The organism is Paraburkholderia sp. UYCP14C (assembly GCF_004197395.1).
GTDB lineage: Bacteria > Pseudomonadota > Gammaproteobacteria > Burkholderiales > Burkholderiaceae > Paraburkholderia.
This window is the reverse complement of record NZ_SELS01000026.1, coordinates 57,672-113,927: the sequence shown is the minus strand read 5'-3', so window position 1 is coordinate 113,927 and position 56,256 is coordinate 57,672. Positions and strand designations below refer to the sequence as shown.

Annotated in this window: 52 protein-coding genes and 3 pseudogenes (2 of these 55 running past the window's edge); 37 read left to right on the top strand and 18 right to left on the bottom strand. The window is 63.5% G+C overall.

Annotated elements, in window-relative coordinates:
* Window positions 1-735 carry the 3' portion of a sulfate ABC transporter substrate-binding protein gene (locus EVC45_RS23655; protein WP_248295232.1) on the top strand. 531 nt of this gene lie to the left of the window's left edge, so only the last 735 of its 1,266 coding nucleotides appear in the window; its start codon lies beyond the left edge, outside the window; its stop codon occupies window positions 733-735.
* Window positions 736-739: 4 nt separating this feature from the next.
* On the top strand, window positions 740-2,521 hold the full coding sequence (locus EVC45_RS23650; protein ID WP_129960643.1) for a SulP family inorganic anion transporter: 1,782 nt from the start codon (window positions 740-742) through the stop codon (window positions 2,519-2,521).
* A gap of 145 nt (window positions 2,522-2,666) precedes the next feature.
* Here the strand turns inward: EVC45_RS23650 and EVC45_RS23645 are convergent, their stop codons facing one another.
* On the bottom strand, window positions 2,667-3,023 hold the full coding sequence (locus EVC45_RS23645; protein WP_129960642.1) for a hypothetical protein: 357 nt from the start codon (window positions 3,021-3,023) through the stop codon (window positions 2,667-2,669).
* A 450-nt stretch (window positions 3,024-3,473) separates the two neighbouring features.
* Here EVC45_RS23645 and EVC45_RS23640 point away from each other — a divergent pair, with 450 nt between their 5' ends.
* The 6 genes from EVC45_RS23640 to EVC45_RS23615 all read left to right on the top strand — a co-directional run bounded on the left by EVC45_RS23640 (window position 3,474) and on the right by EVC45_RS23615 (window position 9,227).
* Window positions 3,474-4,460, top strand: a complete 987-nt coding sequence (locus tag EVC45_RS23640; protein WP_248295233.1) for a TauD/TfdA family dioxygenase — start codon at window positions 3,474-3,476, stop codon at window positions 4,458-4,460.
* 51 nt (window positions 4,461-4,511) lie between these two features.
* On the top strand, window positions 4,512-5,549 hold the full coding sequence (locus tag EVC45_RS23635) for an ABC transporter substrate-binding protein (protein WP_129960641.1): 1,038 nt from the start codon (window positions 4,512-4,514) through the stop codon (window positions 5,547-5,549).
* A 35-nt stretch (window positions 5,550-5,584) separates the two neighbouring features.
* Window positions 5,585-6,385, top strand: coding sequence for an ABC transporter ATP-binding protein (locus EVC45_RS23630; RefSeq protein WP_129960640.1), 801 nt, complete (start codon window positions 5,585-5,587; stop codon window positions 6,383-6,385).
* A 75-nt stretch (window positions 6,386-6,460) separates the two neighbouring features.
* Window positions 6,461-7,213 carry an ABC transporter permease gene (locus EVC45_RS23625; protein WP_373683056.1) on the top strand — a complete coding sequence of 251 codons (753 nt, stop codon included), beginning with the start codon at window positions 6,461-6,463 and terminating at the stop codon, window positions 7,211-7,213.
* A gap of 50 nt (window positions 7,214-7,263) precedes the next feature.
* Entirely contained in the window at window positions 7,264-8,913 is a 1,650-nt protein-coding gene (locus EVC45_RS23620) for an FAD-binding protein (protein WP_129960638.1), read from the top strand.
* Window positions 8,910-9,227 carry a ferredoxin family protein gene (locus EVC45_RS23615; protein ID WP_129960637.1) on the top strand — a complete coding sequence of 106 codons (318 nt, stop codon included), beginning with the start codon at window positions 8,910-8,912 and terminating at the stop codon, window positions 9,225-9,227. Before EVC45_RS23620 ends, EVC45_RS23615 begins: the two co-directional genes overlap by 4 nt.
* A gap of 478 nt (window positions 9,228-9,705) precedes the next feature.
* Here EVC45_RS23615 and EVC45_RS23610 read toward each other — a convergent pair.
* Window positions 9,706-10,167 (bottom strand): annotated as a pseudogene (locus EVC45_RS23610) (MarR family winged helix-turn-helix transcriptional regulator).
* A gap of 175 nt (window positions 10,168-10,342) precedes the next feature.
* Here EVC45_RS23610 and EVC45_RS23605 point away from each other — a divergent pair.
* Window positions 10,343-11,635, top strand: coding sequence for an acyl-CoA dehydrogenase family protein (locus EVC45_RS23605; RefSeq protein WP_129960636.1), 1,293 nt, complete (start codon window positions 10,343-10,345; stop codon window positions 11,633-11,635).
* A 63-nt stretch (window positions 11,636-11,698) separates the two neighbouring features.
* On the opposite strand, the gene EVC45_RS23600 is transcribed toward EVC45_RS23605, so the two are convergent.
* Both EVC45_RS23600 and EVC45_RS23595 read right to left on the bottom strand, forming a co-directional pair.
* Window positions 11,699-12,826 (bottom strand): sigma-54-dependent Fis family transcriptional regulator, encoded by a 1,128-nt coding sequence (locus EVC45_RS23600; protein ID WP_129960658.1) that lies wholly within the window; start codon window positions 12,824-12,826, stop codon window positions 11,699-11,701.
* A complete protein-coding gene (locus EVC45_RS23595) occupies window positions 12,823-14,064 on the bottom strand; it encodes an acyl-CoA dehydrogenase family protein (protein WP_211193467.1) in 1,242 nt (413 codons plus the stop codon). Before EVC45_RS23595 ends, EVC45_RS23600 begins: the two co-directional genes overlap by 4 nt.
* A gap of 411 nt (window positions 14,065-14,475) precedes the next feature.
* Here EVC45_RS23595 and EVC45_RS23590 point away from each other — a divergent pair, with 411 nt between their 5' ends.
* From EVC45_RS23590 to EVC45_RS23505, 18 genes and pseudogenes are all read left to right on the top strand, one after another.
* Entirely contained in the window at window positions 14,476-15,669 is a 1,194-nt protein-coding gene (locus EVC45_RS23590) for an acyl-CoA dehydrogenase family protein (protein WP_129960635.1), read from the top strand.
* A 263-nt stretch (window positions 15,670-15,932) separates the two neighbouring features.
* On the top strand, window positions 15,933-16,517 hold the full coding sequence (msuE, locus tag EVC45_RS23585) for an FMN reductase (protein ID WP_129960657.1): 585 nt from the start codon (window positions 15,933-15,935) through the stop codon (window positions 16,515-16,517).
* 43 nt (window positions 16,518-16,560) lie between these two features.
* Window positions 16,561-17,667: a dimethylsulfone monooxygenase SfnG gene (gene sfnG, locus EVC45_RS23580; RefSeq protein WP_129960634.1), complete on the top strand. Its 1,107-nt coding sequence runs from the start codon at window positions 16,561-16,563 to the stop codon at window positions 17,665-17,667.
* The gene (locus EVC45_RS23575) at window positions 17,664-18,476 is read left to right on the top strand and encodes an ABC transporter ATP-binding protein (RefSeq protein WP_129960633.1); all 813 of its coding nucleotides are present in this window, start codon (window positions 17,664-17,666) and stop codon (window positions 18,474-18,476) included. Before sfnG ends, EVC45_RS23575 begins: the two co-directional genes overlap by 4 nt.
* Before the next feature lie 11 nt (window positions 18,477-18,487).
* Window positions 18,488-19,369: a branched-chain amino acid ABC transporter permease gene (locus tag EVC45_RS23570; protein ID WP_129960632.1), complete on the top strand. Its 882-nt coding sequence runs from the start codon at window positions 18,488-18,490 to the stop codon at window positions 19,367-19,369.
* A 10-nt stretch (window positions 19,370-19,379) separates the two neighbouring features.
* Window positions 19,380-20,423 carry a branched-chain amino acid ABC transporter permease gene (locus EVC45_RS23565; RefSeq protein WP_129960631.1) on the top strand — a complete coding sequence of 348 codons (1,044 nt, stop codon included), beginning with the start codon at window positions 19,380-19,382 and terminating at the stop codon, window positions 20,421-20,423.
* Window positions 20,424-20,482: 59 nt separating this feature from the next.
* The gene (locus tag EVC45_RS23560) at window positions 20,483-21,847 is read left to right on the top strand and encodes an ABC transporter substrate-binding protein (RefSeq protein WP_211193466.1); all 1,365 of its coding nucleotides are present in this window, start codon (window positions 20,483-20,485) and stop codon (window positions 21,845-21,847) included.
* Window positions 21,848-21,850: 3 nt separating this feature from the next.
* Entirely contained in the window at window positions 21,851-22,639 is a 789-nt protein-coding gene (locus tag EVC45_RS23555; RefSeq protein WP_129960630.1) for an ABC transporter ATP-binding protein, read from the top strand.
* Window positions 22,639-23,811: an FMNH2-dependent alkanesulfonate monooxygenase gene (gene ssuD / locus EVC45_RS23550; RefSeq protein ID WP_129960629.1), complete on the top strand. Its 1,173-nt coding sequence runs from the start codon at window positions 22,639-22,641 to the stop codon at window positions 23,809-23,811. The genes EVC45_RS23555 and ssuD overlap by 1 nt, the downstream gene beginning before the upstream one ends.
* Before the next feature lie 413 nt (window positions 23,812-24,224).
* The gene (locus EVC45_RS23545; RefSeq protein WP_129960628.1) at window positions 24,225-24,692 is read left to right on the top strand and encodes a rhodanese-like domain-containing protein; all 468 of its coding nucleotides are present in this window, start codon (window positions 24,225-24,227) and stop codon (window positions 24,690-24,692) included.
* Window positions 24,693-24,793: 101 nt separating this feature from the next.
* Window positions 24,794-25,744, top strand: a complete 951-nt coding sequence (epsC, locus tag EVC45_RS23540) for a serine O-acetyltransferase EpsC (protein WP_129960627.1) — start codon at window positions 24,794-24,796, stop codon at window positions 25,742-25,744.
* Window positions 25,741-26,010, top strand: coding sequence for a helix-turn-helix domain-containing protein (locus EVC45_RS23535; protein ID WP_129960626.1), 270 nt, complete (start codon window positions 25,741-25,743; stop codon window positions 26,008-26,010). The genes epsC and EVC45_RS23535 overlap by 4 nt, the downstream gene beginning before the upstream one ends.
* Window positions 26,011-26,196: 186 nt before the next feature.
* The gene (locus tag EVC45_RS23530; protein ID WP_129960625.1) at window positions 26,197-27,129 is read left to right on the top strand and encodes a family 2A encapsulin nanocompartment shell protein; all 933 of its coding nucleotides are present in this window, start codon (window positions 26,197-26,199) and stop codon (window positions 27,127-27,129) included.
* Window positions 27,104-29,173, top strand: coding sequence for a family 2A encapsulin nanocompartment cargo protein cysteine desulfurase (locus EVC45_RS23525; protein WP_129960624.1), 2,070 nt, complete (start codon window positions 27,104-27,106; stop codon window positions 29,171-29,173). The genes EVC45_RS23530 and EVC45_RS23525 overlap by 26 nt, the downstream gene beginning before the upstream one ends.
* 509 nt (window positions 29,174-29,682) lie before the next feature.
* Window positions 29,683-29,940, top strand: a pseudogene (locus EVC45_RS23520) (acyl-CoA dehydrogenase); the annotation flags it as partial.
* A 106-nt stretch (window positions 29,941-30,046) separates the two neighbouring features.
* On the top strand, window positions 30,047-30,391 hold the full coding sequence (locus EVC45_RS23515) for a DUF3088 domain-containing protein (protein WP_129960623.1): 345 nt from the start codon (window positions 30,047-30,049) through the stop codon (window positions 30,389-30,391).
* Window positions 30,392-30,460: 69 nt separating this feature from the next.
* A pseudogene (locus EVC45_RS23510) lies at window positions 30,461-30,678 on the top strand (LLM class flavin-dependent oxidoreductase); the annotation flags it as partial.
* 42 nt (window positions 30,679-30,720) lie between these two features.
* Window positions 30,721-32,076 (top strand): LLM class flavin-dependent oxidoreductase, encoded by a 1,356-nt coding sequence (locus tag EVC45_RS23505; protein WP_129960622.1) that lies wholly within the window; start codon window positions 30,721-30,723, stop codon window positions 32,074-32,076.
* Between the two features lie 132 nt (window positions 32,077-32,208).
* Here EVC45_RS23505 and groL read toward each other — a convergent pair whose 3' ends face one another.
* Window positions 32,209-33,849, bottom strand: a complete 1,641-nt coding sequence (gene groL, locus EVC45_RS23500) for a chaperonin GroEL (RefSeq protein ID WP_129960621.1) — start codon at window positions 33,847-33,849, stop codon at window positions 32,209-32,211.
* Between the two features lie 13 nt (window positions 33,850-33,862).
* Window positions 33,863-34,153: a co-chaperone GroES gene (locus EVC45_RS23495; protein WP_129960620.1), complete on the bottom strand. Its 291-nt coding sequence runs from the start codon at window positions 34,151-34,153 to the stop codon at window positions 33,863-33,865.
* Between the two features lie 290 nt (window positions 34,154-34,443).
* On the opposite strand from EVC45_RS23495, the gene EVC45_RS23490 reads away from it, so the two are divergent.
* The gene (locus EVC45_RS23490) at window positions 34,444-35,766 is read left to right on the top strand and encodes an LLM class flavin-dependent oxidoreductase (protein ID WP_129960619.1); all 1,323 of its coding nucleotides are present in this window, start codon (window positions 34,444-34,446) and stop codon (window positions 35,764-35,766) included.
* A 53-nt stretch (window positions 35,767-35,819) separates the two neighbouring features.
* On the opposite strand, the gene EVC45_RS23485 is transcribed toward EVC45_RS23490, so the two are convergent.
* The 5 genes from EVC45_RS23485 to EVC45_RS23465 all read right to left on the bottom strand — a co-directional run bounded on the left by EVC45_RS23485 (window position 35,820) and on the right by EVC45_RS23465 (window position 40,789).
* A complete protein-coding gene (locus EVC45_RS23485) occupies window positions 35,820-36,995 on the bottom strand; it encodes an ABC transporter substrate-binding protein (RefSeq protein ID WP_129960618.1) in 1,176 nt (391 codons plus the stop codon).
* A 128-nt stretch (window positions 36,996-37,123) separates the two neighbouring features.
* Window positions 37,124-37,699 (bottom strand): peroxidase-related enzyme, encoded by a 576-nt coding sequence (locus tag EVC45_RS23480; protein ID WP_129960617.1) that lies wholly within the window; start codon window positions 37,697-37,699, stop codon window positions 37,124-37,126.
* Window positions 37,696-38,262, bottom strand: coding sequence for a CMD domain protein (locus EVC45_RS23475; RefSeq protein WP_129960616.1), 567 nt, complete (start codon window positions 38,260-38,262; stop codon window positions 37,696-37,698). Before EVC45_RS23475 ends, EVC45_RS23480 begins: the two co-directional genes overlap by 4 nt.
* A 14-nt stretch (window positions 38,263-38,276) precedes the next feature.
* Window positions 38,277-39,782, bottom strand: a complete 1,506-nt coding sequence (locus EVC45_RS23470) for an NAD(P)-binding domain-containing protein (protein WP_129960615.1) — start codon at window positions 39,780-39,782, stop codon at window positions 38,277-38,279.
* Window positions 39,779-40,789 (bottom strand): LysR substrate-binding domain-containing protein, encoded by a 1,011-nt coding sequence (locus EVC45_RS23465; RefSeq protein ID WP_129960614.1) that lies wholly within the window; start codon window positions 40,787-40,789, stop codon window positions 39,779-39,781. Before EVC45_RS23465 ends, EVC45_RS23470 begins: the two co-directional genes overlap by 4 nt.
* Window positions 40,790-41,128: 339 nt before the next feature.
* Here EVC45_RS23465 and EVC45_RS23460 point away from each other — a divergent pair, with 339 nt between their 5' ends.
* The 4 genes from EVC45_RS23460 to EVC45_RS23445 are packed head-to-tail and all read left to right on the top strand — an operon-like array spanning window position 41,129 to window position 45,805.
* The gene (locus EVC45_RS23460; protein WP_129960613.1) at window positions 41,129-42,307 is read left to right on the top strand and encodes an ABC transporter substrate-binding protein; all 1,179 of its coding nucleotides are present in this window, start codon (window positions 41,129-41,131) and stop codon (window positions 42,305-42,307) included.
* The gene (locus EVC45_RS23455) at window positions 42,304-44,127 is read left to right on the top strand and encodes an ABC transporter permease (protein ID WP_129960612.1); all 1,824 of its coding nucleotides are present in this window, start codon (window positions 42,304-42,306) and stop codon (window positions 44,125-44,127) included. Before EVC45_RS23460 ends, EVC45_RS23455 begins: the two co-directional genes overlap by 4 nt.
* A gap of 11 nt (window positions 44,128-44,138) precedes the next feature.
* Window positions 44,139-45,008, top strand: coding sequence for an ABC transporter ATP-binding protein (locus EVC45_RS23450; protein WP_129960611.1), 870 nt, complete (start codon window positions 44,139-44,141; stop codon window positions 45,006-45,008).
* Window positions 45,005-45,805 (top strand): ABC transporter ATP-binding protein, encoded by an 801-nt coding sequence (locus EVC45_RS23445; protein ID WP_129960610.1) that lies wholly within the window; start codon window positions 45,005-45,007, stop codon window positions 45,803-45,805. The genes EVC45_RS23450 and EVC45_RS23445 overlap by 4 nt, the downstream gene beginning before the upstream one ends.
* A gap of 40 nt (window positions 45,806-45,845) precedes the next feature.
* Here the strand turns inward: EVC45_RS23445 and EVC45_RS23440 are convergent, their stop codons facing one another.
* Both EVC45_RS23440 and EVC45_RS45720 read right to left on the bottom strand, forming a co-directional pair.
* Window positions 45,846-46,676 (bottom strand): VOC family protein, encoded by an 831-nt coding sequence (locus tag EVC45_RS23440; protein WP_129960609.1) that lies wholly within the window; start codon window positions 46,674-46,676, stop codon window positions 45,846-45,848.
* 225 nt (window positions 46,677-46,901) lie between these two features.
* Window positions 46,902-47,117 carry a hypothetical protein gene (locus EVC45_RS45720; RefSeq protein WP_168991518.1) on the bottom strand — a complete coding sequence of 72 codons (216 nt, stop codon included), beginning with the start codon at window positions 47,115-47,117 and terminating at the stop codon, window positions 46,902-46,904.
* 496 nt (window positions 47,118-47,613) lie between these two features.
* Here EVC45_RS45720 and EVC45_RS23425 point away from each other — a divergent pair, with 496 nt between their 5' ends.
* Window positions 47,614-48,561, top strand: coding sequence for a TauD/TfdA family dioxygenase (locus EVC45_RS23425; RefSeq protein ID WP_129960608.1), 948 nt, complete (start codon window positions 47,614-47,616; stop codon window positions 48,559-48,561).
* Between the two features lie 66 nt (window positions 48,562-48,627).
* On the opposite strand, the gene EVC45_RS23420 is transcribed toward EVC45_RS23425, so the two are convergent.
* Window positions 48,628-49,224 carry a nitroreductase family protein gene (locus EVC45_RS23420; RefSeq protein ID WP_129960607.1) on the bottom strand — a complete coding sequence of 199 codons (597 nt, stop codon included), beginning with the start codon at window positions 49,222-49,224 and terminating at the stop codon, window positions 48,628-48,630.
* A 252-nt stretch (window positions 49,225-49,476) separates the two neighbouring features.
* Here EVC45_RS23420 and EVC45_RS23415 point away from each other — a divergent pair, with 252 nt between their 5' ends.
* The 4 genes from EVC45_RS23415 (at window position 49,477) to EVC45_RS23400 (ending at window position 52,599) form a co-directional block, all read left to right on the top strand.
* Window positions 49,477-49,719, top strand: coding sequence for a hypothetical protein (locus EVC45_RS23415; RefSeq protein WP_248295230.1), 243 nt, complete (start codon window positions 49,477-49,479; stop codon window positions 49,717-49,719).
* A 26-nt stretch (window positions 49,720-49,745) separates the two neighbouring features.
* Window positions 49,746-50,576 (top strand): CmcJ/NvfI family oxidoreductase, encoded by an 831-nt coding sequence (locus EVC45_RS23410; RefSeq protein WP_129960606.1) that lies wholly within the window; start codon window positions 49,746-49,748, stop codon window positions 50,574-50,576.
* A gap of 120 nt (window positions 50,577-50,696) precedes the next feature.
* Entirely contained in the window at window positions 50,697-51,986 is a 1,290-nt protein-coding gene (gene soxC / locus EVC45_RS23405) for a sulfite dehydrogenase (protein ID WP_129960605.1), read from the top strand.
* Window positions 51,979-52,599, top strand: coding sequence for a c-type cytochrome (locus tag EVC45_RS23400; RefSeq protein WP_129960604.1), 621 nt, complete (start codon window positions 51,979-51,981; stop codon window positions 52,597-52,599). The genes soxC and EVC45_RS23400 overlap by 8 nt, the downstream gene beginning before the upstream one ends.
* A gap of 54 nt (window positions 52,600-52,653) precedes the next feature.
* Here EVC45_RS23400 and EVC45_RS23395 read toward each other — a convergent pair whose 3' ends face one another.
* The 4 genes from EVC45_RS23395 to EVC45_RS23380 form a co-directional block, all read right to left on the bottom strand.
* Window positions 52,654-54,006, bottom strand: a complete 1,353-nt coding sequence (locus tag EVC45_RS23395) for an LLM class flavin-dependent oxidoreductase (RefSeq protein ID WP_129960654.1) — start codon at window positions 54,004-54,006, stop codon at window positions 52,654-52,656.
* An 84-nt stretch (window positions 54,007-54,090) separates the two neighbouring features.
* On the bottom strand, window positions 54,091-54,876 hold the full coding sequence (locus tag EVC45_RS23390; RefSeq protein ID WP_129960603.1) for an ABC transporter ATP-binding protein: 786 nt from the start codon (window positions 54,874-54,876) through the stop codon (window positions 54,091-54,093).
* A gap of 42 nt (window positions 54,877-54,918) precedes the next feature.
* Window positions 54,919-55,818, bottom strand: a complete 900-nt coding sequence (locus tag EVC45_RS23385) for an ABC transporter permease (protein WP_248295229.1) — start codon at window positions 55,816-55,818, stop codon at window positions 54,919-54,921.
* A gap of 24 nt (window positions 55,819-55,842) precedes the next feature.
* Window positions 55,843-56,256, bottom strand: the end of a protein-coding gene (locus EVC45_RS23380) for an ABC transporter permease (protein ID WP_211193465.1). The gene runs 456 nt beyond the window's last position; only the last 414 of its 870 coding nucleotides appear in the window; the start codon falls outside the window, past its right edge; its stop codon occupies window positions 55,843-55,845.

The following is a 56,256-nucleotide window of genomic DNA, read 5'->3' as shown; positions in this document are numbered from 1 at the left end:
GACTGGGCTACACGCCTGCCGCATCATTCACAACCGTACTACTCGACGATCGTTTTCGTGGTCCGCAAGGGCAATCCAAGGCAAGTCCATGACTGGCCCGACCTGATCGCACCAGGCGTCGAAATCGTGACGCCGGACCCGCGTACTTCCGGCAACGGCAAGCTGAGCGCGCTCGCGGCTTGGGGCGCCGTGACCACGCGCGGCGGCAGCGAGAGCGCCGCGCGCGAATATCTCGCCGCGCTATATCGACACGCCGTGCGGCTCGACAGCGGCGCCCGCTCCGCGGCAATTGGTTTCACCACGGAAAAGATCGGAGACGTTCAACTCGCGTGGGAAAACGAGGCACTGCGCGAGGTCGCGGACGCGCCCGGCGAGCTAGAGATCGTGTACCCGCCGGTCAGCATTCTCGCGGAGCCCTACGTGGCGTGGGTCGACGCTAACGTCGCGCGCCATCACAGCGAACGTTACGCGCGTGCGTACCTGGAATTCCTGTTTACCGACGTGGCTCAACAAACCATCGCCGAGGCCGGCTACCGGCCTTACAACGCCAGCATCCTGCAACGCTTTGCCGCGCGGCTGCCAGCGCTCAAGCTGTTCCCCGTGACGGCGATCGCGCGCGACTGGGACGACGCGAACCAACGCTTCTTCGACGAAAACGGCATCATCGATACGGTTCTCAAGCCAGCCGGCGGCGTGGTGAATTCGAGCGCGCCGGGCACAAAAGACAAGGGGTGACATCATGGCGCTGTCCAGCACGTTTTCCTATGCCTGGAGCAAGGGCAAGCGCGATCTGCTCGCGGGTCTGACGGTCGCCGCCATTTCACTGCCGCAAGGCATGGCGTATGCGCTGATCGCGGGCGTCGATCCCCGCTTCGGATTGTATTCGGCGATGGTCGTGACTTTGGTGGCGTCGCTGCTGGGCTCGTCGTCGCATTTGATCAACGGGCCGACCAGCGCAATTTCTCTGGTCGTATTCAGTGCGCTCGCCTTCCTCGATCCAAACGACACGGCGAATCTCTACGAGGCCATGTTTCTGCTCGGCGTGATGGTCGGCATTGTCCAGATCGGCATAGCCGTGTTCAGACTCGGTGATCTGACGCGCTACATCTCGGAGTCGGTCATCCTCGGCTTCATGGCAGGTGCCGCGGTGCTGCTGGCGATCGGGCAGATCGGCAATGCGTTGGGCGTGCGGGAGAAGGGCTCGGGTCACCAGCATGTGCTGTATCGGCTCTGGCTGACGCTGACAGGCGACCCCGTCAATCTGAAGGCCGCCGCCGTCAGTGTGGCTTCGGTCGTGCTCGCGTTACTGTTGCGTCGCGCGGTGCGGCGTTACAGGTTGCCGCAAATCGATATGTTCGTGGTGCTGATAATCGTTTCGGGGGCTGCGTACGTGCTCGGCTGGACGAGGCTGGAGCAGGGCGGGCATACCGCGGTGGCCGTCATCGGCACATTGAAGTCGGGGTTGCCGTCGCCGCATATTCCGGAAATTCACTGGAACTGGATCGGCCAACTGTCGTCGAGCGCGGTTGCGATTGCGTCTCTCGGTCTGCTGGAGGCCCTCTCAATCGCGAAGTCCATTGCTCACCACACGCGACAGCCGCTCGACTACAACCGGCAGTGCCTCGCCGAGGGCGTCGCCAATCTGGTGGGAGGCTTCTTTCGCTGCCTGCCCGGCTCCGGTTCTCTTTCGCGTTCTGCGATCAACTATCAGGCAGGGGCTGCGACGCGATGCTCGGGTGTGGTGACGGCCGTGACGGTGGCGCTGGCCGTGTTGGCACTGGCTCCGCTCACGCGGTATATCCCGAAGGCTGCATTGGCAGGTTTGTTGTTCGTGACGGCGGTACGTCTGATCGATGTCGAGCGCTTGCGCTATACCTTCCGGGCCTCGAAATACGACGCTGGCTTGATCGTGTTGACGATGATGGCCGCGCTGCTGATCGGCGTCGAGTTTTCGATCCTGATTGGGGTCGCGGTGTCGATACTGTTGTTCGTTCCGCGGGCCGCGAAGCTGAGGGCAACCGAGTTGGTGGTGAGTCCGGAAGGCGTAGTGAGAGAGCGTTTGCCCTCGGATCCATCGTGTGGTGCCGTGGCGGTCTGGGATTTCGAAGGTGAGTTTTTCTTTGGCGCGGCCCCTGAGCTCGATCGCCATCTTGAAGCGATCAGAACGGGGGCACTGCAACAGGGCGTTCGATATGTGGTGCTGCGTTTGAAGCGCGTGCGCAATCCCGATGTAGTGTGCATCGAACGGCTCGAGCATTTTCTGCGTGATGCACAGCGAGATGGTCTCGTGATATTGCTCGCAGGGCTCCGACCGGCATTGCGCCAGGCGCTCGGCAATCTCCATTTCAGCGAGTGGTATCCCGCCGAGCGGTTTTTCCCCGAGGAGGACGAAACGTGGTCGGCAACGGTGCGCGCAGTCCGATACGCGTACACGCAGCTCGGCGAGCGCAACACTTGCGCTCACTGCACGGAGCGGTTCCACGCCGAGCGCAGTGTGGACGATCTCTACTACCTTGTGTAGCGCGTGACGCTGTAGGCGTCGTCGCGCCGCCAGGCGACCAAAAAGTTTGACTTCCTCCCGCGTCTGGCGGGTGCTATCGCTTGCAGCGAAGATAGCCACGTTCATCATTCAGTCTTGCAAAACCAGCAGGTCCGGCGCGCGAGCGCTACTGGAGAATGATTAGCTCCGGATCACGATTCGCGAGCACCCTGTCGTTGGTCAGGTCGCGCGCACGGACGCCGTACTCATAATGCCCATCCCTCGCCGCTATGACCGATGGTGACATGCCGCGGTGCGTAGGGCTGCTGCCTGCAGGGGTGATCGGGTCAAACGCGGTCTGCGCGGTGAGGCTTTGCAGCCCCGGACCGAAGGGACTCTCGTCACGGAAATACACCTCCCAACTGATCAGCGGATTGCGCAGCGCCGCGGAAAATTCCCAGTACATTGGTTCACCGATCACCACCACCGCAGGATCGGGTTCAACGATTAATGTATATCCGATCAGAACCACTCGCACTTTCATCGGCTGGCTCCCTGGCAGCAACTGCGCTCACTTCATTCTGTGTGCAGCTTCCCCGCCGATGCAACGGCCGCCGCGGAGCCTACTGGGTGCTTTGTCGGGAAACGCAGAGCCGACCTTATGAGAGCGGCAACGCGCGGCAATCGCGAGTAGCGCTTTGCGAAGGCGAGGCATCACTTTGATTCCGCCCTCGCAGGTTGCCCATTTTCGTCGGGCTATCGGTTCCACACACCCGCCGCGTTGCACGTCACTATCGACTCCGTTGTGGTCCTAAAAGCTTGATCCCGCACTGCCGGAGAGAAGGCAACCTTTAACAATAGGCAAGACGTGACCCGATCGGAAACAAGAATTTCTTGAAACGAAAACGCGTGGCACGTGGACTGTTTCTATCGGACGAGTCACTAAACGAATCGGCCGACGAGACCTTTCCATGCGCGAAAAGGTTATTTGCCGATGCTGCACGCTGCTGGTTTCATAGGTCAGCCCATCGACCTCAAGGAGGACACCATGAGTACCGTGCTCGAGCACCAGCAATCGCAATCCGACAATCATCAGGATCTTCGTGTACGCCGGTACAAGCCGTTGATCGGCGCGGTGATTGAAAACGTCGATCTATCGAAGCCACTGAGTGAAGAAAACCAGAAAACGGTGCGGCAGGCACTCGTCGACCACGGGGTGATCTTTTTTCGCGAGCAGACGCTTACGCCGGAACAGCACGTTGCGCTCGCGCGTATCTTCGGCAAGCCGATACGCAAGAACATTTACCTGCCGGCGGTCGCCGGCTTCCCGGAGATCGAGGTCATTGCCCACAGCGATAAAACGCAATCGGGCGGTACGGACAATTGGCACGTCGATGTTTCATGGCAAGTCCAGCCGCCCAAAGCCACCGTCCTTCACGCACAGGAGATTCCAGAGGGAGGCGGCGGCGATACGATCTGGAGTTCGTCGGCGGCAGTCTACGACTTGCTGGATCCCGATCTGGCCCGCTACTTCGAGAAGCTGAAGGCAGTGAATACCTTCCTTGCGTCGCCAAAGAGAAGCGCGTTGTCCGACCTGTTGAGCGGCTACGACGTCCCGGAAGGCACGAGCGAAAGCAGTGTGGAGGCAGGCATCGCCCGCGTACGCGATGCGTCGCAAAAATATCCGCCGATCGAAGTGCCCGTCATCAAGACACACCCGGAAAACGGTCGCAAGCTGGTGTTCGTCAATGAAGGTCATACGAGCCATTTGCTCGGCGTGTCGAAGACGGCCAGCCAGAGTCTGCTGAACTACCTGTATGACCTGATCAAGACGCCGGAAGTCCAGGCCAGGTTCGAGTGGCGTGCCGGCGATGTCGCGATCTGGGACAACCGTCAGGTGCAGCATTACGCAGCGCGAGACTACGGTTCGGCTCGCCGGCGAATTCACCGCGTCACGCTCGAGCACGACGGCGTTTTCTGACCGACACCCGCCCGCTTTCAAGGTCGGACCACGGACCACGGAGATCGAAGCATGAAGCAAACCGCCCGTCACGTGCGGCAGCGTGTTGCACGGTTGTTCTATACCTCGGGGGCCGTCATGAGCCTCGTGCTCTTTGGCACACCCGTGTTCGCGCAGACACCTGAGAAGCTCGAATTGCGCTATCAGGGGTGGGCCAGCAAGGTGCTGTATCCAGAGCTCGCCGAAGACCTCGGATACCTTGCGCCGATCAAGCTCAAATGGGTGGGCAACACGATCAGCGGGCCTCAGGACATCCAGGCCGCGGTGACGGGCGATGTCGACTTCGGCGGTGCGTTCAACGGCTCGATTGTGAAGCTGGTTGCAGCGCACGCGCCGGTCAAGGCGGTGATTTCTTACGTCGGTGCCGACAAGGAGACCAATGGCGGATTGTTCGTGCTGCAAGGCAGTCCGATCCACGATGCCCGCGATCTGATCGGCCGCAAGGTCGGCGTCAACACGCCAGGTGCGTATGAGCAGTACCTGGTGACGGCTTACCTCGAGAAGGCGGGCTTGTCCAAAGAAGAGATACAGAAGGTGGTGTTCGTTGCGGCGCCGCCGGTCAATCTCGCGCAGCTTCTCAAGCAGAAGCAACTCGATGCGGTGTTCCTCGAAGACATCATCAAGGACAAACTGCTCGCCGATGGCGGGGCGACGCTGTTGATCACGGACTATCAGCTATTCGGTTCCTTCGGTTACGCGAGCTATCTGTTCACCGATCAGTTTATTGCGCAAAACCCGAACACCGTACGGAAATTCGTCGATGCAACGGCACGCGCGATCGAATGGACCAGGAACTCACCTCGCGCGGAAGTCGTCGCGCGGCTCAAAAAGATCGTCGAAGCGAGGCATCGCAATGAAGATACGTCGATCGTCAATTACTGGAAATCAGCGGGCGTAGGCGGCAAGGGCGGCCTCATCAGCGCAGACGACTTCACGACGTATATCGACTGGTACGTGAAGAATGGCGTCCTGAAGGCGGGGCAGGTGAAGCCCGGGGACATCTATTCGAATCAGTTCAATCCGTTCAACCAGGCGGTGGCGGCCCACTAGGCAGCCACTGCAGCGAATCCCGGGGGCGGGCGAATATGGGTGCTTCAATCAGCGTACGCAACGTCGCGAAGGGTTTTCACCTCACGCGGCGCGGCCACTTCAGCGTGCTTGAAGACGTGACGTTCAAGGTGGCGGCGGGCGAATTCGTCGCGCTGGTCGGTCCAAGCGGCTGCGGCAAGACGACGTTGCTGGATCTGATCGCCGGCCTCGCCAGGCCGGATCGTGGGCAGATACTGGTCAACGACCACCCGATCGAGGGACCGGGGCTAGATCGCGGCGTCGTATTCCAGCAATATGCACTCTTTCCCTGGAAGACCGCACTTGGCAATGTCGAGTTCGGTCTGGAAGCAAAAGGCGTGGCGAGGGCGGAACGCAAAAGGCGTGCTCGCGCGTTCCTCGATCTGGTCGGTCTCGGTGGATTCGGTGACCGCTATCCGCATGAACTGTCGGGCGGGATGAAGCAGCGCGTCGCGATCGCTCGCGCGCTTTCTTTCGACCCGGATGTGTTGCTGATGGACGAACCCTTTGCCGCACTCGATGCGCAAACTCGCGAGACATTGCAGGACGAGTTGTTGCGCATCTGGCAACGCACGGGGACGACGATTGTGTTCATCACGCATTCAATCGACGAAGCCGTCTATCTGGGACAACGCGTCCTGGTGATGGCGGCGGCGCCCGGCCGCATCACCCATTCGCTCAACGTGCATCTCGAACGCGACAATCTCTCCGAAGACCTGCGTTCGGCGCCGGAGTTCGTGCGGCTCCGACACGACATCTGGCAACTGACGCACCAGCGCCGACCGACCTCAGGTGCGGCGCTCGTCCACGCGGCTTAACAGAGGGGCTGAGTCATGGGTACCTTATCGACCCGGATTACGGCTGCTAGCCCGCAGACCTCGGCGGTCATCGTGATGTTGCGGCGTATTTTGAGCAGCAGTGTCGCGATCGTTGTGTTCGGCGCCCTGTGGGAGATTTTGCCGCGGGTAGGGTGGGTCAATGCAACTTTTCTGCCGCCGTTTTCGACGGTGCTGGGTGCGTTGTTCGACATGACGCGTTCGGGCGAACTCTCCGAACATCTGTTTGCGAGCGCGGCGCGAGCGATCAGCGGCTTTGTGATTGCCGTGGCGATAGGCGTGCCGCTTGGTGTTGTCATCGGCTGGTATCGAACGCTTGCTGAGATTCTCAATCCGCTGCTCGAGCTGTTTCGCAATACGGCGCCGCTCGCGCTGCTTCCCGTGTTTGTATTGGTACTAGGCATGGGCGAGACGTCAAAGGTGTCGATGGTCGTCTACTCGTGCATCTGGCCGGTCGTGCTCAATACGGTGAGCGGAGTGCGCAACACGGATCCTTTACTGATCCGCTCCGCGCTTTCGATGGGGCTGACGCCGTTCCAACTGTTTCGCAAGGTAGTGCTGCCAGCGTCGGTCCCGACTGTATTTACGGGTATTCGCGTCGCAGGGGCGTACTCGATTCTCGTGCTGATCGCGGCTGAGATGGTGGGGGCGAAAGCGGGTCTGGGCTACCTCGTGAATTACTCGCAGTACACCTTCGAGATTCCGAAAATGTACGCCGGCATTCTGTCGCTCGCGCTACTCGGTCTTGCGTTCAATCATGCTGTATTGCTGGCGGAAAAACGGCTGACCGCGTGGCAGGGTGAACGCTGAGCGTTCCATGTCGTCGGGCAATCAGCGCGTCACTATGAGGAAAATCGGGCATGGCGGACAATGCGTCGAACAATAAGCGACCGCGCGTGACGTCGACGGATGGCGCAATTCGCCACGATATCGACGTGCTCGTGATCGGCGGTGGTCCCGCCGGCGCGTGGGCGGCCATCACTGCGTCCGCGAGCGGCGCACGAGTGGTTCTGGCGGACAAGGGCTTTTGCGGTACGTCTGGCGCAACCGCGCCTGCCGGCACAGGCGTGTGGTACGTGCCGCCTGATGAAGACGCGCGAGAACGCGCAAAAGCGAGCCGCTTCAAACTGGGTGGCGAACTTGCCGAGCAGGCATGGATGGATCGCGTACTCGAGCAGACCTGGATCAATGCGCAGCAACTGGCCGAGTGGGGCTATCCGTTTTCGGTCGATGAATCGGGCGAACAACGGCGCACGTCGTTGCAGGGACCCGAGTACATGCGGCTCATGCGCAAGCGTGTCAGGCAGGCGAATGTACGCATACTCGATCACAGCCCAGCGCTCGAACTGCTCGTCGATGCGCGTGGTGCGGTGGCGGGCGCCGCGGGTGTCGATCGTCAGGCGGGCGAGAGGTGGATCGTGCGGGCAGGCGCGGTGGTTATCGCGACGGGCGGGTGCGCGTTTCTCAGCAATGCGTTGGGCTGCAACGTTCTCACGGGCGACGGCCAGTTGATGGCCGCGGAAGCCGGGGCGGCGCTGTCGGGGATGGAGTTCTCGAATGCCTATGGTCTTGGGCCGGCGTTTTCATCGGTGACGAAATCGCTGTTCTACACGTGGGCCACGTTTTACTACCGGGATGGCTCGATGATTCCTGGCGCAGGCTCCTCGCATGGTCGCGGTGTGATTGCGCAAACCCTTCAGACTCAACCCGTGTATGCCTGCCTCGATCGCGCCGATGAACAGATTCGCAGATGGATGCGCACGGCGCAGCCAAACTTCTTTCTGCCCTTCGACCGGCTCGGGATCGACCCGTTCACGCAGCATTTTCCGGTCACGCTGCGCCTCGAAGGGACGGTGCGGGGAACCGGCGGTCTGCATCTGGTCGATCAGACGTGCGCGACGTCGGTCGAAGGCCTCTACGCAGCGGGTGACGCGGCCACGCGCGAACTGATCTGCGGCGGTTTTACCGGCGGCGGCAGCCATAACGCAGCGTGGGCGATGTCGTCCGGCTTCTGGGCCGGAGCAGGCGCCGCAGACTACGCCCGTTCACGAGGGCGCGTGAGCCGTCAGGCCACGGTGTGGCGGGCGGGGGGAGCAGGGCTTCGCGACGGCGGCGGCACCGCGCCGTACGACAGCGATGACGTGATTCGCTGCGTGCAGCGGGAGGTGTTTCCGACCCAGCGCAACTGGACGCGTCAGGGCGATCTACTCGACGACTCGCTCTCGCGGCTCGATGCGTTGTGGCATCGCGTGCGCCGCGCCGCTCCGGCGCGAAGCGCGCTTGACGCAGTGCGGGCGCGGGAAGCGGCGGCGATGCTCGCCACGTCGCGCTGGATGTATCGTAGCGCGCAGCAACGCACGGAGACGCGCGGGATGCATCGACGGCATGAGCACCCCTTGCTTGATCCGTCACAGGGGCACCGGCTGTTGAGCGGCGGATTGGACGAGGTCTGGATCGACAGACTGGCCGTGTCGCGATCCGCAACCCATGCGGAAGGGGTGACCGCATGATTGAGATCGTCGATGCCGGGCGCTGCACCGGCTGCAATATCTGCGTGCGGGCATGTCCTACCAATGTGTTCGACACCGTGCCCGATAGGCCGCCGCGCATCGCTCGTCTGAGTGATTGCCAGACCTGCTTCATGTGTGAACTGTATTGCCCCGAAGATGCTCTGTTCGTTGCGCCCCAGGTCGAGGCGACTTCGGCAGGCGGAGGCGGCAAGCCGGTATTTGGGCAATATCGGTGGGCGATCGGCTGGGGTCGCGAAAAGCGGTCGACCGCGAACGAGGATGCGAGCTACGAGTTGTTGGTCCGCGCGCATTGAAGGCGCGCCGTGGTTGAGCGCTATGACACGTGTCACACGCCGAGATAGGCTTCCTTGACGCGTTCGTGGGTGGCGAGCGCCGTCGTGTCTCAGCTCAAAACGCAGCGGCCTTCGCTGAGGAGATAACCTCTGGAATACACCTCGAACGCCATATATGCATTCTGTTCAGCGAACAGGATTGCGGTGCCTTCGTGCGCCAGTTGTGCGATCACAAGACACGATCGACATCGATGGTCAGCAGCTTTGGCAGGTCCGACTTTCCAGGTTCAACCCCCAACGGTTGCGAACGGTGGCATACGGTGAATTCGGCTGAACGCGTATAGCCGGGCACGAGCTGCCCCGCACGGCTCCGAGGAAACCCTCCGTTGGATTTTGGCTTTGCGATCATGCCTCGGATAGTGACAGGGGATTTCATTGCCCTTCCTCGAATGATTACTGGTTTGATCAATCATGTTGTTGTCGCAAGGCATCTGGAGGCCTAGTCTTCTGGCGAACGCATCGACACGTCGCCGATCACCGCTCCTCTTGACCTTTCCCGTAACGCCGTAACATTGTCGACACCGTTCAGTTGCTCGAACTCCTGTTGCGCTTCCTGCCAGAGAGGGGCCGCCTTTTGTGCAGGCGCCGTCCCTCCTTGGTGAGTTCGACAAGGCGGCTTCGGCCGTCCGTAGGCGATGGACGTGATCGTGACGAAGCCGTCGCGTTCCAGGAAGCCAACCATTTTCCCCATCGCCGTTCTTTCGATGTCGCGCCGTTGGGCAAGGGCGTTGACAGGGGTACTTCTCACCTCGTTCAGGGCGGCCAAGGTGAGGAATTGCGTGATGCGCAGACCCGTGGGCTCAAGATGGCTATCGTAGAGTCGGGAGATCTGCCTGCTCGCTTTCCTCACGGCGAAGCAGTTGCATTGATCGATTCCAAGCGGCTGGTTGACCGGCAACAGCTGACTGCGGCTCTACCAGCTTACACCCAGCACTTTGCTGACTGAACAGCACGGTGCAAGCGGGAAACATTCGACTGTCCGCAACGTGCTTAGGTCTCGCGAAGTGGTACGCAATGTGCAAGGGTTAATCGCATGGCGAGGCTTCATGGAGGCGCGCCTTCACCCCGGAGAACTCATGGCCACTTTGAATCAATCTGAAACAACCCAACCCGTCATCGGCTTCGCTTCTCTGTCCCGCGGTGCGGACTACGAGCAACTGTCCGCGCGTTTCAGGCCGATCTTCCAGAAGATCGCGGATGGAGCGCTCGATCGCGAGCAACGACGCGCTTTGCCGTATGACCCTATCAAGTGGCTCAAGGAGGCAGGCTTCGGCGCCGTTCGCGTACCGGTCGAACACGGTGGCGCAGGCGCATCTTTGCCCGACCTGATCCGTTTGCTTATCGAACTGGGTGAGGCAGATTCAAACTTACCGCAGGCGCTTCGCGGGCATTTTGCCTTCGTGGAAGATCGGCTCAATGCTCCAGCGGACGCAAACCGCGAGCGCTGGTTTGCACGTTTCGTTGCGGGCGAGATCGTCGGTAACGCGTGGACCGAGGTCGGGAATGTCTCGATCGGCGAAGTGCAAACCCGCGTCAAGCGTGATGGCGAACGCTGGATCGTCACGGGAGAGAAGTACTACTCCACGGGGACCATCTTCGCCGATTGGATCGATGTGTTCGCCCAGCTCGACGACGATGGGCGCAACGTCATCGCAGCGGTCCGCACCGACCAGCCCGGCGTCACTCGCAGCGACGATTGGGATGGCTTCGGGCAGCGCTCGACGGGCAGCGGCACCACCCGTTTCGACTCCGCTCTCGTCGAAGCGGAAGACATCATCGATTTCTCGACCCGCTTCAAGTATCAGACTGCGTTCTATCAGCTCGTCCTGCTGGCCGTACTGACTGGTGTGGGCCGGGCCGCGCTGCGCGACGTCTCGCAGGAAGTCCGTTCTCGCCGCAGGATTTTCAGCCATGGCAACGCACCGTCGGTCGCCCGGGATGCACAGGTGCAGCAGGTCGTCGGCGAGATAGGTGCCCGCGTTTTCGCGGCCGAGGCGGCTACCATTCAGGCGGCCGAGGCGGCCCAGCGCGCTTACGAGGCACGTTTCAGCGGCAATGCCCAGGCTGAGCACGAAGCCAACATCTCGGCGGAGCTCGACTCGGCGCGCGCGCAAGTCGTTGTCACTGAGCTGATTCTCAAATCGACGACCGATCTGTTCAACGCGCTTAGCGCCTCCGGCACCAGCGAGGCCCGCCGGCTCGATCGCCACTGGCGTAACGCCCGTACCGCGGCATCGCACAACCCGCTCATCTACAAAGCGAGGATCGTCGGTGATTGGGAAATCAACCGGACCGAGCCGCTCTATGTGTGGCAGATCGGGGCGGGGCCGACCCAAACGGAATCGGCCGCGCAGGAGTCCGTCGCCTAGCGCGGGTCGGGCGGAACACGAACGGAAGCTAGCCGCGTGATGCGCGGCTACGTTCGCCTCGCGCTATTTGAGTGCGGCAATCTCCTTCGCCCGAATCAACCTTGCCCGCAGCACGTTACGACTGATCCCCAGCAGCCTCGCAGCCTGAATCTGGTTGCGGTGGCTGTACTCATATGCAACCCTGATGACGGTATCCTCGATGTCCTCAAACAGATGTTCACGTTGGGTCTCGAGAAGGTCTCGCAAAGCGGCTTCGAGGGCCTGCTGTGCGTCCTGTGGCAATGCTTCGGGACGTGGCAGGTAACCGGCTGCGGGTGCCGCAAACGCCGCAAGCTGTACGTCGCTTTCCTGCAAAGTATCGTGACGACCCACCAGCAGCGCGTGATGAATGACGTTTTCCAGCTCCCGGATATTGCCGGGCCAGCGATGCGCGAGCAGTCTGCATTCTGCTTGTGGCGCGATCTCGCGCGGTCCATAGCCGAGACGACCGCGGTAGTCGTCGATGAAGTAGCGCGCCAGCGGCAGGATATCGCCGGGTCGCTCGCAAAGCTTCGGGACATCCAGCTGAACGACGTTAAGCCGATAGTAAAGGTCACCCCGAAAGTGCCCGGCGGCCACCGCCTGCGGCAGATGCACGTTGGTCGCGGCGAGCACGCGCACGTCGATCGGCAGGCTCTGTCTCGAGCCGAGCCGCACGACCTCCCGCTCCTGCAGCACGCGCAACAGTTTGACCTGCATCGACAGCGGCAGGTCGCCAATCTCATCCAGAAACAGCGTGCCGCCATTCGCTGCTTCAAACCAGCCGGGCTTCGCGCTGAACGCACCGGTGAACGCGCCTTTCTCGTGCCCGAACAGTTCGCTCTCGACCAGCGTCTCGGAGAAAGCACCGCAATTGACCGCGACAAACGGTTTGTCCTTACGTTGACTCAGCGCATGCACGTGACGGGCAATCAGTTCCTTGCCGGTACCCGTTTCACCGGAGATCAGAATGTTCGCGTCACTCGGCGCCACCATTTGCACCCGTTCGAGTAGAGCCAGCGAGCGCGGATCGACAAACACCTGCGCGCGTCCTCGAATGGACGTGCTCAGCCCGCGCGGATTGGGCAGGCTATATACATGGGGCAGCGCGCCAGCGGGCGAGACCGGGTCAGCGAGGCCGTTGCCCCAAGCGTCGGTAAGAGAGGAGTTCATGAGTAGAAGCTCGGCGTCGGATAGGTTCGCTTGAGGGCCCACTCGCCAATTTCCCGCATCTTGTAGGCAAGCGGATCGTGCAACGTATGAGTGCGCAGATTGCGCCAGTAGCGGTCCAGCCGAAGCGAGCCGTGCGTCGCTCGTGCTCCGGCGACATCGAACATCCGCGTACAGATGTCGAGGCCCGTCTGCGCGGCGGCGACTTTCGCGGTTGCGACTGCCAGCGCGACTTCGCCGCGTTCGGTCTCGCTCAGCGTGCTGCCCCGGGCCCATGCGCTGTCGAGCCGGTCAGCGGCCCGCGCGGCCAGCGTCCGCACGGCTTCGAGTCCGACCCAGAATTCGCCGTACTGGCCGAGTATGTAGGGATCGTCGCCAACGCTTGCGAGCTTCGACGCGGGCCACGGGCGCGCTTCATTCAACGTGTAATGCCGTGCGTCTTCGAAGGCGGCTTCGCTGATGCCGAGGTAGACATGCGCAAGGATCAACTGCGCGATAAGCGGTCGTAAGCATGCGAACGGCGTTGACAGCGGGCCGGGCTCGACGAGCACTTCATGATGATCGACCCGGACTCTTTCGAAGGTCACGGTCCCGCTGTCGGTCTGTCGCTGTCCAATGTTGTCCCAGTCGTCCGCGACTGCGATGCCGCTGCGTTGCGTAGGCACGGCGGCTACCAGAAACGCGTTCGTCTGGGCGTCGCGCGCGGACGCGATCAGCATTTCCGAATCGAGCGCTCCCGAACAGAAACTCTTCTGGCCGGAGAACTCGAGCCAGTCCTCGCGGGTCCGGCTGATCGTACGGTCGTCGAGCGGATTGAGTGCATTGCCCCAGAACCAGTCGTGCCGGGCCGTTCTTTCGAACCATGATCCCCACTGCTTCTCGGTTCCGAATAGCCGTACCGTCGCGAGCATCAGATGATGAAACGCGAACACGTGCGCAAGCGAGCCGTCGACGCCAGCAATGATGCGCACAACGTCAAGGGTTGTGCGCCAACTCGCGCCTCGTCCGCCGTATTCAGACGGAATGCTGAGGGCCAGCAGACCACTGGCGCGAAGCGCATCGCGCTCCAGTTTTGGCGTGCCGCCGCGTTGATCCCGTTCGACCGCGGTCAGCGAGAAGCGGGCGGCGAGATCAGCGGCGATCTGCTGTGGCGTCGAGTGCGATCGAGCGTTCTCATGCGCGTGCTGCACCGATGGTTGCGGCTCTTCGTGCGTTGCTGGACTGGAGGCGAGATGGGCCATCTGTATGGACTGGACCCGCCGCTCCACGACAGAGCCCGCTTAAGGCCCGACCGTGCAATGACGCTGGTCCAGATTGCTGATCGAGCAGCAAGTGTTCCATCTCCGCTGCGGTGCTGGAAGCATTGATTTCTGATATTCAAAGTCCAAATGCTGCTTGCGCAGCGGCACGGTGTCAAAGAGGTTCCATACCCGTCGCGGAGTTGCTGACTCAGGAGCAATCCGCTGACCTGCTGCTGCTTCGCCAGCAGTTGCTGGCCGCGTAATCCTGATGCCACGCCAGCAAGAACGCCGGCAATCCCCGCGCGAACCCGCGTGTGTGCGTGTGCGCATCGTCGCGACGAAAAACTGGTATGTGTTGTGCTGTTCACGCCCCGGTATCGATTTTCCGATCATCAAGGGAGAAAAATCCGGATGAAGCACCTGGGCGCAGAAACGAATCAGAAGGATGGCTTGTGGCGGAACGCGTTGGAGCACGTGCTAAAGGCGCTCGCGTCGAGCGCGGTGGAGCGGGATCGCAGCGGTGGCACTGCTCGCGCTGAACGGGCACTGCTTCGAGACAGCGGCTTGCTCCGCCTGAGCATACCCGCGAAGTTCGGCGGGTTTGGCGAGAGTTGGGCGGTCACGCTCGACGTGGTCCGACAGATCGCGCAAGTGGATGGCTCGCTCGCCCATCTGTTTGCGTTCCACCATCTTCAGCTCGCGACGGTTCACCTGTTTGGCCATCCTGAACAAATAGAGCGTTGGCACACCGACACCGTCAAGCACAGCTGGTTCTGGGGCAACGCGCTCAACCCTTTGGATCCCAACACACGTGCGTCGGCCGGCCATGATGGAGCGTGGATTTTCAGCGGCCGCAAGAGCTTCTGCTCGGGCGCGTCGGACTCCGATCAGCTGCTCGCGTCGGCTTTCGATCCTTCGGGTCGCCTGTTGATTGCCGCGATCCCGACGAGTCGGAGTGGCATTTCCGTGCTCGACGACTGGGACAACATCGGACAGCGCCAAACGGATAGCGGCACCGTGCTGTTCGACCAGGTTCTCGTCGAAACCGATGATCTGCTGGACAGGCCGGGGCCTCTGTCGAGTCCGTTCGCCTGCTTGCGCCCGTTGCTGGCCCAGTCGATTCTGGCCCATGTTTATCTAGGCCTGGGCGAAGGCGCGCTGCAAGCCGCCCGGACCGCAACCCTTGCCCAGACCCGGCCATGGATCTCATCGACGGCCGAACGGGTCAACGAGGATCAGTACGTACTCGCGCGCTACGGTGATTTCTGGCTTGAACTCGAGGCGGCACGAGCGCTGGCCGAACGTGCCGCAGTTGGTTTCGACGCCGCATGGCGACGGGGCCTTCCGTTGACCGAATCCGAGCGCGGTGAAGTAGCGATCGCAGTCGCGGCGGCGCGTGTGGCAGCCGCGCGCGCGGGGCTCGATGTCGCGCACCGGATGTTCGAAGTAACGGGGGCTCGCTCGACTGCCGCCGCGCTGCGGCTCGACCGCTTCTGGCGCAATCTGCGCGTGCACACGTTGCATGATCCGATCGACTACAAGGTCCGCGACCTGGGCAATTGGGCGCTCAACGAAAGCATTCCCAAACCGTCGTTCTATTCATAGCCGAATTGCTGCTGTTTGCCCAGCAGCACACCACAAGCAGATTGCTCGGCAGCGTTCATACGCTCGATGAATATGCTTTGCGTTAAAGGCGAATTGCCTGTCGCATCAATCTTAAAAGGCCGTTCATGCCTGATTGCCGGGGTTTTCAGCGGTAGTCGGGAGACACATCGCAATTGGCATATTGCTTGCCTTATATCAACCGGCACCGTCGCTCGATCGAATTCCTGAGAGCACGGTGCGTTTCGAGGATTAGAGGAATTGTTATGACCACACCATTGCGTATCGTCGCGGTTTCGGGAAGCTTGCAACAACCTTCGAGAACGCGTGCACTTACCGTCAGTTTGCTCACGGGGCTCGAGCGTGCACTCGTAGCCGAAAAGCGCGACGTGCAATCTCACCTCGTCGATCTTGGTGAAATCTCTGAATCGCTCGCGCGTACGTTTTCGCGAGCGAGTGCCCCGCGCGAGCTGGAGGCCCATTTGCGAGCGATCGAAACAGCCGATGCGCTGATCGTTGCGAGCCCGGTGTACCGCGCATCCTATACGGGGCTCTTCAAGCACCTTTTCGATCTGGTTCATCACGAAACGTTGTTCGACGTGCCAGTACTGCTTGCCGCCACCGGCGGCAGCGAGCGGCATGCGCTGGTGATCGACCACCAGTTGCGACCACTGCTGAGCTTTTTCCAGGCCCATACGCTTCCTGTCGGCGTGTACGGATCCGAGGCGGATTTCCATGACTACCGCGTCAGCAGTCAACTGTTGAGCGCGCGCATCGCGCTCGCGATCGAGCGTGCCGCGCCGCTCGTCGCTCAACGGCCGCGCCGTACCGATGTCCAGATCGCAGCATGACACCCCCTATAGCTCCATTCCTCTTTCGACGAGATCTACTTCCATGACACATACCCCGTCCACCTCGCAAGACGCCGTCAAATTCGCTTACTGGGTACCCAATGTAAGCGGCGGCCTGGTCGTCAGCACGATCGAACAACGCACCGACTGGAGCCTTGAATACAACCAGCGTCTCGCCCAGACAGCGGAACGGGCAGGCTTCGATTACGCGCTGAGTCAGATCCGTTTCACGGCCGGCTACGGCGCCGAGCATCAGCACGAGTCGGTCTCGTTCAGCCAGGCGTTGCTGCACGCCACGACCCGTCTCAAGGTACTTGCCGCGATTCTTCCCGGACCGTGGAACCCCGCGGTGGTCGCCAAGCAGCTCGCGACGATCGATCACATCTCCAATGGCCGTATCGCGATCAACGTCGTTAGCGGCTGGTTCAAGGGTGAATTCACTGCGATCGGCGAACCCTGGCTCGAGCACGATGAACGGTATCGACGTTCGAAGGAATTCATTCAGGCGCTCAAAGGGATCTGGACGCAGGACAAGTTCACGTTCAAAGGCGACTTCTACCGCTTCAACGACTACACGCTGAGTCCGAAGCCGCTGCAAAAGCCGCACCCCGAGATCTTTCAGGGTGGCAGCTCGCGCGCTGCTCGCGACAACGCAGCGAGCGTGTCCGACTGGTATTTCACGAACGGTAATACGCCCGAAAACCTCAAAGCCCAAATCGACGACATTCGGACCAAGGCCGCCGCGAACGGGCATCAGGTGCGCATTGGCGTGAATGCGTTCGTGATCGCCCGTGACACGGAAGCCGAAGCGCGAGCGGTGCTCGACGACATCATTGCCAACGCGCATGTGGAAGCGGTCCATGCGTTCGGCGACGCGGTCAAGCAGGCCGGTAGCGCATCGCCTGAAGGCGAGGGCAACTGGGCGAAATCCACGTTTGAAGATCTGGTGCAGTACAACGACGGCTTCCGCACCAACCTGATCGGTACGCCGCAGCAGATCGCCGAGCGCATCGTTGAACTTAAGGAAATCGGCGTCGACCTGGTGCTGACCGGCTTCTTGCACTTCATCGAGGAAGTCGAATACTTCGGCGCCAAAGTGCTGCCGCTGGTTCGTGAACTGGAGAGCCGTCGTCAGCCGGCCCTGGCATGACGCAGACGACTACCCCGGCAGCGCCGTTGCTCGCCCTTGAACACATCTCGCTGTCGTTCAAGGGCGTCAAGGCGATCACCGACATTGGCTTCTCCGTGGCGCGCGGAGAAATCTGCGCGCTCATCGGTCCGAATGGCGCAGGCAAAAGTTCGCTTCTCAACGTGATCAATGGCGTGTATCGGGCACAGCAGGGAGTCGTTCGATTTGACGGCCTCGCGTATCGACGCATCGATCCTTACCGCGCCGCTCATTTGGGGATCGCGAGAACTTTCCAGAGTCTCGCGCTATTCCGGCGCATGAGCGTGCTCGACAACGTGCTGACGGGACGTAGTCTGCATCGGCGCAGCAGTTGGATCGAACAGGTGTTGCGCGTCGGGCGCGCGCGCCGGGATGACGCGGAGCAACGCAGGTATGCGAGCGAGGTGATCGAGGCATTGAAGCTGGAGCGCTACCGCGACGCCGCCGTGGGCACGCTGCCTTACGGGTTGCAGAAGCGCGTCGAACTGGCTCGTGCAGTCGCCGCGAAACCCCGTCTTCTGCTGCTCGACGAGCCAATGGCGGGCATGAATGCCGCTGAGAAGCAGGGGATGGCTCGCACGATACGCGACGTCAACTCGCAGTTCGGCGTCACCGTAGTACTGATCGAGCATGACATCGGCGTCGTGATGGGACTGTCCGATCATGTCGTGGTGCTGGACTACGGCAAAAAGATCGCGGACGGCACGCCCGAGCAGGTCCGCACGAATGAGGACGTGCTGGCGGCCTATCTCGGCACGCGTCACCACGCGAGCGCATCAGTCCACGCTTGAGGAGCCATTCGATGGAGTTTTTTGTGGAAGTGCTGGTGGGCGGCCTGCTTGCCGGCACGATGTATTCGGTCGTGGCGATCGGCTTCGTGCTGATTTACAAGGCTTCGGGGATCTTCAATTTCGCCCAGGGAGCGCTGGTGCTGTTTGGCGCGCTGACCTATGTGTGCCTTGTCGAACGCGGGGTCGCGCCGTGGCTCGCGATCCTGATCACGCTGGCGGCGCTGGTGGTCATCGCGGTGCTGACCGGACGACTGGTGCTGCGGCCGCTCGTCAATCGTCCGCCGATCACGTTGTTTATGGCGACGCTCGGCCTGAGTCTGATCCTGGAGGGCGCCGCACAACTGCTTTGGGGAGCACAGGTGCACGGGCTGGATCTGGGTATCGACGACAAGCCGTTGCATCTGGGCGGCGTCATGATCAGTCAGTTCGACCTGTTTGCGGCGGCTGTCGCCGGCGCATTGGTGATCGGGCTCAGCGTGTTGACCCGCTATTCGCGCCTTGGCCTGAAGCTACGCGCGGTCGCCGACGATCCGCTGGCCGCGCTCGCGGTCGGGGTGCGGCTTCCACAGGTATGGGCAATCGTCTGGGCACTGGCCGGCTTCGTGAGCCTCGTAGCGGGACTACTGTGGGGCGCGCGTCTGGGCGTGCAGTTCTCGCTGTCGCTGGTGGTCCTGAAAGCACTGCCGGTTTTGATCATCGGCGGATTTTCGTCAATCACTGGCGCGATCGTCGGCGGACTGCTGGTGGGCGCTAGCGAAAAGCTCGCTGAGGTTTATCTCGGCGCAGTCATCGGCGACGGCATCGAGAACTGGTTCCCTTATGTAATCGCGATGCTTTTCCTGCTCGCTCGCCCGGCTGGCCTGTTCGGCGAACCGGCGGTGGAACGCGTTTGATGGAGACAAGATGGAACTGACCCGCACAACCTTCGACGCGCGACGCGCGGATCTCAAGCGCTGGCTGACGCCGTTCTCGCTCGTACTGGTAGCGTTCGTGGCCGTGCCGTTGGTCTCCAACGATTATTGGCTCAACGCGATCCTCGTCCCATTCCTAATTCTTTCATTGGCAGGGTTGGGGTTGAACTTCCTGACCGGATATGCCGGGCAGTTGTCGCTCGGTTCGGCCGCCTTTATGTCGGTGGGAGCCTACGCGGCTTATAACCTGCTGGTCCGGCTACCCGCGCTGCCGTTGCCTGTTGCACTGCTGCTGGGTGGCCTCGTCAGCGCGGCAGTAGGGGTGCTGTTCGGTTTGCCGAGCCTGCGCATCCGCGGCTTCTATCTGATCGTTTCGACCCTGGCCGCGCAGTTTTTCGTGGTCTGGATTTTTACTCGCGTCAGTTGGTTCTCCAATAACGATACGTCGGGCGTGCTTAGCGCGCCGCGCCTTGCAATCGGCTACTGGCAAATCGATACACCGGCCGCACGCTATCTGTTCGTGCTCGGCGTCGTGGTGGTGCTGTTCCTGCTCGGCGCGAGTGTCGTGCGCAGCGATCTCGGCCGCCGCTGGATGGCGGTGCGCGATATGGATATCGCCGCACGCGTGATCGGCATTCCGGTCGGACGGAGCAAGCTGCTTGCGTTCGCGCTCAGTTCCTTCGTGCTCGGCATAGCGGGAGCGCTTTGGGCATTCGCCTACCTCGGTACGGTCGAGCCGGACGGCTTCAGTCTGAATCTGTCGTTTCAGGTTCTGTTCATCATCATTATCGGCGGCATGGGCAGTATCAGCGGCAACCTCTACGGCGCTGCATTCATCGTTTTGCTACCGATCTTGCTGTCGAATGCCGCGACCGCGCTCGCACAGATCGGCATTGGGGCCGACCAGTTGCAGAACCTGCAAAAGATCATCTTTGGCACCTTGATCATCGTGTTTCTCATCAAGGAACCCGACGGTCTCGCCCGACTCGTTCAGGTTGGGCGCCGCGGCCGAACGAGACGACCGCAAGGGCGCTAACACAGTCTTTCCTGAATCTTCGCAGCTTTCGACTCATCAATCAGACGGAAAACATCAGAATGGCTAATTACATTACTCGACTCAACGCCGGTGGACCTGGCAAACTTGTGCGCCTGTTCGCGGCGAGCGTGGCACTCGCCGGTTTGGCGATATCGCAGGCGCATGCGGGCGGAACCGAATATTTTCCGCTACAAAGCTATCGGGTTGGACCGTATGCAGCGGGCGGTACGGGATTCTTCGGCGGCTTCATCGACTACATGAAGTTGATCAATGCTCGCGACGGCGGGGTCAACGGCGTCAAGCTGGTCTGGAAAGAGTGCGAAACGGAGTACGTGGTCGAGAAGGGTGTCGAGTGCTACGAACGTCTGAAGAACAGTGGTCCGGACGGCGCACCGACCGCGGCAACCAATCCGTTATCGGTCGGCATTGCCTACGCAACACTCGACCGGTCGACCGCGGACAAGCTGCCGCTGATCACGATCAATCATGGCCGGACCGATTCGACGGACGGCGCGGTCTTCCCGTATGTGTTTCCGCTGCAGCTCAATCCGTACAGCGAGGTGTCGGCGATCGTGAACTACATTGGACAGCGCTCGGGCGGGTTGCAGCAGCTCAAGGGCAAGAAGATTGTCGTTCTGTACCACGGCTCGCCGTACGGACGCGAGACGATTCCGGTGGTCGACCTGCTCGCGAAACAGTACGGTTTCGAGGTCACGCAGATCGAAGTACCTCATCCGGGTAACGAACAGGGCTCGCAGTGGCTGAAGATCCGCCAGATCGCGCCCGACTGGGTGATCTTGCGCGGCTGGGGTGTGATGAATCCGGTGGCGCTGAAGAGCGCTCAGAAGGTGGGTTATCCGACCGATCACATCATCGGCAATATCTGGAGCAATTCGGAAGAAGACGTTCGACCCGCGGGTGACGCGGCGAAGGGCTTCATTTCGATCACGACACACCCGTCCGGAACTGAATATCCGGTGCTTCAGGCGATCAACCAGTACGTGATCAAAGCCGGTAACGGCGATCTGAAAGATCCGGCACGCTTCGGCACGGTCTACTACAACCTTGGCGTCGTGAACGGGATCCTGAATGTCGAAGCGCTGCGCACCGCGCAGAAGAAGTTCGGCAACAAGCCGCTGACCGGCGAACAGGTCCGCTGGGGCTTTGAACATCTGAACCTCGATGACGCACGCCTCAAACAGCTGGGTGCGCTCGGCCTCGTCCAGCCTTTGAAGCTGACCTGCGAGGACCACGAAGGCGGCGGAGCGGTGCGCTTCCAGCAATGGGACGGACAACACTGGAAGGTCATCAGCGACTGGGTCCAGGCGGATCGCACGCTGTTGCGGCCGATCATCGAGAAATCGGCGAATGCTTACGCGAAGGAAAAAGGCATCACGCCTCGCGACTGCCAGAAGGAGCTCTAAGCGATGGCCGCCGCCCGATTGCTCGAAGCGACCTCGGTTGTCGTGTCATGGCAGCAGATCATCGTCGCTTTGCACGACGTGTCGCTGCACGTCGACGCCGGCGAGATCGTCGCGCTGCTCGGCGGCAACGGCGCCGGTAAGACGACCACGCTGAAAGCAATTTCGCGCCTGCTGCATGCCGAACGCGGCGAGATGACATCGGGACGCATTGCGTTCAATGGCGTCGACATCGCCCGCGATGAGCCGTGGCGACTCGTCGAGCGCGGCCTTGTGCAGGTCCTCGAAGGGCGCCGCTGCTTCGGCCATCTCAGCGTCGAGGAAAATCTGCGTCTTAGCGGATTCGTGAGGCGTGGCCGGCGCGCGGACATCGAGGCGGACCTCGAGCGGATCTATGCGACCTTCCCGCGGCTGAAGCTGCGCCGAAAGCTGCCGGCCGGCTACGCGTCGGGCGGCGAGCAGCAGATGGTCGCGATCGGGCGCGCGCTGATGGCCAGACCGACGCTGGTTCTGCTTGACGAACCGTCGATGGGCCTGGCTCCGCAGATCGTCGAGGAGATCTTCGAGATCGTGGCCGCACTCAATCGCGACGGCGTCAGCTTCCTGCTTGCCGAGCAGAACGCAACCGTCGCGCTGCGCTATGCCCACCGCGGTTACGTGTTGGAGAACGGCGCGGTGGCCGCGCAGGGCAGCGCCGCGCAACTGCTGGACCTGGACACGTTGCGCGATGCTTACCTGGGCCGGGCCGAGCGGCGTCCCGAGCAGTGCTCTTCCACTTCCGCATTAACACTTTGATGAATCCCGACATCTTCTGGTTTTTGCCCACTTCGGGCGACACGCGCTATCTCGGCGAGTCGTCGAGCGGACGAGCGCCGACCATGGCCTATCTCGGCGAGATCGCGGTCGCTGCCGACCTGCGCGGCTACGACGGCGTGCTGATTCCCACCGGCAGCGGCTGCCTCGATCCTTGGGTGGTCGCGGCGAGCGTCGCACCGCTGACGCGGCGCCTGAAATTCCTCGTCGCGTTACGGACTTCGCTCGGCGGTCCAAGCGCAGCCGCGCGCGCGACGGCGACACTCGATGCGGCGACCGGCGGACGCTTGCTGCTCAACGTGGTGCCGGGCGGCGACGCGGCGGAACTCGCCGCCGACGGCGTGTTCCTGTCGCACGATGAGCGCTACGAAGCGGCGAGCGAATATCTGACGATATGGCGCCGCTTGCTGGCAGGCGAAACGGTGGATTTCGAAGGCCGTTATCACCGGGTCGTCGGGGCGCAGAACTTCTTTCCTCCCGCCCAGTCTCCGCATCCGCCGCTTTACTTCGGCGGCTCGTCGCCGGCAGCGCACGCGCTGGCCGCCGAGCACGTGGACGTTTATCTGAGCTGGGGTGAGCCCCCACAGGCAGTCGCGCAAAAAATCGCCGATGTCCGGGCCCGCGCCGCCGCACACGGCCGCACCGTGCGATTCGGCGTGCGCCTGCATGTGATCGTGCGCGAGACGACCGACGAGGCGTGGGCGGCGGCCGACCGGCTGATCCGCTATCTGGACGACGAGACGATCGCGCGCACGCAAGCCCGGCAAGCGGTAATGGACTCGGTCGGCCAGCAACGAATGGCCGCGTTGCATCAGGGGCGGCGGGATCGTCTCGAGGTGAGTCCGAATCTGTGGGCAGGCGTCGGACTGGTGAGGGGCGGGGCGGGGACTGCGCTGGTCGGCGATCCGCAGATCGTCGCCGAGCGGTTGCGCGAGTACATGGAGATCGGCGTCGACCGGTTCGTGCTGTCTGGCTACCCGCATCTGGAGGAGGCCGTGCGCTTCGCGGAACTGGTGTTTCCGCTGATACCGGGCAAGCGCGCGATTACCGAATCGAGCAGAACCTATACCGGCAGTCCATTCGACGTGCGCGGTTTGAGTGCGCAAGCCGGGCCGCCGGAGGTATCTGATCGAGTGACCGCGAAGAGACCTTGAGCGACTGGCATAGTGGAGCGTTGTTGCGATCAAGAGAGCGAAGGTGCGCACGACCTGAAGAGGTGCGGATCAATAGATCGTAGAGAGCGGCTGACCGCCGCGCAAATAACATGGAACGCTGTCTTTATCGCGCACGCATGTGCGCGTGCCGCTCTGCGAGGCTGTCGCATCTCGCGCCCGCTGCAAGCATTGAGCTTGATGAGCGCCCCAGGGCTGCGACGTTTTTCATAAAGTGCTTATTCCACCGCCCCGCCGGACTCTGACACCTCCATTCCATTTGCCGATCTTTAGAAATGAAATTTGATTGGTTCTGCTGCCCCTACCACCTGGCTCATGATCGCTTCTGATGGCTTCTGATGGCTATAGACGGTTTGCCGCGCTGTGGCGGCAATTTCCATCACCAAGGAGGCGACATGACAGCAGTACTCGAACAACGACCGGTCCACGCAGTGCTCGAGACGGCACGCGAAAAGGCGGCAACGGCAGGGCTCCCGTATGCCGGCGGCGTCGCGCCGCAGGACGCATGGGCGCTTTTCTCCAGTGGCGCTGCGCTGCTGGTGGATGTGCGAACGGCAGAGGAGCGCAAGTTCGTCGGCCATGTGCCGGGCACGGTGCACGTGCCGTGGGCGACGGGCACGAGTCTCACGCGCAATCCGCGTTTCGCGCGCGAGCTCGAAGCGAAAGCCGGCAAGGACGCGGTCGTTCTGCTTTTGTGCCGCAGCGGTAATCGCTCGGCGCTGGCGGCCGAAGCGGCGGCCAAGGCGGGCTTCACGCAGGTTTTCAACGTGCTGGAAGGTTTCGAAGGGGATCTGAACGACGGCCAGCATCGCGGCGCGGTGAATGGCTGGCGCTTTCACGATCTGCCATGGGTGCAGGACTAGCGCGAGCGGGTCTGCGTCTTCGGGTATGCACGCGCGTCGCGCAACGAGGCGCAGCAGCCTGACAAGCCGCTTGCCGGTAGTCAAAAACAAGGAGCATGGCAGTGGCGGCATTCGATATCGACGACATCGCCGGATCGTTACAGACGGTCCGGCAACAATGGCGTGACGTGCAGCGTCGCGCGCTGGAGCCAGGCGGCCGCGATCTGCCGTCGCGCGACGCACTCGCAACCGTCATCGACGCGCTGAAGGGCGCGCTGTTTCCCATGCGGCTCGGGCCGCCCGACCTGCGACAGGAAAGTGAAAACTTCTACGTCGCGCACGCGCTCGATGCAGCGTTGAACGGTCTTCTGGCGCAGGCGCGGCTCGAACTGCAATACGCGGCACGGCGCGAAAGAATCGATGGCGATGCGATAGAAAGCCGCGCGATCGAAGCGATCCGCGCATTCTCGCGGCGCCTGCCCGCGATTCGCTCGCTGCTCGATACCGACGTGATCGCGGCGTACCACGGCGATCCCGCGGCCGGCAGCGTCGACGAGGTGCTGCTGTGCTATCCCGGCGTGCTCGCGATGATTCATCATCGGCTCGCTCACGAGCTCTATGGCCTTGGCCTGCCCTTGCTCGCGCGGATCGTCGCCGAACTCGCGCATGCGCAAACCGGTATCGACATTCATCCGGGTGCGCGAATCGGCTCAGGCTTTTTTATCGATCACGGCACCGGTGTCGTGATCGGCGAGACCTCCGTGATCGGCGAGCGGGTGCGCGTGTACCAAGCGGTGACGCTCGGCGCGAAGCGTTTTCCGCTCAACGAGAACGGTCACCCGGAGAAGGGGCTCGCGCGCCATCCGATCGTCGAGGACGACGTCGTCATCTACGCGGGCGCGACGATTCTTGGCCGTGTGACGATCGGACGTGGCGCGACGATCGGCGGCAACGTGTGGATCACGCACGATGTCGCGCCGGGATCGCACGTCAGCCAGGCGGTACTGCGCAGTGAATCGGCGCGAGCGGCGGCGCCGGCCGCCAACGCGATATCGGCGGAGGTACCGGGATGACAGCACTTGTGCGCGACTTCGGGGCGACGGTGCGGTCCTTGCGCGAAGCGCTGTCGTGGTCGCAGGAGCAGCTTGCCGAGCACGCGGGGCTAAACCGGTCGTATGTCGGCGAGATCGAACGGGGTAGTGCGATCGCGTCGATCGTTACGGCCGACAAGCTGGCGCGCGCGCTCAACGTGCCGATCGCGACGCTGCTGTGCGCGTCGTCGACGGCCGATGCGTCCACGTACGAGCGGGGCGCCGCGTCATCCCGGCTTCCCGCCTGATCGTTGCGTTCCAGGATTGAATCCAAAGTGCTTCACGGGCACAGGTAAGCCGCGTCGCGACGGGAAGCAGGGCCGGTTGCACGCGTGATGATGGCTATAGCATGTTGAGCCAGTATTTGAGTCTCCTGATAATTCCCTGCCGTCATAAGCATTCCCGTTTTTCTTCTATAAACCTGGAGCCTTCGTATGTCGACGTCAGCGAGCGGCCAGACCGCGCTTGGCGATAACGCAGCACGGCAACTAGCCAACGCCACCAAAACAGTCCCGCAGCTTTCCACCATCACGCCACGCTGGCTGACCCATCTGCTTCAATGGGTGCCCGTCGAGGCGGGCATCTATCGTCTGAACCGTGTGAAGGACCCTGAAGCCGTTCAGGCCGCCTGCACCGCGCGCGAAGATGAAAGCACGCTGCCCACGACCTACGTTCCGTACGAGGAAAATCCGCGCGAGTACTTTCTCAATGCGGTTAGCACGGTGCTCGACGTGCACACGCGCATCTCCGATCTGTACAGCAGTCCGCACGATCAGATCAAGGAACAGCTGCGTCTGACGATCGAGACGATCAAGGAAGTGCAGGAAAGCCAGCTCATCAACAATCCGGACTACGGTCTGCTCGCGAACGTCGATGAAGAACAGCGCATATTTCCGCTGACGGGCGCACCGACCCCGGACGATCTCGACGAGTTGCTGACGAAAGTCTGGAAGGAGCCGGCGTTTTTCCTCACGCATCCGCTCGCGATCGCGGCGTTCGGCCGCGAGTGCACGCGCCGCGGCGTACCGCCGCCGACGGTCAGCCTGTTCGGCTCGCAGTTCATCACGTGGCGCGGCGTTCCGCTCATTCCGTCGGACAAGGTGCCGGTCGCCGATGGCAAGACGAAGATTCTGCTGGTGCGGGTCGGCGACAAGCGTCAGGGCGTGGTCGGTCTCTATCAGCCGGGCGTCGCGGGAGAGCAGGGTCCGGGGCTGTCGGTGCGTTTCATGGGCATCAACAACCAGGCGATCGCGTCGTATCTGATCTCGCTGTATTGCTCGCTCGCCGTTCATTCACCCGATGCGCTCGCAGTGCTCGACGACGTAGAGATCGGCAAATACCATGACTATCCAGACACCTACCGGTAGTCCGCTCAGCGCGGGGGCGTCGTCGGTGGTGCCGCCGTCCGTGTTGCCGGCGGGAATGCCTGATCCGGCGCTGCTCGCACGCCTCGCGACCGAGTTCTTCAGCGCGTTGCCGGGCGGCGCGTCTACCCCGGAGGTGTCGGCAGGTAGCGGCGCGGTTGGCGGAGTCGCTTCGGCGTTGCCGGCGGCCGCGCCAATACTGTCGTCGCTCGGCAATCCGGCTCCGGCGGGTTCGCCGCTCGCCGGTCCCGGTGGCACGGGCACGGGTGTGCCAGGCCTGTCATTGCCGCAAGGCAAGGTGCCGGGTGCGAATTTGCTGCCTTCGGCGCCCACGCATGTGCTGTCGCTTGGCAACCGCGCTCCGGCGCTGGTGCCGCACGCGGCCGCGCAGAACGGCCTGCCCGACAATGTCGCGATGATTGCGCCCGCGCTCGAGCCGCGCGCCGGTGGAACGGCGCTTGGCGTGCCGCCGGTGCTGGACGGGGCGTCAGGCACTGCGGGCAGTGCGCAGCATCTGGCCGCGTCATCACAGCCACCCGCGCAAGACCGCGTGGCGTCCGCGTCGCCCTACTATTTCATGCAGGCGCCGGCGCATGGCTGGTCGCGTCCCGATCAGCAGATCGCGGTACCCGCGAGCGGCGCTGCCGCACCCGGTTCATTCGGACTTCCTGGCGAGGACGAGTTGCGCGAGTTGCTGTCGATTCATCGCTTCGCGCCGGTTGACGATCCGCTTGGTTTGCCTCGTGGCGGCGCGCCGTACTTCGTCGAGGGCACGCAGGGCAACGCCGATTCACGCGCGCTCGCGGCAGGCACACCGGCAGGCCGCCCGCCGTTCGACGTCAACGCGATTCGCCGTGATTTTCCGATTCTTCAGGAGCGCGTGAACGGCAAGCAGCTGATCTGGTTCGATAACGCGGCGACAACGCAAAAGCCGCAGTCCGTGATCGACCGGCTCGCGTATTTCTACGCGCACGAAAACTCGAACATCCATCGCGCCGCGCATACGCTCGCGGGCCGTGCGACGGATGCATACGAAGACGCCCGCAGCAAGGTGCAGCGCTTCATCGGCGCGTCGTCGCCGGACGAGATCGTGTTCGTGCGCGGCACGACCGAGGCGATCAACCTGATTGCGAAGACGTGGGGCGTAAGTAACGTCGGCGCCGGCGATGAAATCGTCGTGTCGCATCTCGAGCATCACGCCAATATCGTGCCGTGGCAGCAACTCGCGGCGCAAACGGGCGCGAAGCTGCGCGTGATTCCCGTCGACGATTCGGGGCAGGTGCTGCTCGATGAATACCGCAAGCTGCTGAATGACCGCACCAAGATCGTTTCGGTTACCCAGGTATCCAATGCGCTCGGAACGGTGGTGCCGGTGCGCGAGATCGTCGAACTCGCGCATCGGGTAGGGGCGAAGGCGCTCGTGGACGGCGCGCAGTCGGTCTCGCACATGCGCGTCGACGTGCAGGCGCTCGACGCCGACTTCTTCGTGTTCTCGGGTCACAAGATCTTCGGTCCGACGGGCATCGGCGTGGTCTACGGCAAGCGCGCGATTCTCGACGACATGCCGCCATGGCAGGGCGGCGGCAACATGATCGCCGACGTGACGTTCGAGCGCACGGTGTTCCAGCCGCCGCCGAACCGCTTCGAGGCAGGCACCGGCAATATTGCCGACGCGGTGGGACTCGGCGCCGCGCTCGACTACGTTGAGCGCGTCGGCATCGAGAATATCGCGCGCTATGAGCACGATCTGCTCGAGTACGCGACGCATGCGCTCGCGCCCGTCGCGGGGGTGAGGCTCGTCGGTACCGCGCGCGACAAGGCGAGTGTGCTGTCTTTCGTGCTGAAGGGCTATGAAACCGAAGAGGTTGGGCGTGCGCTGTCGCAAGAAGGTATCGCGGTGCGCTCGGGACATCACTGCGCGCAGCCGATCCTGCGTCGTTTTGGACTGGAAGCGACGGTGCGTCCTTCGCTGGCGTTCTACAACACGTGCGATGAAGTGGACGCGATGGTGTCGGTGATTCGCCATCTGTCCGCACGGCGGGCCTGAACGGTCCGGCATCTGTCGTGCTCTTACGCGAGGCATGGCGCCAACCGGCGTCGTGCCTCGCGCCTGCTGAAGCGACATCGCAGCGGCCTCGAACTTCATCCCCGTTTCGCCCGTCGATCGTTGGGCCTGCTCTTATTTCCCGCCGCTCGCGACGCGGGCAGGTCAGGCATTTCTGATTCTTTAAGTACGCCGGTTTTCCTGCACGGTTTGCATCCTGCGTCAGCATGCTCGCGATCGTGATGGCAGACTTGGCCGTCGCTGTATCCTCAGTTGCGCACGGGGCTTGTGCAGATTCGCGTGGTGCCCGTCGCACAGCGAAGGCACAGTGCGTTTTCATTGCAGACACGCGAATAACGTAAGCGCAAATCGGTTGTTATCTGCGGCAACCCACGTCCCTATACTGGCACGCTGCCCTGTCGATGAACGTCGACGTCTGGGACACGTTTGCCGGTCTGCCTGTCCAGCATGAGGAACGACGAATGCCTGCACCCGATCAACGGAACACCGCTGCTGACGCTCGTGCTGGAGGCTCGCTGGCGACCGCCCGCACGCAGCTCGTCGTCAGCAAGCTCGCGCTCTACTCGGCCGAACGGATGTTCGAGGCGGGCGGCGCGTCGGCCACGTCGCGCGTGCACAACTTCGACCGGCACTGGCGCAATCTGCGCACGATCTTCAATCGCAACCCGCTGCAGCACAAAGCGCGCGTGATCGGCGACTATGAACTGAACGGCGTGACGACCCACCTGACGGAAGGGCGTGTTTTCTAGCACTAGCCGTGAGGCAGGCAGATCCATCCGCAATCTTCGCGGCGACGAGATAGCGCCGCCAGTCTTCCAACAAGCGCGCGATCGAATTCGCAAGGAAACCCACAAAATGAGCCGAGACCTTCTGATCCTGCTGGAACCGGGCTTCACCGATCCACGCCATCCGGGTGAGCGCTTCATATGTCCGCATGGCGCGCCGATCGAGGGGCTGCTCGCGAGCGACCCCGCGCGCGTCGCGCGGCTCGACGTGCTGCGCGTGCCGTTCGAGCGGCCGCGCAAGGCCGTGATCGAAGCGCTCGATGAAGCGCATCAGGGGCTGCCCGCTCTCGTGTTAGGTGACGAGCAGCCAGCGCCCGCCGATGCCGAGTCGCTCGGGGAGCGGCGCTTCGTCACCGACCCGCGCCGCATCCTCGATCTGCTCGCCGAGCGGCACGGCTTTCCGAAAGTTCATTGATCCGATGCGAGGACATCGCCGATGAGTCAGCTTCCGGCACTCGCTGCATCGCGCCGTCTGCATCTGAACGCCGACGATATCCAGCGCTGGTTCGAGGGCGCTGCCGCCGATGGTTTCAACCTGATGCCCGACGCGCTGCCAGGGGATTGTGCGATTTCGTCGATGGCGTCGTGTGGATCTTGCAGCAGCGCGGCATTTTCCGCAGCGAATACGAAGGCACAACGCTGCGCGAGCATGTCGGACTGACCCGTGCACCCAATCCGCAACGCTGGCGCGCCAGCGCATAGGGTTGCGGCCGCCTTACCGCCTGACAACGACTTGTACAGACCATGAGCCAACGCAAAGGACATCTGCGCCTCGGCGCGTTTCTCTATCCGACCGGACATCACATCGCCGCGTGGCGTCATGCGGACGCGCATGCGGATGCCGGCCGCGACTTCCGCCACTACGTGCAACTCGCCCAGGCGGCGGAAGCCGCGAAGTTCGATCTGGTCTTTCTTGCCGACGGCTCGGGCACGCGTGGCGACAATGTCGACTTTCTGAGCCGAACCGCGCACAGCTATGTGGCTCAGTTCGAGCCGATCACGTTGCTCTCGGCACTGGCCGCGTTGACCGAACGTATCGGCCTCGTCGGCACCGCTTCGACGACCTTCAACGAGCCGTATCACATCGCGCGCAAGTTTGCGTCACTCGATCACATCAGCGCAGGGCGAGCGGGATGGAATCTCGTCACGTCGTCGAGCGCGCACGAGGCGAAGAACTTCGGCTTCGACGAACATCTCGCCCACGCGCGGCGCTACGAGCGCGCGGTCGAATTCGCGGAGGTGGTCGACGGCCTGTGGGACAGCTGGGACGAAGATGCGTTCGTGCGCGACAAGGCCGCGGGCCGCTACTTCGAACCGGCGAAACGCCATGTGCTCGAGCATCGCGGGGAGTTCTTCAACGTGCGAGGACCGCTGAACGTCGAACGCTCGCCGCAGGGCCGGCCGGTCGTCGTGCAGGCCGGGTCGTCGGAAGCGGGCAAGGCGCTCGCGGCGCGCACCGCGGAAGTCATCTTTACCGCGCAGCAGACGCTCGACGATGCGCTCGCGTTCTACGCGGACGTGAAAGGCCGTCTCGCGCAGTATGGCCGCGAGCCGGACGACCTGAAGATCATGCCGGGCGTGATGCCGATCGTCGGCGAGACCGAGCGCGAGGCGCGCGAAAAGTTCGATGCGCTGCAGGCACTGATCGACCCTGCGGTTGGTCTCTCGCTGGTATCGGCGCTGACCGGCGGTTTCGATCTGTCGGGCTATCCGCTCGACGGGCCGATTCCCGAACTACCCGAAACGAACGCGAGCAAGAGCCGCCAGTCGCTGACCCTCGAACTGGCGCGGCGCGAGAACCTGACGATCCGCGAGCTTTATCTGCGCGTGGCTGGCGCACGCGGGCACTGGCAACTGGTCGGTACGCCGCAGCAGATCGCCGATGCGCTCGAGGAGCGTTTCGTCAACTACGGCGCCGACGGCTACAACGTAATGCCGGCGTTGCTTCCCAACAGTCTCGACGACTTCATCCGGCTCGTGTTGCCGGAATTGCGGCGCAGAGGCCTGTTTCGCCACGAATACGAAGGCCGCACGCTGCGCGAGCATCTCGGCTTGCGCCGGCCGGTGTCGCGCTACCAGCATGAAGCCGTGACGGATTGAATCAGGATCGGGGCAGGGCGCACGAAGCGGTTGCGGCTTGGCCCCTCAAAACAACGCGCCGCGCATCGACGGTCGCGATGCGCGGCGCGTTGCGCCGACGCCTCGCGGCGTCAGCAGGCTAGAGCAGTTCGACTAGTAGTCGAAGCCGGGACCACCGGCTCCGGGTCCCGCCGGCGACGCAGCCGATGCCGCATCTTTCGGCGCTTCGTGCACGGTGGCGTCGGTCGTCAACAGCAGGCTCGCCACGGAGGCGGCATTCTGTAGGGCCGTGCGCGTGACTTTGGTCGGATCGACCACCCCGGTTTCGACGAGGTCGCCGTATTCGCCCGTGGCCGCGTTGTAGCCATAGTTGCCGCTGCCTTCGGCCACCCTGGCGACGATCACGCTCGCTTCCTCGCCCGCATTGGCGACGATCTGGCGTAACGGTTCTTCGAGCGCGCGACGCACGATGTTGATACCGGCGTTCTGATCCGCATTCGCGCCTTGCAGCGCGGCGATCGCCTGTTTCACGCGAATCAGCGCGACACCGCCGCCCGGCACGATACCTTCTTCGACCGCGGCGCGCGTCGCGTGCAGCGCATCGTCGACGCGGTCTTTCTTCTCCTTCACCTCGATCTCGGTCGCGCCGCCCACCTTGATCACGGCGACACCGCCCGCGAGCTTCGCGACACGTTCCTGCAGCTTTTCACGGTCGTAGTCCGAGGTGGCTTCCGCGATCTGCGCGCGAATCTGCTTCACGCGAGCCTCGATGCTGACCTTCTCTCCGGCGCCGTCGATAACGATGGTGTTTTCTTTGCCCACCTCGATGCGCTTGGCCTGACCGAGTTCGGCGAGCGTCGCTTTTTCGAGCGTCAAGCCGGTTTCCTCTGCGATCACCTGGCCGCCGGTGAGGATCGCGATGTCTTCGAGCAGCGCCTTGCGGCGGTCGCCGAAGCCGGGCGCCTTGACCGCGACCGTCTTCAGAATGCCGCGAATATTGTTCACGACGAGCGTCGCGAGCGCTTCGCCTTCGACGTCTTCGGCGATGATCAGCAGCGGCCGGCCGGACTTTGCGACCTGTTCGAGGATCGGCAGCAGATCGCGGATGTTCGAGATCTTCTTGTCGTGCAACAGCACGAATGGCTGTTCGAGTGCGGCGAGCTGCCGGTCCTGGTCGTTGATGAAATAGGGCGACAGGTACCCACGGTCGAACTGCAGACCTTCCACGACGTCGAGCTCGTCTGCGAGCGACTTGCCGTCTTCGACGGTGATCACGCCTTCCTTGCCGACCCGGTCGATCGCTTCGGCGATGCGCTGGCCGATCGATTCTTCGCCGTTCGCGGAGATCGTCGCGACCTGAGCGATTTCCTTGCTGGTGGTCGTGGGCTTGCTGATCTTCCTGAGCTCCTCGACGGCCGCGATGACGGCCTTGTCGATGCCGCGCTTCAGATCGAGCGGATTGAGGCCCGCCGCGACGTATTTCTGGCCCTCACGGACGATCGCCTGCGCGAGCACGGTCGCGGTTGTCGTGCCGTCCCCCGCCGCGTCGCTGGTCTTCGACGCCACTTCCTTGACGAGCTGCGCGCCGATGTTCTGCAGCTTGTCGGCCAGTTCGATCTCCTTCGCGACGGACACACCGTCCTTCGTCACGACAGGGCTGCCGAAACTGCGTTCGAGCACGACGTTGCGGCCCTTCGGCCCAAGCGTCACTTTCACCGCATTGGCGAGCAGGTTGACGCCTTCAACCAGTCTGGTACGGGCGATGTCGCTGAAAGCGACTTCTTTGGCTGCCATGTTTGCTTTCTCCTCAGATTTGAACGACCGCGACGATATCTTCCTCGCGCAGTACCAGCAGTTCGTTGCCGTCGACCTTCACCGCCTGACCCGCGTACTTGCCGAACAGCACGCGATCGCCAACTTCCAGGTCCGGTTCGACGCGCTTGCCGTCGTTACCGCGGCGGCCGGGCCCGACGGCGAGGATCTCGCCCTGGTCGGGCTTTTCCGCGGCGCTGTCGGGGATCACGATGCCCGACGCGGTGCAGGTCTCCTGGTCGAGGCGCTTGACGATCACGCGATCATGTAAAGGGCGTAGGCTCATCTGTTGTTTCCTTCCTCACGGGTTGCTATTGGCATTGCGCTCCACGGCGCCAGACTCAGGACGGTAAGTCGGCGCCCGTGCAAATCCAACCAATGTTTGCGCATATGAAAAGCACGCGAGGAAGGAAATCGATTCGTCCGTACGCAGCGCATCAGGCATAAAGCGCCTGCATACGGCGGGCTTCGAACGTCGCTGCTGTCGGGCTTCAATTTGAAATCGAGCTGTCGCCAGGCAGCCTCAGCGCAACGGCATTACACTGGCCCGACCCTGTTCTCGATGGATACCGGCTCATGTCACGTCAGCTTCGCCTCGGCGCCTTCATGCGCCCCACGACGATCCACACCGGCGCATGGCGCTACCCTGGCGCCTATCCCGATGCCAACTTCAATTTCGAGCATCTCAAACGTTTTGCACAGACGCTCGAGCGCGGCCGCTTCGACGCGTTCTTCATGGCCGACCACCTCGCGGTGCTCAACATGCCGCTAGACGCCCTCAGGCACAGCCACACAGTGACCTCGTTCGAGCCGCTCACGTTGCTGCCCGCGCTAGCGGCGGTCACCGAGCGGCTAGGTCTCGTCGCGACCGCGTCCACGACCTTCGACGCGCCGTATCACGTGGCGAGGCGGTTCGCGTCGCTCGACCATATCAGCGGTGGCCGCGCCGGGTGGAATCTCGTGACGACATCGAATCCGGACGCGGCGCTCAATTTCGGCCTCGACGAGCACGTCGAACACGACGAGCGCTACCGGCGCGCCCGCGAATTCTTCGATGTGGTCACGGGGCTGTGGGATAGCTGGGCCGATGACGCGTTTATCCGCGACACGGCGAGCGGAACATTCTTCGACCCGCAAAAGCTGCATGTGCTGAACTACAAAAGCACGAACTTCTCGGTGCGAGGCCCGTTGAATATCGCCCGGCCGATTCAGGGCTGGCCCGTGATCGTGCAGGCCGGTTCATCTGAAGCGGGACGGCAGATCGCCGCGGAAACGGCCGAAGTCGTGTTCACCGCGCAAACCACACTGGCCGATGGAAAGCGTTTCTACGCCGACGTAAAAAGCCGCATGGAGAAACTCGGCCGCTCGCGCGATCACATGAAGATTCTGCCGGCGGCTTTCGTCGTGGTGGGCGATACGCTCGACGAGGCGCGCGAAACGCGCGAGCGGCTCGATACGTTCGTGCACTACGAGAGCGGCATCGCTTCATTGTCGATCGCGTTGGGACACGATGTGTCCGGTCTCGATCCGGACGGCCCACTCCCGGAAATTCCCGAGACCAACGCAAGCCGCACCGCGCGGCAACGCGTGGTGGAATGGGCTCAGCGCGATGGCTTGACGATCCGCCAGCTCGCGCAGCGCATCGGCGGATACTCCGGGCTGGAGATGGTCGGCACTGCCGGGATGATTGCTGATCAGATGGAGCAGTGGCTGCTGGAAGAGGGCTCAGACGGATTCAATGTGATGTTCTCGCATCTTCCAGCGGGTCTCGACGATTTCGTCGACAAAGTCATTCCCGAACTGCAGAGACGGGGGCTGTTCCGGCGCGAGTACGAAGGCAAGACGCTGCGCGAGAATCTTGGGCTGCCAAGGCCTGAAAACCGGTTCTTTTCCGCGTGAGGCGGATCGCGCGCAGCCGCATCGGCAAGCGGCCCGCGCGAATCTGTCGGCCGCTACCTGGCCGCCAGCGCGGGCTTGCTGCCAAGCAGCGCCCACTGCCCATTCTCGACGACGAGGTTGACGCTCTTCACGCCGATCACACGTCGCGTCGCCGGGTCGAAGGTCGCCTTGCCGAACACGACGCTCGGCACGTCATGCAGCTTCGGCAGCGCATCGCGCACGCCGCGTCGATCTAGTCCGCCCGTGCGCAACGCATAAGCGGCAATGATCGTGGCGTCGTAGGCGAATGCATTGAAGGCGTCGGGCTCGTGATGGTACTTCGCCTCGAAGTCGCGAACGAAGCGCTGGACTTCAGGGCTGCGGTCTCCGGGGAAAAAGCTCGTGTTGGTGGTCACCCCGTTTACGGCGTCACCGCCGAGTTCCATGAATTTCGGCGAGTACACCGAACTCGCCGCCACGATCGGCAGCGTGATGCCGCTCGTGCGCGCCTGACGCACGATCTGCGCACCGTCCGAGTAGTACGAAATCAGCACGAGCGAGTCGGGCTTCGTATCGCGCACACGCAGCAGCGTCGCGCGGAAATCCTTGTCGGTGGGCTGGTAGCCTTCGGCCGCGATGACCTGCGCGCCGCGCGCGGCTGCCGCCTTCACGAAGACGTCCTTGCTGGCGCGACCCCAGTCAGTGTTCTGGAACAGCACGGCGACGCGCCTGAAGCCCTGTTTGACGGTCAGATCCGCGAGCAGCGGCTGCGCGTCGGCCTGGCTGACCGACGGGCTCCAGATGAAGTCGCCGCCCTTCGTGAAGTCCGGATGCGAGTTGGTGAAGCCCAGCTGAACCAGGCCCGCGCGCTGATAGATCGGCGAGGCCGCCATCGAAGCGGGGCTCGAAAAATCACCGAGTTCGATCAGGATGCGCTTGTCGTCGACGAACTTCTGCGCGATCGCGACCGCCTGGCGCGGATCGCTCTGACTGTCTTCGAACACGTACTGCAGCGGATGGCCGTCGATGCCGCCGTCGCGGTTGATTTCGTCGAGCGCGAGGTCGAAGCCGGCTTTCCATTGCGCGCCGTATTGCGCGTTAGGACCGGTCAACGGTCCGCTGACGCCGAAGAAAACCGGCTCGCCGCTGGCAGGTGCCGCCGACGAAACGGCGGAGAAAGAGAAAGCAATGACGGCGCCGGCGAGCGCGAAAAGTCGCCGGTGCAGCGCGGAAGAACACGTGGCAGACATGACGGATTTTCTCGGAGTGAGTGGGACTGCAAGTCTCTAACGCATCACATCGTGCGGCAACGAAGCGATTGTCATATCCATTCGCTGGGCACCGCACTGTTGCGAAGTCGATGCGGCGGCGGCCTCGCTCAGGCCGGAAACACTGGTTCGCCCAACGTCAGCATCAAACGGTTGGCCCAGGCGAAGATCGCAATCGCGTGGCTGAGATCGAGAATCTGCGCATCGTCGAGTCCCGCGCGGCGCAGCGCATCGAGCGATTCGGCTGTGACCGCCTGCGGATGCAGCGTAAGATCGATCGCGTATCGCACGATGGCGCGCTCGCGTTCGGTCGTTCCCGCGGTTTCAGGAGCGGCGAAGATCTGCTGGATCACGTCGTCGCGCTTCGCGAGTTGCTGGAAGCGCTGCGCGTGCACCGACGCGCAGTAAACGCATCCGTTGACACGCGAGACGACCGTGCTCGCGAGCTCACGCTCCGCACGTGACAAGCCGCCCGGCGCGTACATGATGCTATTGAAGGCGCCCGATCGTTGCCGCAGGATTTCCGCCTCGTGCACCAGCAACAGGTAGTAGTCGGAGGTCTTCGCTTGAGGGTGGCTTGCTTCGAGGACCGCGCTCTGCTCGGGCGATGCCTGCGCAAGCGGGACCGTGTCCAGCCAGGCGGACCAGCCGAGTGTCTGTGTCGTAAAGGCTTGATTCGAACTCATGCCTTTGCCTCCAATGCGCGCAATGCGGCGACGACACGCACCTGGTATGTCACGAACGCGACGAGTTGCGAGAGCGCGACGATGGCGCGTGTCGTGAGGCCAGCCGCTTGTAACGTCGAGAGCGCCGGCTTGCCGGTCGCGGCAGGGCGCAGCGTCAGGGCTTCCGTGTGAAGCAGGATCGCGGCGAGCCGCGGCTCGGTCTTCGCGATCGACGCGAGCGCAACGGCGCGTTGCCCGGCGATCGCATCGAGCCGCGAGTTCGTCGTTTCGGTCTGTGCGTCGGCAGCGCTCGCCGGTGCCAGCAGCCGCTCGCGATACGCGAGCGCCGTCTGCTCAGCGTTCGATAGCAACGCGGCATACCAGGCCGCGTAGAGCCGCTCGCGAAGCGTCAGATCGGCGACCTCGGTCGAGAACAGCGCATCGTGACTGCCTTGCGTATAACGCGTCGCGTCGCCGCGGAATGCGCGCAGCGCCGCAGTCGCGCCGTCGGGCGCCAGTCCCGCGAGTTGTGCGACGAAGTCGTCGGTCGCGGTGGCCGATAGGGAATCAGCGGATGAAGACATCAGGTGTGGGTCCATTAAAGGGCAGGGGTGTCGGCGGGCACGGTGCCGGCAGCGGCATCCGCGTCGTCCCATTCGTCTCCCGCGAGTTCCGCGGTGTCGAAAGCTTGCAGCGCCGCGTAGTGCGTATCGCGGTCGGCGTCGAACAGCATCGCGGCGATCGCGCGCGCGAGCCGCTGCGCGCCGTCGCTGATCGCGGGGATATCGCCGGCTACCTTGCCGTGCGTCAGACTGGCCGCGTGATTGAAGCAGTGGATGCGCGCGAGCGCGGGACAGCTTCCGGGAACGCGCTCCTGGAACGCGAAGTTACGGTCGAGGTCCGGAGAGCTGGCGAGTTCTTCGTTGGATAATCCGGGCGCCGCTGTAAAGCGCTCGCGCCAGCGGCGCACGTGCGGCGCAATCGACGCGAACTCGTCGCGTGTATCGATTTCCGAGTGAAAGCCGGTCGCGAAAATCAGGTAGTCGACCGTGTATCGCCCTCTGGGCGTGTCGACGACGATCGAGTCGCCTTCGTAGCGCAGGCATGTCAGCGGACTCGATAGGTGCAGGTGAGCCTGCGCGTGGGCAGCGACCCGCAGCACGCTGTCGCGCGGCGGTGGTGTCTGCGTTTGCGCGGAATAGTGCAGGAAGCGCCACTTCCAGGTGTCAGGAAGACTCGCGAACCCATGAACGAGGCCGGGACTACCGATGCCGGTCAGCTTGTTGATACGGGGCAGCGCCGCGCGGCGCACGAAAAGATCGACTCGTCCCGCGCCAGCCTCGAGAGCGCTCGCGGCGTTATCGAACGCGGATGCGCTTGCGCCGACCACGCCGACACGTTTGCCGCGCAACGCGGCAAAGTCGATCGGGTCCGACGAGTGCGCGCGCAGATGTGCGGGAACGTCCCGGGCAACGTCGGGGATGTACGGGCCGCCCAGTCCTTCCCGGCCGGTTGCGAGCACGACATGGCGGGCGAGCACGGTTTCGCGCCGCGCTTCCCGGGCGTTGTTGGCCGCTCCGTGCAACAGCGCGAGCTCGATCAGACCATCGCTGCGCGTCTGCAGTTTCTCGACACGCGTGTCATTGGATACCGGCAGATCGAGCACGCGCCGATACCAGCGCAGATAGTCCATCCATTGCGCGCGTGGAATCTTGTAGAGCGCGCCCCATTGGTCGCGGCCGAACTGGGCTTCGTACCAGGCGCGGAACGTGAGCGCGGGCAAGCGCAGTGCGGGTCCCGTCAACTGTTTGGGAGAGCGAAGCGTCTGCATCCGCGCATAGGTGATCCAGGGACCTTCCTGACCGGCCGGCGCCTGATCGAAGAGGCGCTGATTGTCGATGCCGAGCAGCCGCAGTTCGGCGCTCGCCGTGAGCCCGGCCATGCCCGCGCCGATGATGGCGACATCGAGCACGCGCTGCCCGTCGGAAGTCCGTGCGGGAACCCAGGAAGGCGCGGGCAACTCGAGCCAGCCGAGGTCCTCGCGAAGCCGCGCTTCGAGCGCGGCCAGTCCCGCAGCCGCGTGGGGAGGAGTCGTTGCGCTCATGCCGGGGCTCCGATGTCGCGGTAAGTGAAGGAACTGGAACGCAGGGTAGGGTCCGCGCTATCCGTGCGATCGTGAGCGACCAGTGCGCCATGCCGTGACGCCGCGTGACGCACGGACCCAGGCAGAAGCATCCGCGAGACCTCCGCGAGCGATTCGATCATCGCGTTCACTTCAACGCTGCGAGGCAGGCCCGACAGTGTGACGACGCCATAGAGGAACGGAATCGCCACATCGAGCGGTCGGACTTCGACGTCCGGGAGGCGCATGCCGAAGGCAGTCACCGGATCGACGATTGCGACTCCCAGTTGTTGTTGCGCGGCCATCATCGCGTTCAGCGATGCATTCGTTTCGAGCGCGATGTTAGGCGCGACGCCAGCCTCGTCGAATGCGCGATCGATACGGCTGCGCAGACGATAGCGGTTTGCCAGCGTGGCGACGGGCTGGCCGGCGAGGTGCGCGAGCCGTAGCACGGCATCTTGCGCGAGCGGGTCGCTCGGATGCAGCACCGCGACACATGGCGCCTCGATGATGTAGTGCACGTCGAGCGCAGCATGGTCGAGCGGCAAAGTCGCGATGCCGATGTCGGCCGAACGTGACAGCAACGCCTCCACGACCTGCTCGGCGGACGCGCTGCGCAGCTGCGTGTCGACGCGCGCGCTTGCTTGCGCGAGCTTCGCCATTGCGCGTGGCGCCAGTGCCGCAGCGAGTGCGGGCGTCGCGACGACGCGCAATGGCATGACCTCGTCGCGGCCGATTGCGCGCGCGCTGGCCTCGATAGCAGCGAGGCCGATCAACGAGCGCTCGACTTCGCCGTACAGCCGGAACGCGCGGCTCGTCGGTGTGACACGAGGTCCTTTGCGGTCGAATAGCGCGTAGCCGATCTCCTGTTCGAGATCCTGGATCGTTCTCGTGACGCCAGGTTGCGAGCGGCCGAGCAGGCGCGCGGCGCCGGTCATGCTGCCCGTCGACATGACCGCCGAGAACGCTTCGAGTTGATGCAGCTCCATGCGATGCCTCATCCATGTGATGGGTGCATTTTAGGAGCGCTTGAATGCGCGATTCTTATAATAAATTCCGCTATGCAATTGACGAAAGTTACCGTGAGCGGCTGCTTGCGCGCTTCGCGGCGACCGCCTCGCTACGAACGTGAATCGCAAAAAAGTGCTTGAAATGAGGGGTTTTCGCAGCAGGCGGCCATCTCGAACACGCTCTCGTAAAGAGCATCAGCATTCGCCTTCACAAGCTTTGCAAATCCAATGGAATAAGCTTCGTCGCGCATCTTCGTTGGCCCGCGTCCGAGCGACATGGTTACATGGCCTCACTCAATTCCAAGGCGTGAGATCTGTATGTCGATTCTGCGGAACAACAAGCGCGGTGCGGCCAGCACTTTGCGTCACCTGGCCGGCGCGCTGGCGCTCGCATCCTGCGGCGTGATGCCCGTGGCGCACGCGGCCGATCCCTACTGGGTCGGCGTGACCGGACCACTCAGCGGCCAGGATGCGCAATACGGCGAGCAATGGAAGCGCGGCTTCGATCTCGCGCTCGAACAGATCAACGGCAATGGCGGGATCAACGGCCATCCGCTTAGCTATGACTTCGAGGACAGTCGCAGCGATCCGCGTCAGGCCGTCGCCATCGCACAGAAGTTCGTCGACGACAAACGCATCCTGCTGGAACTGGGGGACCTGTCGAGCGGTGCATCGATGGCCGCGTCGCCGGTGTACCAGCGCGCAGGTCTCGTGCAGTTCGGTTTCACCAATTCGCATCCTGACTTCACGAAGGGCGGCGACTATATGTGGAGCACGGCGATCAGCCAGGCCGAAGAACAGCCGCTGCTTGCGCACTACGTGACGAAAGGACTCGGCTTCAAGAAGATCGCCGTGCTTTATCTGAACACGGACTGGGGCCGCACCAGCAAGGACATCTTCGCGAAGGCCGCGACGGCGGACGGTGCTCAGGTCGTCGCGGCCGAAGCGTATCAACCGAGCGAGAAGGACTTTCGCGCGACGCTCACACGCGTGCGCAGCGAGGAGCCCGATTCGATCGTGCTGATCTCCTACTATTCCGACGGTGCCCAGATCGTTCGCCAGGCGCGAGCCGCCGGCGTGCGCACGCCGATCGCGGCGGTCGGCTCGGTGTATTCGCCGAAGTTTCTCGATCTCGGCGGCCCGGCGGTGAATGGCGTCTACACCGAATCGAACTTCTTCCCCGGCGATCCGCGCCCGGAAGTGCAAAGCTTCGTGCAGCGCTATCGAGCCAAATACGGCAGCGATCCGGACACCTTCGCCGCGCGCGCGTACGACGCGATGATTCTGGCGGGCGAAGTGATTCGTCGCTACGGTGCCGATCGCGCGGCCGTACATGACGGCTTTGCGAAGATCGACGACGTGCCGAGCGTGATCTTCGGCAAGTTCAAGTTCGATCCGCAGACGCGCCGCGTGGCGGGCGCGAAGAATCTCGATCTCGTCGTGAAGGACGGCAAGTTCGCGCTGTGGGACGGCGCGAGCGCCGTGCACACGCCATGAGCGCCTGGTTCGACTACACGATCAACGGACTGATCGTCGGCAATATCTATGCGCTGCTCGCGGTCGGCCTTGCGCTGATCTTCGGCGTGTCGCATCTGATCAATTTCGCTCACGGCTCCGTGTATATGGTGGGCGGCTTCATCGGCTGGCTGTGTCTGACGCGGTTCGGCTTGCCGCTGCCCGTGGCGCTCGTCGCGACCGTCGCGGGCTGCGCGCTGCTCGGCATCCTGATCGAGCGAATCGGCCTCAGGCCATTGCAGGGCGCGGCCCGTATCGCGCCGCTGCTCGCTACCATCGGTATCAGTTTCGTGCTCGACCAGCTCGCGCAGATCGTGTTCGGACCCGACCCGCGGCCGGTGCCGAGTTCGCTGCCCGAGTGGACGCTGTCGATCGGCGGGGCCACCATCGGCTCGCTCGATCTGCTGATCGCGGCCATTGGGGTCGGCGCGGCGGGCGTGCTGTACGTGTTCCTGCGCTTCACGCGGCTCGGCTGGGCCGTGCGCGCGACTGCGCAGGATCGCGATGCCGCGCAGCAGATGGGTGTCAATGTGAACGCCGTGAATCAGGCTGTGTTCGCGATTGCCTGCGGACTCGGGGGCTTAAGCGGCTTGCTGGTCGGCATGTACTACAACAGCATCGATCCGGCGATGGGCTTTCAGGCGACGTTGAAAGGCGTGGTCGCCTTGCTGATCGGCGGCCTGGGGAACGTGCCGGGCGCGATTGCCGGCAGCCTGCTGCTCGGCCTCGTCGAGAGCTACGGGGTGGCGCTATTCGGCACCAGCTATCGCGACCTGTTCGCGTTCGTGCTACTGCTGGTGTTTCTGGTGTGGCGCCCCAATGGTCTCTTCAGCGCGAGCCGCCGGTTGCCGCCGGAGCCGCTGACCGGCACGTTTCTGTCGAACCGCCGCGCGCTGCGCATTCCGCGCCGCACGATCGTTGCGGTGGTAGCGCTCGCATTCGCGCTGCCGCTCGTGGTGCCGTCGTCTTACGTGCTACAGACGCTGACCAACGGCTGGATCTATGGGCTGCTCGCGTTGAGCCTGACGCTTGTCGCGGGCACCGTTGGGCAGATTTCGCTGGGACATGCGGCGTTGCTGCTGATCGGCGCTTATGCGTCGGCGCTGCTGTCCATCAACCTTGGTTGGTCGCCGGCGCTGACGATTCCGCTCGCCGGGATCATTACCGCGGCGATCGGCACGGTGCTGATTTATCCATCGTTCAGACTGCGCGGCCACTACGTGTCGATTGCGACGCTCGGCATCGGTGAAATCATCGGTCTTGTGGTGCTGAACTGGGACAGCCTCACGCGCGGGCCGGTCGGCATCACGGGGATTGCCCCGCTATCGCTGTTCGGCTGGCAACTGACGGGCGTGCGTGCCGTCTACTGGTTCACGCTCGCGGTGCTAGTGTTGCTCGCATTGCTGCAGGTACGGCTCCTGCACTCGCACCTGGGCCGCACGTGGCGCGCGATCCGCGAGGACGACGTGGCGGCGCGCGCGTATGGCATCCGTCCCAACCGCTACAAGGCGATCGCGTTCGCCTGCGGCGGTCTCGCGGCCGGCATCGGCGGCGGCATCGCGGCGCATCTGTACAGCTACATCAACTATCAGACCTTCGATTCGCAAGTGTCGATTCTCGCGCTGACGATGGTGATTCTTGGCGGTCTCGGTAGCGTAATCGGCGCGGTGGCCGGTGCAGTGGCGTTGATCAGCCTGCCCGAGCTGTTCCGTTTTGCCGCCGACTACCGCATGCTGATCTACGGCGTGATTTTGCTGCTGCTGGTGCGTTTCAGGCCTCAAGGCCTGTTCGGATCGGTATGACGGAGACGACTATGACATCTTCTTTGCCACGCGGCACGGAAATCCTGTTCGACGTGCGGCGCGTTACGCGCCGTTTCGGCGGTCTGGTCGCAGTCGACGAAGTGAACCTGTCGGTTGCGCGCGGCGAATGCGTGAGCGTGATCGGTCCGAACGGCGCCGGTAAGTCCACGCTGTTCAATCTGCTGACCGGTATCGATACACCCGACGCCGGCGTGGTGAAGTTCGCCGGCGAAGACGTGACCGGCATGGCGCCGGAGCAGCTTGCCGCACGCGGCGTCGCTCGCACGTTCCAGCATGGACGGGTATTCGGCAATCTGAGCGTGCTCGATAACGTGCTGGTCGGCGCACATGCACGGCTCGCGATGACGCGCCGCGGGTGGCCCGTGGTCGGGGCGTTCGCGGAAGTGCTGCGCGCGCTGGCGGGACCCGCATCGGTACGCCGCGAAGACGCCGCGCTGCGCGACGAAGTGACAGCGCTGCTGGCGCGCTTCGGTACACGCCTCTCGCCACGTATCGACCAGCCGGCGCATAGCCTGTCCTATGCGAACCGTCGCCGCGTCGAGATTGCGCGTGCGCTGGCGTTGCATCCGCGTATTCTGCTGCTGGACGAACCGACCGCCGGCATGAACGAATCCGAAACCGCGGAAATGCTCGAGCTGATTCTCGAACTGAAGCGCGACGGTCTCACCATCCTGCTGATCGAACACAAGCTCGATCTCGTGATGCAGCTTTCCGATCGCGTGCTCGTGCTCGAAGACGGCCGCAAGATTGCTTCGGGGCTGCCGGCCGAGGTGCGCGATGATCCCGCAGTGATCGAGGCCTACCTTGGACATCGTCGGGTCGGCGCGGCCGCTGGCCGTAACGAAACGGCGGCCGCATGAAAACATCAAGTCTGCATCTGGTTGCGCCGAACCCATTACCTTCCGCACAAACCGCCATGACCGAGCCGTTGCTGAAACTCGAACAGATCGACACGTTCTACGGACAGATCCAGGTGCACTTCGGCATCAATCTCAGCATCGGGCGCGGCGAGATCGTGAGCCTGCTGGGCGGCAATGCGAGCGGCAAATCGACGGCGATGAAGGTGATTCTTGGTTTGCACAAACCGAGAGCCGGCACGATCAGCTTCGACGGCAAACCGTTGAACGGCCTGCCGACCGCGCAGATCGTGCGGCAAGGCATCGCTTCGGTGCCGGAAGCCCGGCGTCTGTTCGGCGACATGACGGTGCGCGAGAACCTGCTGATGGGCGCGTTCACGCGCAACGACCGTGCAGGCATCAGCGAGGACTATGAGCGCATGCTCGAGCTTTTCCCGCGGGTGAAAGAGCGGTTGACCCAGCGGGCCGGCACGCTGTCGGGCGGCGAACAGCAGATGCTGGCGATGGCGCGCGCGCTGATGAGCCGCCCCGCGCTGGTCTGCATGGACGAGCCGACGATGGGCCTGTCGCCGCTTTACGTCGACAAGGTGCTCGAACTGATCCAGACCATCAACCGGCAGGGGATCACGTTCTTCATGGTCGAGCAGAACGCGAGCCTCGCGCTGCAGATCGCGCATCGCGGCTATGTGTTGCAGACGGGGCGCGTGGTCTTGTTCGGTACCGCGAGCGAATTGCTCGGCGACCAGCGAATCCGTGACGCTTACCTCGGTGGATCGCTGGCGGCGCAGACGGCGTCGTGAGCGACGCCGGGCTGCTTCGCGTTGCGCCGCCGGCGCGACGTCATTGAACGCGATGGGTCGAGGAGCCTGCTACCAGTTCGATGACGGCGTCATGGGCGAGTGCGCGCTCCAGCAGACGCGCCGTGCTGTCCGCGTACGTGTCAAGCGCGACCGCGAAAACACCTTCGCCTCGCAAGGCAAGGTGTCGCTGAAGATCCGCCGCAAGACCTTCGGTGGCCCCGCGACTATGGCGGCCGGGACTTGCGAGCGTGAGCGTCGTCGTACCGAGCGGCAGGATGGCCAACGCGACGTCGTAACCGGGAAGCGGAGCACGCTGCACGCTGGGCTCGCCAAGCAGCGCGCGATATCGTGCGAGGCTCGCGTTCAGATCGTTCACCGCAAGCGTGATGTTCACGACACCGCGCGCACCGTTCGCGTGATCGCGCACGTCGCCTTCGGCCACGCGCAGGCGGCGCGGCGTCAGATCGCCGCACAGGAAGGGCAGGTCCGCACTCGACGGCTTGCCGATTTGCCATTCGAGGCGCTCGCCGTCGGGACGCACGCGTCCACCGGCGAGGGGGCCGTCGTAGAACAGACCTCGTTCGCGAGCGGCAGAGATGGTGCTGGCAACCGACTGCGGTAGAAGCGCGAAATCGACGAACCCATCGCCGATGCGCTGGTCCGCATCCCACCAGCGATGCTCCGGCGCGTCGCGCAGAAAAGCGATCAGTTCGACGTAGCTGCCGTCCTCGAAGCCGATCAGCGCGTTGTGTGTGGCGCCGTCGGCGTGCGTGCCGCCGCGTTGCACGGTAAAGCCGAGCGTCGTGAAATCGGCGATGGTCTGTTCGAGATTCTGTACGCGAATGACGATGTGGTCGAGTGTAAGAGACATGTCGGACGAACTCCGCAGTGGGGTCGCCAGCGAGTATGCGAAGCCTGCCGCGAAAACGCTAGCAATGGATTGTCGATTGCATAGCGCGCCGCGTGGATAGGCCAGGCATGAGGTCACGGCGCACGGAAGAAGCGTCGTTGGGCGACGCCTTCGGTGCTGGAAATCGATGCCATGGCTAGCGGAATCCGGCTATGTCACGCAGGCACTGCGGTTAGGCCGCGCACATCAGGAAGCCGGCTCGGCATTGCTTATACGAATTGCTTGGTTGGGTGAGCCAGGGGCGGTCCATACAATAAAACGGGATTTCTTCTCCGAAATATCGAGGCGCGCGGCAAGCTGCTCGTCGGTGTGGTGCTCGACGGCAAGAATGGCACGCTCGATCCGGCGATGCGCCAACCCATCGGCTACAACGTCGGACTGGCCCAGAGCCTCGCGGGTCATCTCGGCGTGAAGTTCGAGGCGGTTGAAGTTACGCCGGGAATTCAGTCGCGCCTTGTGAGTGCGTCGGGAAGCGCGATATTCCCGCGGTGGTGCGACGGATCAGCCGCGACCTTTTTCTCGCCGATATCGATTTGCACGCACGGCGGCTCGCTGCGGACGTGCCCGCCGAATTCAATGAATCCGTGTATGCGGCGAGCGTCTGGCGCCGGGAGACGTCGAGCGCGTGAAGAGAGAGCACCAGTCATGGATTGTCTATTGCGTAATCCGGTAGCCGGACAGGCAGTCTGTCTTCATAGCATCCGGGTGAATAACCTAAGCGCTAAACGGTTGTTATCGTCGCACAGAGGTGTCCCTTTACTGACACGCCAGTACAGGCATGTCGTGATAATGATCAGGATGACGAATTACCAATCCGCGCGTATTGGTCGCGGCCGCATCGCCGATTTGCCCACGGTGCGGCGGCGCGCCGCGCAGGCCGCAACCCAGGAGAGCAACGATGAGTGCAGCCCCCTTTGCAAACGAAGCCGGACTCCAGATCAGTCCGCTATCCGCGCATATCGGCGCGGAGATCAGCGGGGTCGATCTGACGCGGCCCCTCGAGCAAAAACAGATTCAAGCGATTCGCGCCGCGTTGCTGAAGTGGCGCGTCGTGTTCTTTCGGGAGCAGTTTCTGAGCCACGAGCAGCACGTCGCCTTTTCCACGCAATTCGGCGAACTGACGGTCGGGCATCCGGTGTTCGGCCATGTCGAAGGCCATCCGCAAATCTACTCGATTTCGAAGTTCCGCAAGGCGACGCGCTTCGAAGGACAGCCCTTGTTGCGGCCTTGGACCGGCTGGCACACAGACGTGACGGCAGCCGTCAACCCGCCGTTCGCGTCGATTCTGCGTGGTGTCACGATTCCGCCGTACGGCGGCGACACGCAATGGACCAACCTCGTCGTCGCCTATGAAAAGCTGTCCGAGCCGCTGCGCAAGTTCGTCGACGCTCTGCGCGGTGTGCATCGTTTCGCGCCGCCGCAAGGCGCGAGAGGTACCGAAGCATCTGCGTCCGCGGTCGAGCAGCATGCGCTCGTTAGCGAGCATCCGCTCGTGCGCGTGCATCCTGAGACCGGCGAGCGCGCGCTCTATGTGAGCCCCGGATTTCTGAAGCAGATCGCCGGCGTTACGCCGCGCGAAAGTCAGGTGCTGCTCGAACTGCTGTGGGAACACGTCACGCGACCGGAGTTCACAGTGCGCTTCAGATGGGAAGCGGGCAGCGTGGCGTTCTGGGACAACCGCACGACCGCGCATCTCGCGCCGACCGACATTTTCGATCTCGACTTCGACCGCCAGTTGTATCGCACGACGCTGGTCGGCGATGTGCCGGTCGGACCGGATGGGCGGCCGTCAGTGTCGCTCGAAGGTTCGCCGGTGGGAGCGGCCGCAGCCATTGCTCTGAACTGAACGAGGCCGCCCATCGGGCGGTCCGGTTCGGTTGCCCGCGCGCCGCGCAGCCCGCTGAGGTCGCGCTCAGAGCGCGAAACGGCCTTCCGCGACGATCGTCGGCAGCGGATTGCGCGGGCTTGGCGTCTCGCGTTTTTGCAGCGCTTCCGGCAACGAAGCCTTGTCGCCGGCGCGACCGATGGCGACGGCCGCTTCGATCGCATATTCCTCGGGGATCGCAAGCTCCGCGCGGATATGCTCGCGCTCGATGCCGGCAAGGCCGTGTGCCTTCCACCCCGACAGGCTCGCCTGCAGCGCGAAATAACCCCACGCGGCGCCTGTATCGAACGAATGCGACGCGAGCGGCGCTTCCGTCGCCGCACCCGGCGGCGTGAACGTGCGTTTCGACAGCACGATCAGGATCGCGGCCGCATGCTGCGCCCAACCGCGGTTGAACTCGTTCAGAAAGCCCAGGAAACGCGTCCAGTGCTCCGTGTCGCGACGCGCGTAGACGAACCTCCATGGCTGCGAGTTATACGACGAGGGCGCCCAGCGGGCCGCTTCGAGAAATGTCAGTAAAGTCGATTCGGGAATCGTGTCCTGCGTGAACGCACGCGGCGACCAGCGCTCGAGGAATTGCCTGTCGATCGGATGCTCGGCTGTACGGGAGTTCGATGCGGTCATGTCTGTGCCATTGAGAAGAGGACGAGGTGCGACGCATTTGGGCATGCGCGCGCCAGATTGAGCACCTTAAGTCGCGGCAAACGTAACTCCAACCAATGTTTGCGCATATGAAAAGCACTTGACGGGAGGACGCGATTCGTCGGCACCGCCAGACCCACATTGCATCCGCGGCGCAAAGCATTGCAGAAATGCTTGTTTGTGCAAGTGCGCGCCGCTGACTAGATTCGATGAATGCCACGAGCAGGAGGGCACATGATGTCAATGAATCTTGCATCGTTCTATCGGCGGGCCGTGTTCCGCCCCTTCGAAGCCGTGTGGCAGCGGGTCCATCGAGGCCGGCGCCACGCCACGGCCCGCGCGTGCAACGCCAATAGCGGCTCTCGCAATGATCCCGAGCGCCTCGAGCGGATTGCGACTTACGCGCGCGCGGGATATTTCAACATGGGCTACACGCTCGAATCATTTCACGTGATCGCGGAAATCTCGACGGATTGACGGACTGAGCCGATGGAGCGCAATCAATGAGCGATATCGTCGTCGAACGGCCGGCGGTGGTGGAAGCCGACCTGAACTATCTCGTCGCCAATGGCCTGAAGCCCGCCACCTACGCATACGAGCCGCCACCGGGCGTACCGCTGCGCAGCGGCGTCTATCGGACCGAGCGTGTGAAGATCGCCAACGCGCGCGTGAATCCGCCGCCCGGCGGTCTGTCGCTCGATCGCAACGGCTTCGAGCTGCATCGGCACACCAGCGCGCTTGTCGACTTCGCCGATGCAGCCGCGATCGAACGCATCTACTATCCGGAATCCGAAGCATCGCTGAAGCGCTGGACGGGGGCGAAGCGTGCCGTCATTTTCGATCACACGCTGCGCGATGGCCGCACGACGCGTGCGAACGGGGTGCGCGAGCCTGTCAAGTACATTCATAACGATCAGACCTTCGTGTCGGGACCGCGCCGCGTGCGCGATCATCTGCCGCCGCACGAGGCCGAGCAGTTGCTGAAGGGCCGGGTGGCGATCGTCAACCTGTGGCGGCCGATAGGCTGGCCGGTCGAAACCTCGCCGCTCGCGTTGTGCGACGCACGCAGCATCGCGCTCAACGACCTCGTGCCGTCCGATCTGATCTACCCGGACAAGGTCGGCGAGACCTACGCGTTCGTGTTCGATCCGCACCACCGCTGGTACTACTTCCCGCGGATGGCGCCCGATGAAGTGCTGCTGCTGAAAATCTACGATTCGGCGGGAGACGGCGTTGCACGCCTGACTGCACACACCGCGTTCGATGATCCGACGTCGCCGCCCGACGCGCCGCCGCGTCGCAGTATCGAGTTGCGCTCGCTGCTGTTTTTCTGAGTCTTCGCGCCATATCGCGGGCCGTCATAACCATAGTCGCAATCGGCTTTGAAGGGCGCAGGAACACTGCCTATACTCGGGCGCTTGTCGATCAACCCAGGCCGCCTGCGCGGCACGAGCATGCCGCGAAATTCAAATATCGCCAGCGATGCGAATGGCGCTTCGAAACCCGCGTCGCCGCGTCGGCGTCTGCTGGGCGGTCTCGCGCTGTCCGCACTGGCCGCGCCGAGTCTGAAGGCCGCGACGCTGCTAAAGCCGCTGAGCGTCGATCCGTGGACGCAAACACCCGGCGCGCCGATTCTCGAACACCCGTACGGACTGCCGTCGCCGCATGAAGCGAATGTGATTCGCCGTGCCGCGCGAGCGTGGCCGATGCCGGGCGCCGCATCGTCGTTGACGCCGCTCGCGGATTTGCACGGCTCGATCACGCCGAACGGGCTGGTCTACGAGCGGCATCACGCCGGGGTGCCCGACATCGACCCCGATGCGCATCGGCTCGTGATTCACGGTCTCGTGCGCGAGCCGAAGCTATTCACGATCGACGATCTGCTTCGATTGCCATCGGAGTCGCGCATTCATTTTCTCGAATGCTCGGGCAACACGGCGAGCGAGTGGAAAGGGCCGAGCGGGCTGCCCGTGCAGATCACGCACGGTCTGCTGTCGTGCTGCGAGTGGACCGGCGTCAGGCTGTCGACGCTGCTCGAAGCAGTCGGCGGACGCACGGCGGCGAGCGACGGCGGCACACCCCGATGGCTGCTCGCCGAAGGCGGCGACGCTGCCGCCATGACGCGCAGTCTGCCGCTCGAACGGATTCTCGAGCGCGCGCTTGTCGTCTATGCGCAAAACGGCGAACGCCTGCGTCCCGAGAACGGCTATCCGCTGCGCCTGATCGTGCCGGGCTTCGAGGGCAATACCAACGTGAAATGGCTGCGGCGGCTGAAGATCGTCGAAGCGCCGTTGCAGACGCGCGAGGAAACCTCGAAGTACACGGGCATCCTGCCCGACGGGCGCGCGCGCCAGTTCGTGTTCGAGATGGATGCGAAGTCGGTGATCACGCGACCGTCCGCCGGACAGCGGCTGACCGTGCGGGGCTTCTATCCGGTCGTCGGGCTCGCGTGGTCGGGACGAGGAGCGATCCGCAAGGTCGAGGTATCGACCGATGGCGGCGCGACGTGGCAGGCCGCGGTGCTCGATGAGCCTGCGCGAGATCGCGCGTTAACGCGCTTCCAGGCTGGCTTCGTCTGGAATGGTGCGCCGGGTGCGATCCTGTCGCGCGCGACGGATTCGACCGGCTACGTGCAACCGACGCGCGAGGCCCTCGTCGCGGCGCGTGGATTGAACTCGTACTATCACTACAACGGCATTCAGCAGTGGCGCATCGATGCGGATGGGAGTGTGAAAAATGCGTGAGCCTGTCTGGCTCGTTGCCTCGGGACCCGGAATGATGCGCGGCCTGCTGGCGGTGGTCGTTGCCATCAGCTTGCTCACTGGCTGCTCCTCGTCGTTCGACGCAACGCGCGATGCGCAGTCCACGGCCGCGCAAGCGCGCTGGCACTTATCCGTCGACGCGATCGGCAAACCCATCACCGAAACCTATCTGAGTGCCTGGAATATCGACGTCGCGCCGGACGGCCACGGCCTGCCCAATGGCAGCGGCGACGTCGCAACGGGGGGCCGCATTTTCGCGGCGAAGTGCGCGGCCTGTCACGGCGCGAATGGTGAGGGACTGATTGGTGATCAGTTGATCGGCGGCGCGGGTACGCTTGCGAGCCCGAATCCGAAACGTACAGTGGGCAGCTACTGGCCTTATGCGACGACGCTGTTCGACTATATCCGCCGGGCGATGCCGTACAACGCGCCGCAGTCGCTGAGCGCCGATGAGGTGTACGCGCTCAGCGCGTGGATCTTGAACCGCAATGGCATCGTGCCGGACGATGCGCGTCTAGATGCTCAGTCGCTGGCCGCCATCCGTATGCCCAACCGCGATGGCTTCGTGGCGGACCCACGGCCGGGCAGACTTTGACCGGCGTCTGACCGGCCGGCGCGCTGATGGTCCCGCTCGCGGGTGGCGTCGTCTTCAGGAAGCGGCCGCCGCGAGTTCGCCGCGCTCCGGCGTTTTCTGCGTGTAGCGATTGACCGGACGCGGCAGTCCCAGATGCTCACGCAGCGTCCGACCCGTGTACTCGGTGCGAAAAAGTCCGCGTCGCTGCAATTCCGGCACCACGGTATCAGCGAACTCGCTGAGCCCGCCCGGCAGCCACGGCGACATGATGTTGAAGCCGTCCGCGCCTTCCTCTTCGAACCATTGCTGCAACTGGTCCGCGATGCTCTCAGGCGTGCCGATCACCTGCTGATGTCCGCGTGCGCCCGCGATGCGCAGATACAGATCGCGGATCGTCAGATTGTCGCGCCGTGCGAGGTCGAGCAGCAGCCGTTGCCGGCTCTTGCCGCCATTGGTTTCGGGCAGCTCCGGCACGGGTCCGTCGACCGGATACTGCGACAGGTCGATGCCACCCGACATGTTCGACAGCAACGCGAGGCCGACTACCGGATCGATCAGCTCCTGCAACGCGTCGAACTTGTCGCGCGCTTCCTGCTGTGTCTTGCCGATCACCGGGAAGATGCCGGGCATGATCCTCAGGTGCTCGGGCGAGCGTCCGTAGCGCGGGAGCCGTCCTTTGACGTCGCGATAGAACTGCTGCGCTTCGTCGAGCGTCTGATGCGCGACGAAAATCGCTTCGGCCGTTTGCGCGGCCAGTTCGCGCCCAGCTTCCGACGCGCCCGCCTGCACGACGACCGGCCAGCCCTGCGGCGAGCGCGCGACGTTCAGCGGTCCGCGCACGCTGAAGTGCTTGCCGCGATGGCCGAGCACGTGCAGCTTGTCGGCATCGAAATAGACGCCGCTCGCCTTGTCGCGCACGAATGCATCGTCTTCCCAGCTGTCCCATAGACCCGCGACCACGTCGTAGAACTCTTTCGCGCGCTCGTAGCGCACTGCGTGATCGAGGTGTTGGTCGCGGCTGAAGTTGTGCGCCTCCGTTTCCGTGCTCGACGTGACGAGGTTCCAGCCCGAACGGCCACCGCTCAGATGATCGAGTGACGCGAATTTGCGCGCGACGTTGTAGGGCTCGTTGAAGCTCGTCGACACGGTCGCGATCAGCCCGATGCGATCCGTCACGACCGACAGTGCGGACAGCAGCGTCAGCGGCTCGAAGTGATCGGCGCGCGCAGTGCGCGACAGCGATGGCAGATGCGTGTCTCTCACGCTGACGCTGTCCGCGAAAAAGATCGCGTCGAACTTCGCGCGCTCGGCGATGCGTGCGAGTTGCGCGTAGTGCGCGAAGTCGAGGCCACCCGCCGCATGCGTGTCGGGATGACGCCACGCGGCGATATGATGGCCCGTCTCCATCAGGAAGGCGCCGAGGCTCATCTGTCGTTGGTGTTGTGATGCTGCGCTCACAGCTCGCTCCTTGTGATGGACGTTGGGGAAAGATGGTCTTGATCGGCGCGGAGGTCAGCCGGCGGTTTCGGTGCGCTCGGAAAAATCCGCGAGGATCTGCTCGCGCAACCGCACGAAACGCGGGTCGTTGCGCTCGCGCGGCCGCGGCAAGCCGACCTGGGTGATACGCTTGATGCGGCCGGGGCGCGGCGCCATCGTGACCACGCGATCGCCGAGATGGATCGCTTCGTCGACGTCGTGCGTGACGAGGATCATCGTGATGCGTTCGCTCTCCCAGATCCGTTGCAGCTCGTTTTGCAGACGCGCGCGCGTGAGGGCGTCGAGCGCGCCGAACGGTTCGTCGAGCAACAGCACGCGCGGGCGATTCACGAGTCCGCGCGCGATCGCCACGCGCTGCGCCATGCCCCCGGAGAGCTGATGCGGATACGCATGTTCGAAGCCTTGCAGGCCGACGAGCGCGACATGCTCGGCCACCGCGTCGCGCTTCTGCTGCGGCGAGAGCGGCGCGTTGCGCAGCGCGGCGAGGATGTTCTGCGACGCTGTGAGCCACGGAAACAGCCGGTGATCCTGAAACACGATGCCGCGTTCGAGCGACGTATCGCGTACACGCTCGCCATCGACGCTGATATCGCCGCGATAGTCGGTGTCGAGCCCGGCGACGAGCCGCAGCAGCGTCGACTTGCCGCAGCCGCTCGCGCCGAGCACGCTGATGAATTCGCCGGCCGCGATGTCGAGCGAGATGTCGTCGAGCACGAGCAGGTCGTCGTCCGTGTCGCGTTGCCGCGCGTAGCGCTTGCTGACGCCGCGAATGCGGATGCCTTCGGAAACCGTGGTGGTCATGGGTTCGCTTCCTGTTGATGAGCCGCTTGACTGATGAGCCGCTCAAGCGACGGCGCGTTCGCGCGGCGCACCGCTGCGGCGCGCCATCACGCGTCGCTCGACGCCGCGGGCGAGCGCATTGAGTGCCCAGCCGGTCAGTCCGACGACGATGATGCCGAACAGCACGAGGTCCATCCGGAACTGCTCGCTGCCGTCGATCAGCGTGTTGCCGATGCCGCTGCCCGCGACCAGCAGATACTCTGCACCGAGCGTCGCGAGCCACGAATAGATGAGCCCCAGATAGACGCCGGTAAAGATCGTCGGCAATGCCGCGGGGAGGATCACGTAGCGGATCAGCTGAATGCGCGAGTAGCGCAACGCGCGCGCGACCTCGACATAGCGGCGCGGCACCGCGTGGATACCGTCGCAGGTATGGGCCGCGACGGGCAGCAACGCCGCGAGCGACAGGAACACGACTTTCGCCATATCGCCGAGCCCGAACCAGACGGAGATCAGCGGGATCCACGCGAACAGCGAGATCTGCTTGAACGTATCGAACGTAGGCCCGATCAGCCGTGTCGCGAGGCGCGAGAGTCCGAGCGCCGAGCCGAGTACCAGGCCACCTATGGTGCCGATTACGAGACCGCTCGCCTCGCGCGCCAGCGAAGCCGACAGCGCGCGCAGCAACGCACCGCTCTCGATTTGCTGCCACGCGGTATGCGCGACATCGGCGGGGCTCACGAGCAGGCCGCTCTTGACGAGGTGCAACGCGGAGACGAGCCACCACAGCGCGAACACTGCGAGCGGCAGGACGAGCCCGCGCCAGTTGAAGGCGCTCAGACGGCTCCTGAGCGCTGCTATGCGGGTCGGGCGGGCAGGGGTGTCGCAACCGCATGGCGGTGGAGTGCTTCGCCGAGGCTCGAAGAAGCGGCGCAGCGCCTCGCAGGCAGGAGTGAGTGACATGACCGAGTCCCGAAACGGAGGCGCCTACTCGCGAAACGCCGAAGGTTGGCCGCGTCGCAGCCGCGCTTCGAGCGCATCGAGCAGACGGTTGATCGCAAAGCCGATCGCGCCGACCATCACGACGGACGCCATGACCAGATCGAGTTGAAAGAGCTGTCGGCCATTCACGATCAGATAGCCGAGCCCTTCCGAGGACGCCACCAGTTCGACGACGACCAGCGCGAGCCACGCTTTCGTGAATGCGAGCCGCACGCCGGTGGCGAGCGTCGGCACGGCGGCGGGCAGCACCACGTAGACGATGCGCTGCCAGCGGCCATAACCGAACACGCGCGCGACTTCATCGAAGGTGGCGGGTGTCTGGCGAAAGCCCTGCATCGTGCTCAGCGTGACGGGCACGAGCGCGGCATGCGCGATCAGGATGTACTTGAGCGGCTCGCC

Coding starts and splice junctions, on each gene's coding strand:
- EVC45_RS23650 (WP_129960643.1), top strand. CDS start 740: ATGGCGCTGTCCAGCACGTTTTCCTATGCCTGGAGCAAGGGCAAGCGC.
- EVC45_RS23645 (WP_129960642.1), bottom strand. CDS start 3,023: ATGAAAGTGCGAGTGGTTCTGATCGGATATACATTAATCGTTGAACCC.
- EVC45_RS23640 (WP_248295233.1), top strand. CDS start 3,474: ATGCTGCACGCTGCTGGTTTCATAGGTCAGCCCATCGACCTCAAGGAG.
- EVC45_RS23635 (WP_129960641.1), top strand. CDS start 4,512: ATGAAGCAAACCGCCCGTCACGTGCGGCAGCGTGTTGCACGGTTGTTC.
- EVC45_RS23630 (WP_129960640.1), top strand. CDS start 5,585: ATGGGTGCTTCAATCAGCGTACGCAACGTCGCGAAGGGTTTTCACCTC.
- EVC45_RS23625 (WP_373683056.1), top strand. CDS start 6,461: ATGTTGCGGCGTATTTTGAGCAGCAGTGTCGCGATCGTTGTGTTCGGC.
- EVC45_RS23620 (WP_129960638.1), top strand. CDS start 7,264: ATGGCGGACAATGCGTCGAACAATAAGCGACCGCGCGTGACGTCGACG.
- EVC45_RS23615 (WP_129960637.1), top strand. CDS start 8,910: ATGATTGAGATCGTCGATGCCGGGCGCTGCACCGGCTGCAATATCTGC.
- EVC45_RS23605 (WP_129960636.1), top strand. CDS start 10,343: ATGGCCACTTTGAATCAATCTGAAACAACCCAACCCGTCATCGGCTTC.
- EVC45_RS23600 (WP_129960658.1), bottom strand. CDS start 12,826: ATGAACTCCTCTCTTACCGACGCTTGGGGCAACGGCCTCGCTGACCCG.
- EVC45_RS23595 (WP_211193467.1), bottom strand. CDS start 14,064: ATGGCCCATCTCGCCTCCAGTCCAGCAACGCACGAAGAGCCGCAACCA.
- EVC45_RS23590 (WP_129960635.1), top strand. CDS start 14,476: ATGAAGCACCTGGGCGCAGAAACGAATCAGAAGGATGGCTTGTGGCGG.
- msuE (WP_129960657.1), top strand. CDS start 15,933: ATGACCACACCATTGCGTATCGTCGCGGTTTCGGGAAGCTTGCAACAA.
- sfnG (WP_129960634.1), top strand. CDS start 16,561: ATGACACATACCCCGTCCACCTCGCAAGACGCCGTCAAATTCGCTTAC.
- EVC45_RS23575 (WP_129960633.1), top strand. CDS start 17,664: ATGACGCAGACGACTACCCCGGCAGCGCCGTTGCTCGCCCTTGAACAC.
- EVC45_RS23570 (WP_129960632.1), top strand. CDS start 18,488: ATGGAGTTTTTTGTGGAAGTGCTGGTGGGCGGCCTGCTTGCCGGCACG.
- EVC45_RS23565 (WP_129960631.1), top strand. CDS start 19,380: ATGGAACTGACCCGCACAACCTTCGACGCGCGACGCGCGGATCTCAAG.
- EVC45_RS23560 (WP_211193466.1), top strand. CDS start 20,483: ATGGCTAATTACATTACTCGACTCAACGCCGGTGGACCTGGCAAACTT.
- EVC45_RS23555 (WP_129960630.1), top strand. CDS start 21,851: ATGGCCGCCGCCCGATTGCTCGAAGCGACCTCGGTTGTCGTGTCATGG.
- ssuD (WP_129960629.1), top strand. CDS start 22,639: ATGAATCCCGACATCTTCTGGTTTTTGCCCACTTCGGGCGACACGCGC.
- EVC45_RS23545 (WP_129960628.1), top strand. CDS start 24,225: ATGACAGCAGTACTCGAACAACGACCGGTCCACGCAGTGCTCGAGACG.
- EVC45_RS23535 (WP_129960626.1), top strand. CDS start 25,741: ATGACAGCACTTGTGCGCGACTTCGGGGCGACGGTGCGGTCCTTGCGC.
- EVC45_RS23530 (WP_129960625.1), top strand. CDS start 26,197: ATGTCGACGTCAGCGAGCGGCCAGACCGCGCTTGGCGATAACGCAGCA.
- EVC45_RS23525 (WP_129960624.1), top strand. CDS start 27,104: ATGACTATCCAGACACCTACCGGTAGTCCGCTCAGCGCGGGGGCGTCG.
- EVC45_RS23515 (WP_129960623.1), top strand. CDS start 30,047: ATGAGCCGAGACCTTCTGATCCTGCTGGAACCGGGCTTCACCGATCCA.
- EVC45_RS23505 (WP_129960622.1), top strand. CDS start 30,721: ATGAGCCAACGCAAAGGACATCTGCGCCTCGGCGCGTTTCTCTATCCG.
- groL (WP_129960621.1), bottom strand. CDS start 33,849: ATGGCAGCCAAAGAAGTCGCTTTCAGCGACATCGCCCGTACCAGACTG.
- EVC45_RS23495 (WP_129960620.1), bottom strand. CDS start 34,153: ATGAGCCTACGCCCTTTACATGATCGCGTGATCGTCAAGCGCCTCGAC.
- EVC45_RS23490 (WP_129960619.1), top strand. CDS start 34,444: ATGTCACGTCAGCTTCGCCTCGGCGCCTTCATGCGCCCCACGACGATC.
- EVC45_RS23485 (WP_129960618.1), bottom strand. CDS start 36,995: ATGTCTGCCACGTGTTCTTCCGCGCTGCACCGGCGACTTTTCGCGCTC.
- EVC45_RS23480 (WP_129960617.1), bottom strand. CDS start 37,699: ATGAGTTCGAATCAAGCCTTTACGACACAGACACTCGGCTGGTCCGCC.
- EVC45_RS23475 (WP_129960616.1), bottom strand. CDS start 38,262: ATGTCTTCATCCGCTGATTCCCTATCGGCCACCGCGACCGACGACTTC.
- EVC45_RS23470 (WP_129960615.1), bottom strand. CDS start 39,782: ATGAGCGCAACGACTCCTCCCCACGCGGCTGCGGGACTGGCCGCGCTC.
- EVC45_RS23465 (WP_129960614.1), bottom strand. CDS start 40,789: ATGGAGCTGCATCAACTCGAAGCGTTCTCGGCGGTCATGTCGACGGGC.
- EVC45_RS23460 (WP_129960613.1), top strand. CDS start 41,129: ATGTCGATTCTGCGGAACAACAAGCGCGGTGCGGCCAGCACTTTGCGT.
- EVC45_RS23455 (WP_129960612.1), top strand. CDS start 42,304: ATGAGCGCCTGGTTCGACTACACGATCAACGGACTGATCGTCGGCAAT.
- EVC45_RS23450 (WP_129960611.1), top strand. CDS start 44,139: ATGACATCTTCTTTGCCACGCGGCACGGAAATCCTGTTCGACGTGCGG.
- EVC45_RS23445 (WP_129960610.1), top strand. CDS start 45,005: ATGAAAACATCAAGTCTGCATCTGGTTGCGCCGAACCCATTACCTTCC.
- EVC45_RS23440 (WP_129960609.1), bottom strand. CDS start 46,676: ATGTCTCTTACACTCGACCACATCGTCATTCGCGTACAGAATCTCGAA.
- EVC45_RS45720 (WP_168991518.1), bottom strand. CDS start 47,117: ATGACCCGCGAGGCTCTGGGCCAGTCCGACGTTGTAGCCGATGGGTTG.
- EVC45_RS23425 (WP_129960608.1), top strand. CDS start 47,614: ATGAGTGCAGCCCCCTTTGCAAACGAAGCCGGACTCCAGATCAGTCCG.
- EVC45_RS23420 (WP_129960607.1), bottom strand. CDS start 49,224: ATGACCGCATCGAACTCCCGTACAGCCGAGCATCCGATCGACAGGCAA.
- EVC45_RS23415 (WP_248295230.1), top strand. CDS start 49,477: ATGATGTCAATGAATCTTGCATCGTTCTATCGGCGGGCCGTGTTCCGC.
- EVC45_RS23410 (WP_129960606.1), top strand. CDS start 49,746: ATGAGCGATATCGTCGTCGAACGGCCGGCGGTGGTGGAAGCCGACCTG.
- soxC (WP_129960605.1), top strand. CDS start 50,697: ATGCCGCGAAATTCAAATATCGCCAGCGATGCGAATGGCGCTTCGAAA.
- EVC45_RS23400 (WP_129960604.1), top strand. CDS start 51,979: ATGCGTGAGCCTGTCTGGCTCGTTGCCTCGGGACCCGGAATGATGCGC.
- EVC45_RS23395 (WP_129960654.1), bottom strand. CDS start 54,006: ATGAGCCTCGGCGCCTTCCTGATGGAGACGGGCCATCATATCGCCGCG.
- EVC45_RS23390 (WP_129960603.1), bottom strand. CDS start 54,876: ATGACCACCACGGTTTCCGAAGGCATCCGCATTCGCGGCGTCAGCAAG.
- EVC45_RS23385 (WP_248295229.1), bottom strand. CDS start 55,818: ATGTCACTCACTCCTGCCTGCGAGGCGCTGCGCCGCTTCTTCGAGCCT.